The following is a 46,123-nucleotide window of genomic DNA, read 5'->3' as shown; positions in this document are numbered from 1 at the left end:
GTCTGGCACATACTTCTGCCATTCCTCTAATATCGGTGGATGACGCACAATCAGTACATCACAGCTCACTTTTTCACCGTATACAAGCATAGATACTTGGTCTCCACCCAATAACTCTCGTACCTGTGGGTTCATCTCCGTCGCTGAATTTAAATCATAACGAGATAGCTGAACCAATCCTGTCCGTAGCCCCAGCCTTCTTTGTGCCTTGATTTCCTCTACATTCGACATGTTTGTCCCACCGAGTAAACGGAACTCTGATGCGATGATGACATCAAAATGTCGCCTCCCATCAGGCTTGTCCTCTCGTTTGGGCCACATTGGCTCCGGTACCGGAAATGGTCGCTCCTCCTGTGGAAATGGATAATATAATGACTTTCCGCTTTTGTGATACGTTTCATGAGCATCTTTATATTCTTTTCGGGCACCCATAAAGTAACCAGGGAAACCAAAAGCTGAGTTTCCTGTTAATGAATCCTCCGTTTGCCGTTGAAAGGAGAGCGGAGCCGTATCCAAAGAAACGACAGACCTTTCACCAAATGTACATTTTACTCTTTTAACCAACTCAGAATCACCTGCAAAGCGAACACTATCCCAAAAACCTATCTTCTCTATTACATTTTTTCGTCTAAACATAAAAGACGACATATTGGCAAACATGTAAATTCCAGGCTTCCCACGACGATAAAAAGTTAATTGATTTGTTGTTCTAGCTTGGTTAGAAAAGTTAGCAATAACTGACCGATTTGCTTCTAAATGTCTAACTTGAATCTCAATTTTCTCAGGGTGAGACCAATCATCGGCGTCATTAATCGTTACATAGTCACCAGTCGCAATTTGTAAAGCAATATTACGAGCTACATATGCTCCCCCATTCGTTGGAGTTGATAAATAGTTAACACGTTGATCTTGGTTAGCGTAACGCATAATAACGTCTTTTGTATGATCCTTACTACAATCATCAACGACTAATATTTCAAGGTTATTCCATGTTTGTTTGAACATCGATTCAATTGCTGTTCCTATTGTTTCAGCACAATTGTAAGCCGGTATAATAACAGACACTTTCGCACCTTGATCGCTAACTTCCCTTTCAGTAGTTCCAATTAAACGATCATATAATGTTTGATCATCCCCATTCGCAAATGAGATTGGAGACACTTGAAAAGTCCGATACATTTCATTTAATAAAAGCATCTTCTCCTCAGCACTTTCAATCAAGCTTACAAGCCCTAAATAGAGGTCAACATGTTTAGAGTGTTGTAGCTCACCTCGCAGTAATTGTATCGCTTGTTCAACCTCCCCTAAACGAGCATAACACTCTGCCTGTAAGACTTTGGCTCGGCGAATAGTACTTGAGTCCTTCTCACCCTCTAATGCGATTTTAAGATAATAAAGACTTTGCTCTGCACCACGCTTGCTATATTGATTAACATACCAAACTGCTAGCTCCCATGCAGCGTACTTCCTTAGAATCCCCTCTTCCGCAGCTAAGGCTTTAAAATCCTCAATAGATCGATTACTAAATCCTAATTCGTACAGACGATACTTCATTCGTTCTATCTTCCGAATTTGCGCACGCTTTTTTCCTGGATTTATGATTTTCTTGAGTTTTTCCTTTTGCTTCTCGGTAAGTATGTTCGCCATCTTTTCTTTTTGAGTCGTACTCAAAAATTGATATAAAAACCAATCAATCGACGCTATGAGGCTTCGTTTCATTACTCGTAACACAGTTTACCACCGCCGTTATTATCCTTTGTTTTGTACCGTTTCACGCTTCTTCTTAATACTTTCTTGATAAAGTTCGACCGCTTGCTCAGGATCTCCATCAAACTGGATTTGCCCTTTTTTCATCCAAATCGCCCTTGTACACAATTGTCTCGTTAATGTCATGCTGTGTGTAACAATAATAACCGCCTTCGCTTGTTCCATCATTTCTTGAATTCGTTCACTAGCCTTTTGCTGAAAAGCAATATCTCCAGTTGAAAGTGCTTCATCAATAATGAAAATATCTGGTTGAAGGGTTGCTGCAATACTAAAACCAAGACGAGCCTTCATACCACTTGAATAGTTCTTAACTGGCTTGTCAATTGATTTTTCTAGACCAGAAAATTGGACAATTTCCGGAAAATCCTTTTCAACCTTTGCTTGGTCTATTCCAAGGAGCATGCCATTCAAATAAATATTATCGGTTCCCGTTAATTGTTCATTAAACCCTGCACCATAGCTTAATAAAGAAGTGGTTTCACCATTTAATTGTAACGTCCCTTCTTCAGGACGCAATATACCTGTTAAGACTTTAGTCAATGTGCTTTTTCCTGCTCCGTTATGACCGATGATCCCAACAACTTCCCCTTCTTTAATTTCAAAGCTAATGTTCCTTAATGCCCAGAAGGGTTGTTTATTTAATTCAAAAGAAACAGCTACATTATCCGCTTTTACAATAGCTTGATCTTGAATCCTCGTAACAGTTTTTTCTAATTCTAGCTTCTCTTTCTTTCGTCTCTTCCTTGCTGGTATGGATTTCTTGTATTGTTTAATAATCTCAGCAGGCTCCCCAATAGCCCTAATGACACCTTTATCTAACCAAATTAAACGATCACAATTTCTCTTTGCATATTTCAGACTATGTGTGACTAAAATAACCATTTTCGCTTTTTTCACAAGTTCTCTCATCTTTTGTGCTGCTTTCTGACTAAACTCTCGATCTCCAGTGTTTAAAGCTTCGTCTAAAATTAAAACCTCAGGCTCCATATGAGCTGCCACACTAAAACCTAATCTTGCCTTCATTCCACTCGAATAATACTTCATTGGTTGATCTAGGAAATTCCCTAAATCTGAAAACTGATGAATATCATCAATATATTCAGTTATTTTATCTTTCTCGATTCCAAGCATCATCCCGTTTAAATAAACATTCTCTCTACCCGTTAACTCTTTCTTAAATCCCATTCCTAAAGAAAACAGTGCAGTTACTTTTCCATCTACATGAATTGAACCTTCATCCGGCTGCAAAATACCCGAAATTAATTTACATAACGTTGTCTTCCCTGATCCATTTGATCCAATAATCCCTAATACTTCACCTTTGTATCCTTGAAAATCAATATGCTTCATCGGCCAAACATACTTTGCTTGCCCTTCTACCTGTTTCCCCTTAAATAAATCGATCATTTTTGATTTATAATCATCTCGTTTACCAACAGGAAAACATACTCCGAGATTATCAGCTTGAACAATCACTTCACGACTCTGATCGGGTAACATGTTATCTTTACACATGATGAACTCCTTTACAATGCCTTAATAATTTTGTGTTCGTTTCGACTATAATGATAAAGCATACCAACACTTACAAGTGCTGATACAAAAGCAATGACCGCAAGACCTATTAAGTTAGGAGCGGCTTGATACATTAATACATCACGATAACTATTTACTAGAATCGCAACCGGGTTAATATCAACAACCCAACTATACTTATCAGGTAATCGATCGCCCATCCAAATTATCGGTGATGCATAAAATAGAACTCTTGTTACATGAGTAAGAACATAATCAATATCACGAATAAAGACATTAAAATACGCCAACATTAATCCTATAGCAATTAAAAAGATCAATTGTACAGCAATGATCAGTGGTAAGTACACAACTTGCCACCCTGGTATGATTCCGTTTAAAGCTAAGAAAATAGCAATGATTACTAAACCAAAGGCGAAATTAAATAACTGTGATATCGTAAAGGCAAATGGAAAAATCGTTTTAGGTAAATAAACCTGATTAATAATAGATGCATACTTTGTAATTGATTTAGCTGAAGAATTAACTGTCGTACTAATCCAACGCCACGATATTAAACCAATGGCTAAATACACTAAATAATTTTCACCTGATCTCCCTAAAATGATAGAAACGAGGAAAAAATAGACTGCAACATTTAACAGAGGGTCTAATAACCACCAAAAATAACCTAAATAGCTATTTCGATGTTCAGCTTTCAAACCTGATTTCACTAAATAAATTAATAGGTCTTTTCGTTTTATAATTTCATTTATATAATTTCTCATTCTCTTTAACTACACCGCCTACATTAATTTCAGACTGCTTTTTTCTTTAGCTAATGGTTCTTTATCCTCACCTAGCATACTTCACCAACTTAAACACCACATAATGACTAAAATACCACAAGCTTTTAACAAGATTTAACCCTTCGATTTCGCGGTACACGCGCCAGTTTTGCTTAGCCATTTTCACCTTATTGCTTGAAACTGATTGACGTCCAACACGATACAAAGCTAATGGCTCCTTTAGACCGTATGCAGTAAAGCCTCGCTTACAAATGTGTAGCCAGAGGACGTAGTCTTGGCGCGAGCGGATATTGACCATTTCAACGGCTCCGACCTTTTCTTTGTCGAGCATAACCGTCAGGCAGCCAATCACATTATGCTTCAATAAATCCTTATATGTCGCTTCGTCAGGCACATCTTCTAGCTTATCTGTTACATTCCCTTCTAGATCCATCACACGATATTGAGTGAAGGAAAAAGCGAGATCACGTTCTTGCATAAATTGAAGCTGTCTCTCTAGCTTATTCGGAAGCCACATATCATCACTATCTAAAAAAGCAAGGTAGCGTCCGCTTGCTGCTTCAATGGCTGTATTTCGAGTAATAGCTGGACCACTATTTTGAGCTAATTGAATAAAGCGAATTCGTGGATCGCGGCTTGCATACGCTTGTACGATTTGAGCTGTATCATCTGTTGAACAATCATCTACAATTAGCATCTCCCAGCTTCCATACGTTTGCGCTAAGACTGATTCAATTGTATCAGCCATATAAGTTGCTGCATTGTATGCAGGGGTAATAATCGAAACATCGGCTTGTTGATTATTCAGCTTAGTCATTACTCCCCTTCCTTTCTATTGATGAGAAGGGATTAGTTTATGATACCAAGCAACTAGCTTCTCCTCTTCCTTCTCCCAATTTAATTCGTTAACTACAGCCTGTCGACCATTTTCACCCATTTTCCTCGCTTCTTCACGATTCGTTCGTAAATATTCAATCGCATCATAAACGGCCTTCTGATCATGAGGATCAACTGCTAATCCACATTGATGCTTATCGATAAACGACTTCCACACCGGAAAGTCCGAGCATAAAATAGGCAGGCCATGACTCATGTATTCAAAGAACTTCGTAAGCTCTTTGCGCATATAATGAGGATCATACGGAAAAAGCGCGATTCCAGCCAGCCATTGCTTCTCTAAATAGGCTTGGTCAATTTCGTCTTTTGGCACATATCGTTCAATCCCTTCAATGATAATGTGCTCTTGTTTACCTTTAGCTTCGACATACATTTGTTCAGCTAAACCTTTTGCGCACTTCCCATAGAAACGTACGGTTACATCAGGATGAAAAAGTGGAATTCGTGCTTGTGTCAGTGCTCCTCTCGTTTCAGAAAGGTTCCCTGTATAGATTAGCTCATCACAAGTTTCATTCGTCTTTCGTTCTGCTTGAATCGCACCTTGATCAAGGATAGGATAATTTAATAGGCACATGCCTCGCTCATATTTTTCTTGATAATATTTTTCGGCTAAACAAAGCTCAAGCCTTCTCGAGAAGAACGATTCCATTAATCGATACGCCTTCGCTAACACCTTTTGTACGAGCTTTGGTAAATACTCTTTTTGCAAAATACTCGTTTCATAATCCTCGTGGATATCGTAGATGACGACATTAGATTTCTTCTTCAAAAGCCACGCAACTGGAAGTAATTCAGGATCGTGAATCGTGTAAACATCCGCTTGAAGCTTCTTTGCTTTTCGATACGCTTCAAACGTAGAAAGCAGCATTCGTTTTATCCGTCCGTTTCTCTTTTGTAATGACGTAACATGAATATCACTTGTACCGATAACCTCTTCTCCATTTGGAGCAATCAATGTGACATCGTAGCCTGCTTTTTGTAATGATTGACACTGTTTATAATAAATCCTTGGATCTAGTGGATGATGAACGGTCGTTATATGTACGACCTTTTGATTTTTCATCAGTAAATCACATCCTTTAACGCTTTAACGTTTGTAGAAATAACGCTTCATATTGAGCAACAATCTTATTAGCGTCAAAATGAGCCGCGCGTTCCATTCCATTTCGAGAAACCTGTTCACTCTTTTCCTTATTATATAAAAGTACTTTTTCCATCTTTTTTGCTACATCGATTTCATTACCAACTTCGCATAACTCGCCATACTTACCATCATCCAATACCTCTCTTGGCCCTGAATGACAATCCGTCGCTACGACAGGTGTCCCTGTAGCAAGTGCTTCTGCAATAACATGACTGAAGCCCTCATGAATCGACGTCAGTACAAATAAATCAGCCTTGGAAAAATATTGATAAGGATTCGCCTGGAAGCCTAAGAAATGAATACGATCAGCAATCCCTAATTCGACACCAAGTGAGAGTAAGCTCTCTTTTAACGGCCCTTCTCCTAATAAAATGAGTTGACTACTCACTTTTTGATTTAATGCGTAAAACGCGCGTATAAGAGTTTCTTGATCCTTTTGCTTCACTAGACGCCCTGCTGTTACAATGACCTTATCTCCCGTATCAAATAATGCTTGATGAACAGAATCCATATCTTCTTCTTTCCGTTTCTGTGCAATCAATCGTAAATCTACCGGATTATAAATGACCTTAACCTCTTCAGGCTTCACTTTGTACCGCTTCACTAAGTTCGCCTTCACCCCTTCTGATAATGACACAATTTGGTGAGCGAGTTTATAAACAAGACCAAAGCCGATCAGCTGCATATTTTCTTTAAAGCTTCCACCTAAATTATCTGCTTCTCGAATCACATTTTTAGCACCTGTCCTTGATAAACGATTGGCAAGAATCGCAATCGTATTCACTCGCGGAATGGTACTAAACACGAGATCAATTTGTTCCGTTTGTATAATCTCCTTAAGCCGTCCAATAGACCGACTTAAGCGAGCTGTTTCTAATTTAATAAATGTCACATCTTCCTTTAATTCATTCTCATAAGACCCATTCATATTAAGGGTCACTAAATAAGGGGCAAAGCGTTCACGATCAACATTATTTATAATATTTAATAACGTTCTCGCCGCTCCTCCTCCACCCATTTGGTAAATAAAAAAGAGGATTTTCACTTTCTTCATCACAAGCTACCGACCTTTCTAATTAGCGGTACGTACTTTGCTCATAAACCAATAATCGATTATACCATATTCACTTAAATGAAGTCTCTTTTCTTTTAATCGTTACAAACGATGACACAACATTTTTAATATTTTTCATATATCTCTACCTACACAAGACTTTTTTAATTCTTTTAATTATCTAATATAGGTTGCTCATTGATACAGAAAGAGGTTTAATAGAGTTGAAGCAATTTCAACGATTTACATTGTTTGGAATGACACGTTCATTTCATACTTATGATAAAATAGATTGACATTATCTTTAAGAGGTGACTGTTCATGAAGGTTCGTAAAGCCATTATTCCAGCTGCAGGTCTTGGAACACGATTTTTACCTGCTACGAAAGCCCAACCGAAAGAAATGCTTCCAATTGTCGATAAGCCAACGATTCAATATATCGTGGAAGAAGCAGTAGCTGCCGGTATTGAAGATATTATCATCGTGAGTGGCCGTGGAAAACGGGCTATTGAAGACCATTTTGATAAATCATATGAGCTTGAAGAAACATTAGCTCACAAAGAAAAGTATGAAATGCTAAAAGAGGTTCAGTCGATATCCAATATTGCGAACATCCATTACATTCGGCAAAAGGAACCAAAAGGACTTGGACATGCGATTGCTTGTGCTAGTCGCTTTATCGGTGACGAGCCCTTCGCAGTTCTATTAGGCGATGATATTGTTGAATCAGATACTCCTTGCTTGAAGCAACTGATAGATGTATACAATCGATACCATTCATCTGTTGTCGGCGTTCAGCCTGTAGCAGATGAGGACGTTTCAAAATACGGCATCATTGCACCAAAGGGCAATGAAATTGAAGAGCATGTCATTCATGTCGAAACATTAGTAGAAAAGCCTAAACCTGCAGAAGCTCCATCGAACTTCGCCATTATGGGACGTTACGTTCTACGCCCTGAAATATTTGATATTTTAGCGAAGCTTGAGCCTGGAGCAGGGAACGAAATCCAATTAACAGATGCGCTCGTTAAGCTTAATCAGCAGCAAGCTGTGTTAGCATGTGAATTTACTGGAAAACGTTATGATGTCGGTGATAAGCTCGGATTTATCCAGGCAACGATTGACTTTGCGTTAAACCGTGATGATCTTCGCGATGATGTGTTGAAATACATCGAAAAGAAAGCGAACGAAAACCTTGTAAAGTAAGGCTACAATAATTAAGACAGCGCCTCATTTGATGATTCGCTGTCTTTTCTCCATTTCCTCTAAACGGCTATTCAGCATACCCATAAGGATTCATCCTCTGCCAATTCCACGCATCGCGACACATTTCTTCGATTCCTTTTTCCGCTTTCCAATCTAACTGCCGAAATGCTTTTGTCGGGTCAGCATAACAGATCGCTATATCTCCTGGACGTCTCTCACTTATGACATATGGTACATTTCGCTCTGATGCCTGCTCAAAGGCCTGAATCATTTCTAGGACACTATACCCATTCCCTGTTCCCAAATTATACGCATCGATCCCTGTGAATTGGCTTAATTTCTTAAGTGCTTTCACATGTCCTTTAGCTAAATCCACGACATGAATATAATCACGAATGCCTGTCCCATCTTTTGTCGGATAATCATGACCGAATACCGTTAGCTCGTCCAATTTTCCGATTGCCACTTGAGTAATAAAAGGCATTAAATTACTCGGAATTCCATTTGGGTCTTCACCAATAAGTCCACTAGTATGTGCTCCTACTGGGTTGAAATAACGGAGTAGCGCAATCGACCAATCTGACTGAGCACGAAACAAATCTTCTAGCATCTGTTCAATAACAAGCTTTGTTCGTCCATAAGGGTTTGTTGCTCCAAGTGGAGTTGTTTCAACTAAAGGTACATCGTCAGATAATCCATATACTGTTGCCGATGAGCTAAATACTAGCTTTTTCACTCCGTACTTTTGCATCACTTCACATAAATAAATCGTCCCTGTCACATTTTGATGATAATAGTGCAATGGCATTTCAACAGACTCCCCAACTGCTTTTAATCCAGCAAAATGGATGACCGCATCAATGTTGTATTTTTCAAACACTGTCTCTAACTGTTCATAATCCAATAAATCAACCTGTTCAAAGGCACACGTTTTCCCTGTAATTTGCTCTACTCTTCTAATCGCTTCACGATGACTATTGGATAAATTATCCACAGCAATGATGTCATAACCTTCCTCAAGTAACTCAACGCAAGTATGGCTTCCGATATATCCAGCTCCACCAGTAACAAGAATCATCACTACTCACTCCTTTATCGTAACTATATCATAAGGAAATTTCTTTCAACATCCTTCACTCTTTTTTGCGACGAACTGTTCCTTTATTTGGGTGCTTTTATTATAATAAAAATAGTATTCTAGCAAATATCCTTATTATCCTCTATTATTTTGACCCAACAACTAGTAAAAGAAGGTGTTTTCTATGTCTAAGAAAGCTGTCATTTCCATTATCAGCTTTGTTATTATAATTGGTGTCGGATCTATGCTTGTATTCCCTTTCGAATCTAGTGGTAAGATTGAAGAGTTAGAGCTTGAAGCAAAAAATTCCTTTGATCAAGCTCATTTCGATGAAAGCATTGAACTGTATAAAGAAATTCTAGCAATCGACCCTTTGCACATCAATGCACGTGTTGGATTAGCACATAGCTACGTCGGCATCGCTAGGCTTGATTTAGCTGAGCAAACATTAAAGGCCGGTATTGATTTACAACCAGAAGTATCGATTTTCTATTCACATTTAGTTGATTTATACACTAGTCAATCCAACTTAACTGATGCTATTACTACTCTAGAGCTTGGCATGCAACAAGCAGACATAGGAGAGTTTCAAGAGACGTACGATCAATTTATGGATCACATTCAAATTCATATAGAGCGTCCTTTCATTCAAATCGGACACGAACGCGCTATTGAACTTGTTTGGTCAGACGGAGAAAGCCGCATGATCCCTCTTGAGGCGGAGTGGTCGAGTGAAAATGATGATATCGCTTCTATAATGGATGAAGAGGACGACCTCGGTTTACGAATTGAAGGAATCGAGATTGGGGAAGCCACCATTGTTGCCACATCTGGTTCTATAGAGCGCGAATTAGCTATCATAGTAAAAGAACAAGTTGCCGAAGAAATCGTCTGGGAAAACATCGATGAAACACCTTTACTTGCCATGAACCAAGAGCTAGAGCTTTCGATCGTGGCATATGACAGCAACGATGAATTCATGGACATTACCCCTGAATGGGCGTTAGAAAAGGAGCTTGGTACACTAATAGAACATGAAACGAATACTCAAGCGATTCAATTTCGTGCTGAAGAAGAGGGCATTGAAACGATTCACGCAACAGCTGATGGCTTGACCACCTCGTTGGATGTTCGAATTTCTGGTGACAATCATACCGTGTTAACGAATGTTACTGGAGAAGGGCACGTAGCGATCTTCCCCGATCAGGACACGTATGAGCCAGGAACACTTATTACAATTGAAGCGATCCCTGCACAGGGCTGGACATTTGCAAGGTGGGAAGGAGACTTAGAAGGATCTGAGGCTATACGTGATATCACCGTAGATGATCACCTCTCCATTATGGCTGTGTTCACACGCGACACAGGCGAATATACATTAGCCCTATCAAAATCAGGAGCAGGGACTGTAACAAAGGACCGTGCTGATTCAACATTCCAAGCAAACGATACCGTTACGTTACAAGCGACACCTGACTCTGGCTGGGAATTCGTTCGTTGGACAGGCACAAAGGAAAGTACGCAACCAACATTTACCATTACGATGCAGGAAGATACATCATTACGAGCTATTTTCAGAGAAGTCGAACAAACGTCAGGTGGACAAAGTAACTCTCATTCGAATGCAGGGTCAAGCTCAGGCTCTAATGCAGATTCAGGCTCAAATACACCTTCTAGCAATAACGGTTCAGCAAGCCCGACTCCACCAGCGGAGGAGAAGCCGCCAACGAATAATGAGGACAAGAAAGAAGTGGAGAAGGAAGAACCCAAACCAGAGAGCGTTCAACTGACTGTATCTCGTAGAGGAAACGGGATTGTCCTATCCAACCGTACTCAACACGAAATAGAAAAGGGGACTTCAATTACACTTGAGGCACGTCCTAATAGTGGATGGGAGTTTAGTCATTGGGAAGGAGATGCTTCAGGTTCTCGAAAGACACTTACAATCCCAATGGATCAATCGAAATCAATCACAGCTGTCTTTACCGAAATACAGAATGGGGAAGATGAGCAACAAGAAACTGAGGATGACTAAAATTATCTTAATCTTTGAAATTAGAGAAGGGCGGAAAATTTGTTTTGAAAACGACGTTATTTATTAGCACGATCGTGTTAGCCATCATCTTAATTATCGGAGGGCATTACTATTATCAACAAAAGCTTCAAACGATTGCCGATGACGCCAATCAAACAGATGTAGATGTGAACGAAGAAATACGTGATAACGAGCAACCAAGTAATGAGGATGAAGCATTAGACAATGACGATTCATCCGAGGACTCAAGCAAGCAATTAACACCTACCTCAGCTAGCGGGATGCTTAGCGAATGGATCGAACAATATGGTGAGGACGGTACATTAAAAATAGCCGTATTAGGCTCGACATCCATTACACTTGATAACACAGAAGCATCATGGCCTAATTTATTAGCTAGCTCCTTACAAGGCCATGCTGAGGACGTTCAAATAACGATGGACATTGTCGATGTAGATCGCTTGAATACATTTGAAGTAGCAGAAAGTGATCACATTGATGCCGTTATGAATCTCCAACCAGAAGTCCTTTTGATTGAGCCATTTTTGTTGAATGATAATGGGTTGTTAATGAAAGAGGATTCGATTGAAATGCTAGAAAGAATCTTATCTTCTTTAGAAGTAGGATTAGAAGAAACGGAAATCATTTTAATGCCTGGGAATCCACTCTATGGTGCTGAATATTATTTACAACAAAACGAGGCATTGGAACAATTCGCTGCACAGGAAGGCTATTTATTTGTTGATTATTGGTTCGCTTGGCCAGCAACTGATGATCCTGATTTACAAAACTATATTGATAGTGCTCGTCCGAATGAACAAGGCCACCAAGTTTGGGCTGAGGCATTATATGAGTTGCTTACTAATTAAAGAAAGCCTCCCATACGTAGTAAAGAAAGCGCAGAAAAGGTAACACCAGACTCTGCGCTTTCTTTATTATAATATCCCACTTAACATCTTCACCCATCCAAACAGTGACAGCCACAACGGTAAGCTTAATAATGTCCCCCACAAGAGCCCCTTTACCATATTATGATCTTCGTGCATAGACCCTCTCCTCCTTTTATGAACAAGTATGATCAAGGAAAGAGAGACATATACGGCATAAAATTATTTATAATACGTTGTTATGACAAATTGCGTCCATTTGCTTTTTTAAACGTCTTTATTCTTTAGGAGCACATATCATTTAAATGGAGGAACTAAATATGGATATTGAACGTTTATGGCTACAGTTTCATGAGCCTTTAAAGAAGTTCGTCACCCAACGCGTTTCTGATCCAGCTAATGCAGAAGACATCATACAAGAAGTATTTATGAAGATCACAGCTCATATAAACACCGTGAAAGACGAGGAAAAGATACTCCCTTGGATATATAAACTAACAAGAAATACGATTATTGATTACTATAGAAAGCAAAAACCGTCAACTAAATTGCCAGATCAAATTGAGGTACATGATGTATCGACAGATCCTAACTTCAATTCTGAACTTGCCATGTGCATCACGCCTATGATCAATCAACTACCAGCTATATACAAAGAAGCTATTAAGTTGACACAACTAGATGGAATGAGTCAAAAAAAATTAAGTGAACACTTAGGCCTTTCGTTCTCAGGGGCAAAATCGAGAGTACAAAGAGGAAAAAAGAATTTAAAAAAGATCCTAACCAATTGCTGCCATATTGAATCAGACCGATATGGCAACATTATTGAGTACCGTCTAAATAAAACTAATGCTCCTAGTTATTGTCATAATCATAAATGCAATGCCAACTAATTTCTCATAGGAACACACGACCTAGTCCATACAATGAAATACACACTGCATCTTTTTTATTTATCAATCGTCTTCTATCATGCAATCCATTATTCCAATGATTGGAGGTGACAATATGAGTAAAAGTTGTGAGTGTAATTGTGAGTGCAATTGTGAGTGCATCTGCAAGTGTGAATGCGAGCGCAACGGAACGAATCTGTGACAGCCACTTATTTAAAGAGTGAGGCTGGGACAAAAGTGGTTTAACTAAAAGAAAAGCCGAACAATGATAGATGGAGGACGTAAACCGCTCCTGAAATATACTTCGCTTACCGCGGGAAGCCGGTGAGCCTCCTCGTGCTTCGCACTGCGGGGTCTCACCCTTGGCTTTTCATCCCGCAGGAGTCTACGTATATTTCATCCGCTACGTTCATCTTTTGTTCGGGTTTCCAGGTAGACACTTTAGTTATGTCCCAGCCTCTTTCCATTCAGAGGAGGGGTTTGTCTCAGCCTCTTCCTTTTAATTTAAGTACATAAAGTGAAGTGTTATTTCTTACTGCGCACGTGGAATCTGTTGTTCACATAAATCAATCATTTCAGCTAAAAAGTCCGGCTTCTCTAATTGAGTCCACGGAACTTCAAGCCCTCTACCAGGTGCATGAGCCTTACCATAGTATTGATCGTCATCATTTGTTGAAATGTATATGTCCCAGCTCCATCGTTCCGTTTGATGCTTTTTAGGGTTAATATCAATTTCAGCTAAATAATATTTATTTACTCTAGCACTGTTTTTAACGTTTCTTTCCATCATGACTCTCCTTTTCATTTTTAAAATGTAATCAGCAAGTTCATTATTATTATGTATATTGTACGACGGCTATGACAGATTATCCTCTTTTTGGTTAGGTAATCTTTCGCCTTTTTTTACATAGGTTTGGATTCTTACATTAGAATCACAGATTGACATTATTCTAGAAAAATGATAGTTTGATAAAGACTTTCACATATTAGCGATTTATCAAACTAAAGGATTTTGGAGATGATACACCATGAATGCTGTCTTAATAGCTGTTTTAATTATGCTTATTCTTAGTTTATCAAAAGTACACGTAGTCCTTGCATTAGCGATCGGTGCACTTGTTGGTGGTCTTATTGGCGGATTAGGCTTTGAACATACAATGGCTACCTTCAATGAAGGGTTAGGTGGAGGAGCTTCTGTCGCATTAAGCTATGCATTGCTAGGGGCTTTCGCTGTTGCCGTTGCTCGAACTGGCTTACCTAATGTCATGGTAAAGTTCGTTATCCGCTTAGTCGGAACAAAAAATGATTCGCAAAAAGCCGCATTATCAAAGGCACTTATTTTTTTCTTATTAACATTTGTCGCATGCCTTTCTCAAAACGCTGTCCCGATTCATATTGCCTTTATTCCGATTCTCATTCCACCTATTCTGCAAATTCTAAATGAATTAGGAGTGGACCGACGTGCAATAGCTACAATTTTAACATTCGGATTAACAGCTCCTTATATTTTCTTGCCATATGGTTTCGGGGCGCTTTTCCACGAAATTATTGCCGACAATATGAATGAAAATCAATTAACGATTGCCTTATCAGACGTTCCAACTGCGATGCTGTTACCAACGATAGGTCTTGTCGTCGGTTTACTCATTGCCGTCCTGTTCACTTACCGAAAAAAACGAATCTATGAGAACAAACCTGTGATTGGTTCATCTGAAACAAACCAAGATTATACTAAGTGGTCTGTCATTTCAGCTGTTGCTGCCATTCTTGTGACATTGGTCGTTCAGACGGCTTTTGAGTCAATGATTGCGGCTGCATTATCAGGGTTAATCGTCTTATTTGCTACACGCTCTTTGAAATGGAAGGAAGCGGACGGAGTTGTAACAGAAGGAATGAAAATGATGGCTTTCATCGGTTTTGTTATGTTAACAGCTTCGGGTTTCGCTGCTGTTATCCGTGAAACTGGTCACGTTGATTTGCTCGTCACTCAAGCTACAAATATGATCGGTGACAATCAAGCCGCAGCTGCTCTTCTCATGCTTATCATAGGTTTGTTCATCACAATGGGCATTGGTTCATCTTTTGCGACAATCCCAATTATCGCAACACTGTTTGTTCCATTAGGAATAGCTGCTGGTTTTTCGCCATTAGCGATTATTGCTTTAATCGGAACAGCTGGTGCACTCGGTGATGCTGGTGCTCCTGCATCTGATAGTACACTCGGACCAACAGCTGGTTTAAACGCCGATGGACAGCATAATCATATTTGGGATACATGCGTCCCAACCTTCATACACTTTAATATCCCATTGCTATTATTTGGTTGGCTCGCAGCAATGGTGTTATAAGTCAGACTTGAATTAAAGCAATGATCCATATATTCAACTAGTTTCCTTGCCTTTCTCCATTCCAATCATAACAAAAACAAGCACAGCCGGTATTATCGCTCTGTGCTTGTTTCTTATTTTACTGCTATTCAACTGTTAACGTCGTTGATACTTCAATTTCAAACGTATCTCCTTGCTCTAACTCAATCGACACACCTTCATTTGAAACGATGTTTTCATACTTGGTTGTACCGTCTGGACCTCTAATGCTTAGCAAGCCTTCAGCACCATCAGCTTGAGCCAAATAGCTTCCACTCGGTAAGTCTGCTCCAATAATATAATAACCTTGGTCTAGCGTAATCGATCCATCAATCCCCTCGACAGGCTCCTCAGCAGGCTCTTCTTCTTGTCCATTTTCACCATTATCTCCATTTGGATCTGATTCATCATTCGGCTCAGAATCACCTCCTGGTTCTTCTAATTCTTGGCGAAGCTGCTCAACCTCTTCTACTAGCTGTTCGTATTCAAGCTCCTTTTCTTCGATTTTCTCAAGTAACTCTTCATACTCAGCCTCTAATTGCTCAATGTCTATATCGTTGTCTTCTTGGCTGCAGCCTACTACTATAAAAGATACAAATAACAATGTAAAAATCCACTTTTTCATCGGTATCACTCCTCGTTGTCTACACTCATTGTTCGAGGTCATTCAAAAAGGGAAAAAACACCCTTTTTTGAACAGCCTCTATAAGCATTTATTATTTTATACCCATTTTAACGATTTTTTAAGCTAAATCGACATTATGATACACTTGCTTCACATCTTCCAAATCTTCTAGTACATCAATTAATTTCTCTAACTGCGTTTGATCATCTGCCTCTAATGATACTTCACTTTGCGGGAGCATCGTTAACTCAGCAACAGTAAACTCTGTAACCCCGGCTTGCCTAAAAGCCTCTTGTACAGCATGAAATTGCTCAGGCTCAGCATATACAATGACAGCCTCATCTTCTTCAAACAAATCTCTCACTTCAACATCCGCTTCCATTAAAAGCTCTAGCACTTCCTCTTCATTCTTCTGATCAACTCCAATAACAGCTGTCGCATCAAACATATAGGCAACCGAACCACTCACACCCATGTTCCCACCATTTTTACCGAAGGCAGCACGAACTTCTGAGGCCGTCCTATTCACATTATTTGTTAATGCATCGACAATAATCATCGAGCCATTAGGGCCGAAGCCTTCATAACGAAGCTCATCGTAGTTTTCCTCTTCGCCACCTTTCGCCTTTTCAATAGCACGATCTATGATTGCTTTTGGGACATTATACGTTTTCGCACGTTCTAGAACGACCTTTAGCGCTTGATTCAACTCCGGATCTGGCTCACCTTGCTTCGCGACGACATATATTTCACGGCCAAATTTCGCATAAATTCGACTCGTATTTGCATCCTTAGAAGCCTTCTTTTCCTTAATATTATTCCATTTACGACCCATCCTACCCACTCACCTTCATTTCTTTTGATTCGTATTTTCTTCTTATAGTATACCGCACAAACAGACTGTGAATCGAGTGTTAATCATTCAACAACATTTCTCTCATAACTCTCGTGTCTTCCTCTGAGGTCACATAAGCTGTCTCATCGCCAATATAATAGAGAATACTTTTCTCGCCATCCATCCCAATAATGACATGTAACCCATGAGTCGGAAACGTTCCATCTACCTCACTATATTCTATTAACAAGTCAAACTCAGGTTGAACATCGGTCCTTTTGATCTCATTCTCTTTTCGTGCTGTTTCAATAATATGCATTAGAGTATCAAGCTCGTCCTGTTCATCGATAAGAATTAGAATATCTTCGTTAATTCCTCCAAATCCCTTCGATTCAGAAATTCCAATCGCAATAACTTCTTCATCCAATAGTGACATAGTTGAATCAGAAGAGAAACACCCACTTAATAAAAAAAGGAAACCTACATGTACTAGTAATTTTTTCACTTGTCATTCACCTCTTTTGATTACTTTACCTAAAACCCTAACTATAATGTAAATTCTTTTATCTAGGTAAGAGAATCATAAGTTAATCAAAAAAATAATAACATACATCGTCTACATGATTCTGTCAAAAATCATCAAAAATGCTATTCAAAGATTAGCCATTATATAAGGTGCCAATAGCATAGTAAAATAGTCCTGTTTTTCTTAAAAAGGATCGATTACCTTCTTTTTTCCTAGTATACTAATTTATATCATACAAAAGTCTAAATCAGTCCATACAGTTAAACACATATTTACAGGAACTAACGCTTAGAATTTTTACCAAACAATGATTATAATAGTGTCTTCTCTGTATGGTGAAATAGACTAATGGGGGCTATTATCGTGTATTTAACACCAGAAGAAATCGCGCAACGGAAGCAGCGCAAGAAATTTTTAGTCACATATGTAGTTGTACCAATGATTGCGATTGCCATTGGTGTAGGTGTTACATTTCTATCCAGCATGCTCTAATTAGCAAGGGCTACATAGTAATAGAGAAAACGTCTAGTGATGAAGGTCGGATCACTAGACGTTTTCTCTCTATTATTGTTCAATTGCTTGCTGCGCATGCTCGGTGCTCTCTATCTTACTTCTCATAAATGTCCAGACTAAGAAAGAGATTTGGGATAGTACAATAATACTCAATAACGTTAATGGCAAGATGGCTAATACAACAAATCCCATCCGATCTGAACTTGAAATCAACCCATTAGAAAATACTCTTGTATACTCAATGAACAACATGATAAACGGAATAAATGCAATAACAGATAAAGCAATAGCTCCCCATAGGGCATAGCCTCTATAACGCTCATACAAAAACAGACTGATGAATAAAAGCAATAACAGCACGACCATTGGCGCAATGAGCGGCACAATTGTATATTCGCCATGTGTAACGATTCTGCGAGCTACAACGTAAATCCACACTAATGATAGTAACATGCATACATTAGCAACATACGAGATCACAGACGAATATTCTGATAGTTTACGCACTCTAGAAGTCGACCGTAACTCTTCTGCTTGCTCTTGCTCTTCTTCACTCGATTCCTCCTGCACAGTTCCTACATTAAATAACTCAAGATCCAATCCACAGGAAACACAATATTTCGCTCCTTCTTCTTTTTTTGCACCACATGTCGGGCAAAAATTTATGACCATAAGCATAACCTCACATTGTATTAATTTACTACTAGGGCTACTTTTTTCCTTCATTCTATTATACTATATAACAAGGTTAGTTGATAAAATAAGTAGGAAAAAGTGGAAAATAGTAAAAAAGTAGGATGAGTATTATCTTATGAGGAGGCCGTGTCATGAACTTGAACCACATTCATCATGTAGCCATTATTTGTTCTGATTATCAAAAGTCTAAACATTTCTACACAAAGGTTCTTAATTTACCTATTATAAAAGAAACGTATCGTGAGGAGCGTGATTCCTATAAGCTTGACTTAGCTGTAGGTGCGCACAATCAAATTGAGCTTTTTTCCTTTCCAAACAGTCCTAAACGCCTTAGCTATCCCGAGGCTCAAGGGTTACGACATCTAGCTTTTTTAGTTCAAAATGTGGAAGAAGCAAAGGCTGAGCTTGAGTTCAATGGAATTTCAGTTGAGCCTATTCGTTTAGATGATACAACAGGAAAACGTTTTACTTTCTTTCCAGACCCAGACGGCTTACCTATTGAGTTGTATGAGCAATGAATTAGTTCAGCATGAAACAACATCATGTTAAAGCAACAATCCCTTTGTGATTGGAGTGCTGTCAAAAGTCGCTTTGAAGAGCGTAGCGGATAAAAAGCAAAGGTGAGACCCCGCGCCGTAGCACTGAAAAAGCAACAACCAAAGCGATCTTTCTTTGTATCAAGCGGAACGTCATTCCGTTAAAATAGCTAGATATAGCATTTTTCAGTACGAAGTGGAACGTCATTCCGCTAATAGGCCAAAATAAGAGCAAAGCGAAGCGCAAAAGGTTAAATAGCGGAACGAGGATCCGAAATGTCCGTCATATAGTCTTTATAAAGGAAATAACGGAATGACGTTCCATCAAAAAGAATGAAAATAACTTCGTGTGAGGAGTGAACTCAATAAAGAAAAGATCGTTACAAAGGTACTGAAAAAGTGAATTTGTACTTTTTCAGTGCCTTCGCCGTTACCACGAGAAGACTCACTAGTTTCCCACGGAAAGCAAAGGATATTTCAGGTGCGGTGAACGTGCACTCTGTGTATTTGTTCTACTGCTCATTTATGGCTTGAAGAGCTAACTATGCAAATACTTCAACCAATTATTCTATATTAACCTCGTGAGCTTTTTCTACCTCACTCTTCCTTTTTCTCATCACTTGCCATACCATTAACACTCCAAACAGGAAAACCCCAATGATATCTGTCATACTCGATCCGTGAATAAAGACAAGTGCTGTCACAAGGGCAAGCAGTCGTTCAATAATCGTTAGTCGCACAAGTAAATAGTTTTGAATGAACATAACAAATGCCAATATACCAACGAGTGCAGTGAAAATATATTGGGCTATTTCCAACCAACTATACATACCTGCTTGTTCTGGCAAAAGTAAAATAGCTGTATTCATCGTAAATACAAAGGGTAATAACAGAGCGCCAGAGTCGAACTTAAACCCTTGTATCCCGGTTCGAATCGGCTCTGATTTCGCAATTCCCGAAACAGCATATGCAGGCAGATTAATCGGTGGAGTGTCATCAGCTAGTATTCCATAGTAAAGGACAAAGAGATGCGCTGCCATAATCGGCACCCCCATTTGTACAAGTGCCGGGGCAACCATCGCTGCTAAAATGACATATGTAGCAGTCGTCGGTAACCCTAATCCTAAAATTAAACACGCTATTAATGTAAATACAAGCGCAAGTATTAAGTGTTCACCAGCAAAGTTTACAATAATCGTTGGTAGCTTCGCTGACAAGCCAGTCAAATTAATCACTCCAATTAAAATCCCAGCTGTTGCACAAGCAACGACAACCGTTAAAGAGTTTCGTGCCGCCATTTCTAAACCAGAAATAAGCTCTCTTAATCCAAAGCGTACAGGAGCTGATTGTACATAAAAGCTACGCTGTAACAATACAACCATAAGCGCAACGATAATTCCAATCGTCACCATCACCGCAACCTCTAATCGCCATGCAAAGAAATAATGTAAGGCAAACGCGATAACAGCGACTCCCCCTGCAACGAGCATACCTGCACCAAATCGTTCCCTTAATCGATGTGTGAAGCTTGCTAGCACAAGTAACAATATAATCGCAAAAAAAGCGGCATTGGGTACCGTGTTTCCTTGTACTAAAAAATATACAAGCACGATAACAGGTAAAATTAAATAGCCATGTTGGATGAGCGTTTTCCGTCCAGAAACAAGCGCTTCCTTTGGCAATCCTTTAATGTGATGTTTCGATGCTTCTAAATGAACCATAAACAAAATCGCGATATAGCTTAATATTGCTGGAATGGCAGCAGATTTAATAATTTCCGCATACGTATATGGTGTGTATTCAATCATCAGAAAGGCTGCAGCCCCCATAATGGGCGGCAGGAGCTGACCACTTGACGATGCAGCTACTTCAATTCCACCTGACACCTGTGGCTTAAAGCCAACTTTTTTCATTAATGGAATCGTAAATGTTCCTGTTGTTACAGCATTTGCAACGGAGCTGCCTGATATAGAGCCGAGCATTCCTGAAGAGACGACAGCCGCTTTCGCTGGGCCTCCTTTATACTTTCCAAATGCTCGTAAAGCAAGGTCAATAAACATCTTTCCTGCACCTGTCGCTTCTAATATGGCTCCAAATAAGATGAAGATAAACACATATGTTGCCGAAACGGATAACGGTGTACTGAAAATACCAGATGTCGTATAGCCCATTTCATAAATAAATTGCTGAAAATTAGCACGTGTATGGCGAAAAGGCGGACTAAGAAAGCCACCGATGAAGAAATACGTCATAAATACACAAGCAATAATGACGAGGGGCTTACCAACGACTCGCCGTGTAGCTTCTATCACTAAAAGCAGTAAGACAATTCCAACAAGTAAATCGATGAACGTCATACGTCCAGATAATATCGAAGGTGATGTTTGATTGGCATATAAATAATATCCTACGACAATCGCTATACCTGCAATGACAAAGTCATATGTCGCTATCCGCTGTTGGTTAAGCCCTTTTTTTATTGGAAAAATAAGAAAGACAAGTGCTAATCCTAACGACAAGTGAATGATCATATGCGACCTTGTTCCAACACCAGGCATTAAGCCAAATCCAGCTGTATATAGGTGATAGATCGACATGACGACTGCAATAACTAATATAAGCAACGCCATCCAACCTCGGACGACTCGATCGCTTCCAGCGAGCTCATTGACTTTTTGATTAGCTGTTTCATCACGCTCCAACTTAATCCCTCCTCTCATTGACGGACGATTCGAATGCGAAGCTTATGACCTTCATAAGCTGTTAAATCTACAGTATGCTCTTTAAGATAAAAGGAATGTGGAAACAAAGATGATGGCATAATCGTTAACTCTTCTACGTCTCGTTCCTCCTCAATCACATAAAACCCATCGATATACAACAGCTTGTCTTTGCGCTCATATGGGAGTCCTGCTCCAAAAGATTGTACCCAGCTTTCGATTGCCACCATATTTCCTTCAGCATTCATCTTATAATACTCACGGACAGGAGATAATGAGACAGAATGAACATACTCGTGATAAAACGTCTCTCCTTCCTGAATCGGCTCCTCCCATATAACCTTTCCTTCCATCTGATCATATAGCTGCAAATATTCAGTAGCTGTCATATAGCCGATTAATTGCCAAATGAGGAGGGTAAACAAAAAGGCAGCGCCGAAACGCCAAGCCTTTTCGCTTCCCCTTCTAAGTTTATTGTTCATCGAAATAACGTTGAGCTCCTGGATGAATCGTAATCGGCATCCCATCAAGTGCAGAGTCTAATGTAATATTTGTACCTTGCTGATGCGCATTACTGAACTGGTCCACATTTTCAAACATCGCTTTTGTTATGTCATAGACTAAATCTTCTTGTAAATCCTCATCAACGACTAACATCGCTAAAACCGCTGCAGTTGTGACATCGCCATCCGTACCATATACATTACTTTCCACTACATATTCTGTATAGTATGGATAAGCAGCTGCTAATTCACCAAGCTTTTCAGAGCTAATTTCAACGAGGCGAAGCTCCTTTGTTGCCCTTAATGCCTCAACCGCTCCTGTTGGTAAACCGGCTGTAATGAATGCCGCATCGACATTACCATCTTGAATATTTCCAGCTGCTGTCCCAAAATCCATATATTCTTCTGAAATGTCTTCATACGTAATACCATGAATTTCAAGAATTTGCTTCGCATTTGCTTCAGCACCAGATCCTAGATCACCAACAGCCACTCTCTTTCCTGATAAATCCTCAACGGTCTCAATGCCACTATCTGCTGATGTCACGATTTGAATGACTTCTGGATATAAAGTCGCGATTCCATGAAATCCAGATAACGGCCCTTCCTCCTCGAACATATTGATCCCTTCGCTTGCATAGTACGCAATGTCATTTTGTACGAGCGCCATTTGGGCATCGCCATCAACAAGACCATTAATGTTTACAACTGATGCTCCAGAGGTTACTGATTCGGCATTTACCCCATCAACATGTTCATTAATAATATTGTTAGCTAACGCAGCACCTAACGGAAAATACGTCCCTTGCTCCCCTCCGGTCATAATCGTTACATCTTCAATATCTGAACCACATGCAGCTAGTACAAGAAGAAGCATTGCTCCTGCAACCAATCCTATTTTTTTCACCGTACCATCATCCCCCTTTAAAATTTCTTGTCTCTATCAAAGAACAAACAGAAACAATGTGACGATACAGTATATAATTGCAGTTCCTTGAATATGACAAGTTCACTACATTTGTACTATTCAAAAAAAATGGTATTATAGTATAAAAGGCCTCTTTATTAAATAAAAAAATAAAGATAAAGAGAAAGCAATTATGGAGAGAAATCATATGCTTAGGAGGAAATCATGAATTTACAGAAGAAATTACTATTTTCATTTTTAGGTGTCATCCTAGTATGTCTAGGATTACTTTCGTATGCGATTTATAATTTAACTGAGTTAAATCGTGATGCGAATACCATTTACCATGAGCGACTTGTCCCAACGAAACACCTCGTTGACCTTGCAAGGCTAACAGAAAACACAAACTTTCTAATGGTGCAATCAATTATTAATGAAGATCCTTCATTAACGAATGAAGCGATTCAAAATTTAGATGAGATCAGCATGATTTTAGATGAGTATGTACAAATGCCTTTAACAGCTCATGAAAGAGAGCTTTTTGAACAATTCTCTGAAAGCTGGTCTAGCTTCGAGCGCCGTGTACGAAATAACAGAGGACTCATCTCATCGCAAAGGTATGATGATGCTCGAGAAGGTTTAAATGGAGGTATGCAATTATTTGAGTCGACTTCGACTGATTTAATGGCACTTGTTGAAATCAATGATACAGAAGCAGAACAGCTGCTTAAAGCAAATAACTCTTCTTACCAATTAACAGTAGGGTTATCGATTATTTTAACGATTGTGATCGTTTCAGGCTCCGTCATCTATGCGCTGTTCTTTAGTCGATACTTATCGTCCAATTTAAAGAAAATCACACAACGTCTTAACGCGATTGCGATGGGTGATTTAACAGGCGAACCTATGAAACTAAAATCAAAAGATGAGCTTTCTACCCTTGCACAGGGGCTTCATTCAATGCAAGAGCAACTACGTCAGCTTATTCTTAAAACATCTGAAGCCAGTCATCAGGTTTCAGCAAGCTCAGAACAAATGTCTGCTAGCTCGGAGCAAAGCTCGCGTGCATCTGAGCAAATGACCCAGCTTGCCTTGAATACTTCTGAAGGGGCAGATAAACAGCTGCAAAGTATTAATCAAGTGTCTAGCTCCTTAACACAAATGAATGGAAGCCTACAACAAATCGCACATAATAGTCATGAGATGGCATCCTACTCTGAGAAAACAGCAAAGTCGACTGATTACGGTTCTAAGGCCATTCAATTAGTAAATGCGCAAATGAATGCCATCGCTGAATCCATGAATGATACATCTGCTTCCGTCACGAATCTAGGTAAGAAGTCAGCTGAAATCGGTGAAATTATTCACCTCATTACAGGCATTTCAGAACAAACAAACCTACTTGCTTTAAATGCAGCCATCGAGGCAGCTCGTGCTGGTGAACATGGAAAGGGCTTTGCTGTCGTAGCCGATGAAGTACGGAAGCTTGCCGAAGAATCTGGAAAGTCAGCAAATAAAATCTATGAAATGATCTCTAATATGCAAGAGGAAACCGACCGAGTTGTAAGCACTATGGAAAGCGGAAATGAACGCTTTAGCAAAGGTGTTGCTGCAACAGATCAAGTTACAAACACATTCAGCGATATTAAGGCAAGCGTCGAAATCGTCACAGCAAAAGTACAGGAAGTTTCAGCATCTATTCAAGAAATGACAAGTGTTAGTGAATACGTGCTTACTTCAGTTGAATCGATCCAACAAATCGCAGAATTAAATGTTGAATCGAGCCAAGAAAATTCCGCTTCTTCTCAACAGCAATTGGCTACAATGGAAGAAATCGCATCATCGGCAAGCTCACTCGCTCACTTAGCTGAAGAATTACAACAATCTATTCAAAAATTTAACGTATAACTTTTGTACGAATCGTTATACGTTCCCTATCTAGGTTAGGATAAAAATGGAGCGAGGTATACGAGGGCACCAAAAAAGTTAAAAACCAAACTTTTTTGGTGCCTTTAGGTATACATTTCTTTCATAATTAAGCCAGCACAAGAATTTATATAAATATACTCCGAACATATCATTGACCCCAAATGCTAAAAAGCTCTCTACACTCTATAATATTGAATCATTCAACAATGAAATAATTAACTGTATAATTCCAAAATCATCCTAGCTTTTTTAAATCCGAGCCCCATACCTTAATATAATAAGCACCATAATCATCTTTCAATAATTTTATACCAACTAAACTTAACGGTGTCCATATACTTTTCAAGCGCACTAATGGCAAATTTATCACCTCCTAAAATAAGATTCATCGCTCTTACTACTACAAAGGTACCATCGTTCTTTATGAAGAACAATAGGTTGAATTTGACTATTTTTGTCGATAATAGAACACCACTAGCCACAATAAAAAGCGCTTATACAATGATTGAAAAGCGTCCTTTCATTAACTCCACTAGTAATACACACTCTTTTTTCGTTCTTTATAATGAACTTATTATTATTGAACGTTCAAATTATTCGACTTATCCATCTAATAAGTATGGCTGTTCGACACAACTAATGATCGTAATAAACTAATAGGTCCATTGGCTCCTTATTATTACGCAAATCGCCGATATATACCTTTTCAAAATTACGTCGTGTCTAAATAAAAAAGTGCCTATTCAGGTAACACAACCTGAACAGGCACACTCTATACCATTTATTGTACTTCTGTTGAACCGATGACCGGAACACGAAAGCGATACCCAACATGCTTAACCGTTTCGATATACGTTGGCTTCGTTCGTTTCGGTTCAATCTTTCTCCTTAGCTTGCTGACATACGTATCAATAATACGCTCATCACTTGAATCGCATATTTCTAATAGCTCTGCACGTGTTAATACTCTATCTTTGTTTTCATAAAAAAACAGTAACAGTTTCATCTCTCTTCCACTTAGATCAGACTTACGATTTTGTACTTCTACCCTATAACTTTCAGGGAATATTCTCAGCTTACCAACTGTTAAAGTTCGCTCAGGTCCGATTTCAAAACTTTTCATATTACACAAATAACTTCGACGTACTTGAGCCTTTATTCTTGCTAACAAAACCCGCTCATTAATAGGAAGCGTCACATAGTCGTCCGCTCCTAGTTCATAAGCCACCACCATATCATACTCATCTGTAGAAGAAGAAATAACAGCAATGGGTGTCTGAATATTTTGCATTCTAAATTGCTGACATATATGCCCACCTGTATCCGTAAAGTGATCCTTCATGATGATGATTAAGCTTACATGTTTTATTATGGCATCCCTTAATGCCTGATCAATTGTCTTATCATGATAAAATTTATAATTAGGTAAATGATTTTTTAACATACCCATCAAATCGTTGCCTGCATCTAATAACAAAATAGATTCATTCATGAAGGAACTTCCTAACTTTCCATAGTCATTTTCTTTAAGCTTCCACATTTAAATACTACACAAAAAATATTAAGAAACTGTTAAGAGTTCTTAAAGCTTGTATTGAGTTTTACTTAAATGATTTATTCCATTTTCTATCCATTTCATTTGAACTAATACAAAAGTCTATATTCCTCCTATCATTCATGACTATTTTCCTGTATACTATACTCGTATTAGTTGTTTCATTGTTAAACAATCTTACATTGTATTAATCAAAAATCACACTGGTCATACAGTGTTTATATAAACAACTTAGACCTAGGAGGCGCAACCATGACCTTTTGTAAAGAATGTGGCACCCAACTAAATGAAGGTGCCGTTTTTTGTGGTGAATGCGGTACATCCGTACAGCCAAACAATGAAGCAACATCTAACGTACAAGCAACTGAAAGTAAATCCTCTTTTTCTTTCCAATCATTTTCAAAAAAGCAAAAAATGATTGGAGGAACCATTCTCGCTGCTATTATTTTATTATTTATTGGCTATCAAGCTGGAGCATCGCTTACCAACCAACATAAAATCGTAGAAAATTTTAAATCTGCGGTTTTATCAGAGGATACAAGTAGAGTCATGTCTTTACTTTATACAAATGACTCACGGATGACGATTGATGAAGCTAGTGTGGACAGTTTAATTACATATTTAAACAACAACCCTTCATACTATGACTTTTTAATGGATCAATTAGAAAGCAAAGCCGACTTTTATGATCAAAATCATCCTGATGACTTTTATTATGAGGATTCATCGATTTTTACATTAGAACAAGTTGGGAGGACAGCTTTCCTCTTTGACCGTTACCGTATCCAAGTGATGCCCTTTTACTTCACCTTATCAACAAACTATGAAGATGCCATCATTACATTAAATGGTGAAGAATTAATGGTCAGTTTCAATGAAGACTTTGAACAAGAGTTCGGTCCATACATGCCAGGTATTTATGAAGTAAGTGCCTCGTATACAGGAGACTATTCGTTATTGGAGAGCTCTAATGAATTACAATTAATTGACCCTAGCTGGAACAACACGTATGTCGACCTTTATTTATATGGAGACTATATTGTCTTTGACTCTGATTATGAAGGCTTTGTTGATGATTCGCGGATTTATATTAACGATGAGGATATCGAATTTTCATTAGAGGATCAATATGATGAAGCACTTGGTCCCATTTCCCTTGATGGCAGCTATGAGGTTCATGCTGAACTCGATTTCCCATGGGGAACGATTGTCACAGATAAGCAAGCGATTGACCATAGCTACATTTACTTATCAGTTAATCGATTATTAACCGATGATATCGCTGAAGAAGTCGTTGGAACTGCCTTTAGATTTGCTAAGGAATATGCCAATGCCCGTACGAATAATGATAGCTCTGGCCTTACAACTGTTTCTAGTTCGATTAAGTCAGATATAGAAAATTACTTTGATGAGGAGCGGAAATATTCGCTTAAATTCCTTGAAGCATCCTTCAACCCACATACCGCTTATTTAAGCTACTACGATGAAATGCCTATCGTAAATTTACCTGTTCAATTTGTATATGAAGAGGAATATGAATGGTTTGATGAAATGATGACTGATGAGAAGACCGAATCATTAGAACTATCTTTAGCCTATGATTCATCAGATAATAACTGGATCGTTATGGGCTACTATTACTCTTATTTTGATCAAAATGATGAGACCGTTCATCGTGACGGTTCTGAATAACAAGGAGGATCTCTTATGACAAACTGCACAAATTGCCAAGCACCTTTAGAAGCTGAAGCGAAATTTTGTACAAGCTGTGGCACCAAAACATCCGATACTGGTGAGATAGCTGCTGCCAGTACAACGACAGAAGCTGCTCAGAATGCTTATTTAGAGCAAAGCAAGGAAGTAGGAAAACAATACTTTTCCTTTGCTAAGTCAGCATTAAAACATCCATATCAATTTTCTGCTCACCTTGGGCAAAATAATATGATCAATGGCCTTATTTCAATGATTTTATACTCAATTTTGTTGCCACTCTTTCTCTATAATGTACTTCGTAAAATGAGTATGGGCTTTATGCCTCTTTCTTTTTCTGATATCGTTTTTATGCCAGCTATCGTCTCGATTATCATGCTCCTCATTCTAGCAGCCATTATGCTCGGAGTAGCTAAGCTGATGAAGGTTGAAGTAAATTATAAAACCATTATTGCTCGTTTCGGAGCATTTATGACGATTCCAACAGCTATTTTAATTGTAGCCAACATTCTTATTCTTGTATCTATCATTACTTTTAGTGTTCTTTTAGTAATTCTTGCTTCACTCGGCTACTTTGTGGCAATCGCTGTAACCATTTTCTCGCTTCATAGAGAAAATAGCGGAGGACTTGATACCTTTTATGGCATTTTCCTTACCTATGTCGCACTTGGTTTCTTGTCCTACTTAGTGAGCGAAAGCATTCTAACAGATTTAGTTGAACGAATGACATTTATGAACTTCTTTTAATAAGTAACATTCATGAACGCATAAGGAATTCCGGGCTGAAAGCGTACAAAGATATTTTCTTCCATAGATAAATCTAGAGGGTACTGAAAAAGTTTGGTTTTAACTTTTTCGGTACCCTTTTAAGTAATGGAAGCCCTCGCTTATTTTGCTCGCTTAATATGAGTGGTTTTCTAGTAACAAGCGAGCAACGAGTGAAGCCAGTGCTAGGCAAATCAAAAGTGAGAAACTAGTACGGAGCGACACGAAAAAGAGTGACATAGAGAGAATGGCGGAATGAGGAATCACATATAGCGCGTGATCAGAAGCCACATCGTAGTTTCTTGCTTCTTCTTCCTTTTATAATCGCTCTAGTAATTTTTCTTGCAGTAATTGAATTTCAGCTTCCGATAATCCAATTGCCTTTGCCATATAATTGTAAACATTTCCATAATCACGATCAATCTTAGTGAAAAAAGCTTCAATGTATTCCATACGAGCTTCAAGCATCGCCTCAACCACCTTAGCATCTAGCACTTTGATATGCTCATGATCATGAGAGGCTAAGCTTTTCTTTAAGCGATCTGATGACCGATTCGTATATAAATAATCCTCTACAATGATGTCTCTTGGGACATTTAGGACACTTAAAATAAGAGCAGCCATCACTCCGGTACGATCTTTCCCTGCCATACAATGAAATAGAACGGCTCCTTCTTCTTCTAATAACACATCAAATACCTTTCGATACGCCGTTGTATAAACGGTCATTTTCTCATTTAATTGCGTTAATACATCCCCTGGCTTTGATAGCCTTGCAACAAATTCTTCCGTTAAATCAAGTGCTTGACGATACTCTTCATCCCCATTATTCGGAATGACAGGAACATGATACGACTGAATGAATTCCATCAATGGGGTCGGAAATCGTTCTAGTTCATCTTCCGCACGCAAATCACAAATCGCTGTAACTCCTAACTGCTGCACTTGTCTCATATCTTGTTCGTCTAACATACTTAAATTTCCCGACCGAAAAACCTTTCCCCATTTCACTTTTCGTCCATCCGTTGTTTCATAGCCACCTAGATCACGAAAATTAAATGTTCCCGTAAATTCTATTAATCGATTTGTTTGCTGTATATTCATTCTACCACCGCCATTTATGTATGTTTTAATTTCATTTTCAGTCGGTTGGATACAAATTCAACACTAAATACCATGACAAAGATAACGAGTGCGACAAAGAACGCTTGATCAAAGCGATATAGCCGCATCGCGTGCATCAGCTCCCAGCCAATTCCACCAGCACCAACCGCACCTAGTATCGTAGACTCAGCAATGTCGCCTTCAAAACGCATAATGCACCAAGCTAGCAATGCTGTCATAACGGTCGGAATGACACCTTGGATAACGACTGCAAACCAATTAGCCCCCGTAGCCTGCATCGCCTCAATCACACCATGCTCAACCTCTTCAATCGATTGAGCAAAAACTTTAATCAGCATTCCGATCGATCCAATCATTATCGCTAAAATACCTGGAAAAGGGCCCATTCCTACGGCAACGATAAAAATAAGAGCCCAAATTAACGTTGGAATGGCTCGTACAAGTGAGGCGAACCCTTTTAGCAGCCACGAAATCGTTCGGTGTGGTGTTAAATTATCTGCTGCTGGAAAGGCTAGCCCAAACCCAATAATAATCGCAAGGACACATCCGACAATGGCCACTTGAAGCGACTCTAACGCTGCTGCTAACACTTCTCGCCAATAGGTGAAATCAGGTGGTACCATGACTGTCAACGTTTGGAGAAAGGTCCAAACACCCGAAAACAATCTACCGTAATCAATACTTAATTGATACAACGAGAAGAAGAAAAAAAGTATAGCACCTATAAGTACGATCCTCATAAAGCGATTTTTCTTTTCACGCTGACTTGTTTTATTTAATTCCTTATGAACGACGATATCTCCTCTCATATAATTCGCTCCCTAATTTGATTTGTCAGCCATTCAGTCATTAGCACAATAAATAGAATGAGAATAACGCCCATACATACTTGACCATATTGGAAAAGCTTAATATTTGATTGAATGACAAAGCCTAGCCCTCCACCGCCAACCATTCCGATGATCGTTGAAGCACGAACATTAATTTCTAGCATGTATAACGTCCATCCGAAAAATCCCGGTAAAAATTGTGGCATCACACCTTGTGCTAATACTTGAAAATAGTTCGCACCTGTTGCCTTAACTGCTTCTAGCTGACCCATATCAATTTCCTCAAGCACCTCTGCAAATGCTCGCGTTAGCGCTCCAACTGAAACGATAATTAAAGATAACGTTCCAACTAACACCCCAAGACCAAAAGAAGCTGTTAGAACAATTGCCCAAATAAACACAGGAATATTTCTGAATAGCGAACTAAATCCCCGCATGAGTATTTGTACACTTGGATGTGGTGACGTCGTTGCAGCTGCCAAAAAAGCTAAGCCAGTTGCGATGATCGCTCCAATAACCATCGCCACAAAGCTCATGTAAATCGTATCAAGCGCCGGAGGAATTAAGCTTACTAGTACAGAAAAATCAGGTGGAAATAAATCATACATAATAAACGAAACAGCTTGAGTCGCTCCTGAAAAAAGGGACGGGATAGAAAAGCCTGTTTCAAATGCAGACCATATCGTTAACAGTACAAGGACAACCACAAAACCCCAAAGGAGCAAGTTCTTATTACGCTGTACTTCAAGAAGGTGTTCCTGTTTCACGAAGCCATTTCCTCCTTCTGTTCCTTACTTCCACGATATATGCGCTCAATGATCGCATCCGTTAATTCCTCTGGACGCCCATCAAATACTTTCTCCCCTTTGTTAATTCCGATAATACGAGTCGCATATTTCTTCGCTACATCAACTTGATGTAAATTGCAAAGACAAGCTATCCCTTCTTCTTTGCAAATGGAGTAGAGCTGATCCATCACAATTTCTGAGGAAACCGGATCAAGGCTTGCAATTGGTTCGTCAGCTAAAATGAGAGATGGCTTTTGTGCAATAGCACGTGCAATCCCTACACGTTGCTGCTGACCACCACTTAGTTCATCAGCACGCTTGTACACTTGTTCACCAAGACCAACACGCTCCAATAGTCGAATCGCTTCATCCTTATCCTCTTTTGAAAAAAGACTTAACACCGCTCTAAATGTATTCATGTAACCTAACCGACCATGAAGAACGTTGCGCAAAACAGAGGAACGCTCAATTAAATTAAACCGTTGAAAAATCATCCCTACCTCACGACGGTGCTTCTTTAACTGAGCTGCATTCGCACCCACAACCTCTTGGCCTTTAAATACCAGCTCACCAGCTGTTGGCTGAACGAGACGATTAATAGAACGTAAAAGTGTGCTTTTCCCAGCTCCACTTGGACCGATAATGACAATAAATTCACCATTATGTAGCTCAAAGCTAATATCCTGAAGTGCCGTTGTACCGTCTGAATATACTTTTGATAGCCGTTTAATTTCTAATAATGCCATAATGATCGCCCCCTTAATTCAACATCTCTTCTGGTGACATATTTAATAGCTCCGCTGTTTCACGAATGACATCGAAATCACTATCTTCAACTGGGAAATAACCTTTCATTCCCATTACCTCAAAATATTCTGGGTTCTTCTCATGATAGGAAAGAGCAAAATCTCTCATTTTTTCAACTAAATCTTCCGGTAGACCATCTCTATAAGCTAAAGGGCCTCCAGGGATTGGATCAGTTGTTTGAATAACACGAACATCACTTGGATCAAACAAGCCTGATTCAGCAAACATCTCCACACAGAATTCACAAACCGCCGCACCGGCTGCATCTCCATTCGCAATCGCTAAAATCGATTTATCATGACCTCCAGAATACGCAACACTATTGAAATAGCCTTCTAACTGCTCATTTTCAATACCTAATTGTGATAGCATAGAAGCTCTCGGGAACAAATGCCCTGAAGTAGAAGCTGGGTCAACAAACAGGAAATCCTCTCCTTCTAACTCCTCTAACCTTTCAACAGGCGAATCAGCAGGTACAATAATGACACTATGATACATCGCAGATTCTTCACTTTCTCCTAATATTGCTAAAGGCAGTGCCCCACTTCGCTCAACGGCGATAATATACCCAAACGGCCCATAATTTGTCAAATCAATTTGTTCTGCCCGCATCGCTTCAATCATCATGTTGTAATCTTGACCTTCAAACATCTCGACTTCAATTCCTAACTCTTCTGCTAAATCCTCAGCAAAGGCACTTGATGAACGCGCCATATTGTTGTCATCCTCTGTCGCCATCATTCCCATTCGTAATGTCGTTGGCCAACCATTTTCGTCCACCTCTCCCGCGCCCGAACCTTCCGAACACGCTGTAAAGATCAATAGCACTGTCATCCATAACAACATGAAACCTACTTTTTTCACCACAATCCACCATCCTTATAGTATTAGGATACAAAGTTGTATACAACCTTGTATATAACTAAAGGATATCAGCATATTGTAAAGCTTCTATAAAGGAGTTATTCAAAAGTCGTAAAGGTTTTGTAAAACAAGTTATGGGACACAACTATTTACAATGAAAGGAAAGGAACGCTATGATAGAAAATAAGATGATCATTAAAATTGGATTTAGTGTAGAAAGTTGGAGATGAACATGCAACCACTTGAAGATAAAGCATTTGATTTTCTAAAGGAGCGTTTAATAAATGGCGAATATATGCCTGGTACACTTCTATCTGAAAATGAATTAGCCAAAACATTAGCAATGAGTCGAACTCCTGTCAGAGCAGCGATTTCCCAATTAGAACGCGAAGGCTTTTTAGAAACCGTTAAAAATCGTGGTATATTAGTACGTGACATTTCCTATAAGGAGTTTCTCGAAATTTTTGAAGTGATTTTTTCTTTTCAACATTATCAATTTTATTATCAGGAACCAGAAGACCTTCATATTGATGTACAGCAATTGAACTATCATTTGAAAGAGCAATATACATGTACGAGCAACGAAGATTATTTAGGCTATACAAAGCATTCACTTTCATTTTTACACACTATGATATCAGGGACGAACAACAAAGAAATGCTCAAAGTGATTGACGGCTTTTTTGATAAAATCATTCGGTTTGCGATCGTCAATTATATCCGTACCCCCCATCAAAGCCATTACTCAGCAAATGAAACGAATCAACAGCTTGTAGACGCTTTAGAAAAGGGAGATTTTAATCAAATTAAGCAATTACTACATACCTATTATGAAAGGGTAAAAGCACGTTTCGGATAAAAATCAAATGATTGAACTAAATGGGAAATTCTCTAATACTTACCGTTATCGATGAGTACAAATGAAATTAAACAAGCTCTATGACCACCATATGAGGAAGGCTATAGTGAGCTTGATGGTCTGTATAACCTTTATTATGAAGCAAATGAGTACCGACTATTCTTTACGAGTGATCCTTATAATGACGACCAGGTTCGCTCCTTACAATTAAGGTAAACTCACTCTCATTCTATTGATAGATCAGAAGAACTAAAGAGGCATTCAAAAATGTACAAAACAACCTTATCAAGACCCTTAGACGGATAGTGACATGGCGTAAGAGAAAGGAGGACAACAAGCGTGAAAAAATATGCGATAGTGACAGGTGCTTCAAGTGGATTCGGCCTCCACATTACGACCGAACTAGCAAAGGCGGGATTTACCGTTGTCGCGACAATGCGCAATCTATCAAAGCAGCAAAAAATACATGAGGTTATCCAAGACCCTCTAATTCTTGAACGAATTCGTATTATCGAGCTTGATGTCACCAACTCTCTTTCCATTCAAGAGTTTCAAGACTTCATTCAATCATTATCGCCTATTGAACTATTAATTAACAATGCCGGCTTTGCCCAAGCCGGCTTTGCTGAAGAGTTAAGTATTGATGCCTATCGTCAGCAATTTGAAACGAACCTTTTCGGCGTTATGGCTATTACTCAAGTTATACTTCCGCACATGAGAACGAATAGAAAAGGAACCATATTAATGATGAGTAGTATTAGCGGCCAGATTGGCTTTCCCGGGTTGTCGGCTTACGTTGCTTCAAAGCAAGCGTTAGAAGGCTATGCAGAGAGCCTCCGGCTAGAGCTTGCTCCTTACAACGTACAGGTTGCTCTAATAGAGCCTGGCTCCTATCAAACAAACATTTGGTCGTCAGGACTTGCCAACATACGAACACATGAACACTCACCTTATCAACGTACACTTGCTATGCTCAAGCAACATGTTAAAAAGGCTTCTCCAGCATATGGAGATCCAAAAGAGGTCGCTCATCTAGTCGTCAAATTAGCTCGTGAAGAAAGGCTAACAAGACTTCGCTACCCTATTGGCAAAGGTGTTCGCTTAACCGTTTTCATGAAACACATACTCCCGTGGTCCATATGGCAAAAGCTCATTTTAAAGAACATCTTTAAGAGTTCTTAGCATACAGCAGGATTTAGACAGTTCGTCTAGAAATGAAAGATGTAGTACGTTTCAAGGGGAGTGATTACACATTCATGTACACTAAATGGCTCCTACTTATGATATGGTCTCTTTTTGTATTTATTTTGTATTGTACAAGTAGTTTTACATTATTCATTTCTGATGGAGTTATTCGTTTTTCTTTCGTTGTTCCTGATTATTCTGAGTTCTTGGAGCCTTATGCCTTATCTCGTCAAGAACCTTTTTTGACCATCCAAAAAATCGGACATTTTGTATCCTTTTTCGTATTAACAGGCTTATTATATACATGTTTAAAAAAATGGAGAATAACACTTATCATTTGCTTTTCACTTAGCATCGCTCTTGAATTAATACAGCCGTTCTTTAATCGTGATGGTCGAATACTTGATATTTTCGTAAACCAACTAGGTATTATCAGCTTTGTGATGCTGTTTATGATCATTAACAGCAGGGGAAATAGGATGGCAAAGGAATAAGATAAAAGGATTGTTTCATTTATTTTACATGGTTGACTAATTGTACAACGCAAGGAGGAATTTGATGATTTATCAATTAAAAATAACGTTATCTCATATAAAACCACCCATTTGGCGTCGCATATTAATTGATAGTGAGAGCACATTCGAAGACTTAGATGAGCTAATTCAAATGATGTTTGATTGGGAGGACATGCATCTACACCAATTTGAAATGAGGAAGACGAATGGACAACGCACTACAACATTCATTGAACCAACTACTCCAGATGATGTAACAGATAATTTCCAGCTATATTTTTCTCAATTTGGCGCATTCAATCCACCTTTAAATACTGAAAACGAGCGCTTAAAGACACATTTCAAAAAAGAGAAAGATCGTTGCATTTATACATATGACCTTGGTGAAGATTGGCAGCACGAGATTATTTTAGAGAAAATCGTTCAACCCCAGCCTGAAATCGAATACCCTTATTGTGTCAAAGCCATGCGTGCTGCACCTGGCGAAGATCCTTTTAGTGAATCCATTCAGGGTGAGGTGAATAATGAAGAGTTACGTGAGATGATTAATATTCAATTAGCCGAGCACACTCATATTTTAAATGAAATCGCTTCTGAACATGCTCATCAGAATAAAGAGGCTCACTTACTCGATTTAACACAAACATTTAACCAAATGGCTCTATGGGAATTCCTAAATGATGATCAAATTATCGTCATTTGGGTTCCGATCATACAGGACTATGCTTATTGCTCTGTGCTAGGGGCAATGAAGGAAGAGTTTGGCCTCGCATGCTATTTAGGAAATGATGGACTAAAAGCATTACATTCTACATTAAATGGTGAGTTTCATCATCATGAAGCGATTTTATTCGAGCAACGTTCAATCCTGTTGTCTCTATCTGATCGTAACGAGCTTGAACCTGAGGACCATGAGTTTATCAAAGCACAAAATGCCTCGTTCCGTGGTAAGAAGCAATGGCCTATGTTTCGTAGCTTCAAGCCAGCCTATTATCCTTGGTTTATCAATGATGAGGAAATTGAGATCTTAAATGGATTGCTAGAACAAATGATTGAGATTGCACCTTTTATTAGACAAAACGAATATAACATACCAACTGCGTTTGAAGGGCCTTGGTTCACCCGTAAGCTCGATCAAAATCAAATGTGGTATAACGCTTATATTGAACCATCATTAGAGAATCCAATCAAACAGCCTGCCCATTTATTTATTAATGAACTTGACCTAATGCGAGTGAAAAAGCTCAAGGTGGCTGATGTAACGCTTGAAATTGGTTCCTTCTTTGCATCAGAGCCTGTTCAAAGTGAAGAGGATGACCGACCTTTCTTTCCATTTGTTGTCATTGCTATGAATAAACAAAACGGAATGATTACCTTTATTGAGTTGCTTCAACATGATAACTTGGAGGAAAATCTACAGAAGCTACTGTTAAAATTGATACACCAGCTTCTAAGCATCCCTAAACAAATTGAGATTGAATCAGAGCCATTACATCGAGCTCTCACCCCTCTTATAGCGCATTTACCAATTAAGATGAACCATGTAGAAGCATTAGTTCACTTGGAAGATGCAAAAGAAATGGTGCTTTCATCAATGGAGCACTCGTGATGAAGTAAGCTCGATCTACAATAAAAGCTCTTTCAGTGCATCTACCTCACCTTCATAAATGACATAAGTGTATTCCAAAGAGCACTGAATAAGTACAAATCAACTTTTTCAGTGCTCTCTTTTGCTTAATTTTCAATCTTTACAGGGTCAGAATAGTCGAGCCCTTTCACATCTACAACAACACGAGACATACGCTGTTCTTCAATTGGACGATCTTGCGCCCCTGTTTCAACTGCTACAATTTGATCAACAATATCCATTCCACTTATCACTTGTCCAAATCCCGCATACTTACCATCGAGGTGGTCCGCTTGATCTACCATAATAAAAAACTGTGACCCCGCCGAATCAGGATGCTGTGAACGAGCCATCGAAATCACTCCACGTTCGTGCACAAGTTCATTTTCAAAGCCATTTGAGGAGAATTCACCTTCAATGGAGTAACCAGGTCCACCCATTCCTGTTCCTTCGGGGTCTCCACCTTGAATCATAAACCCAGGAATAACTCGGTGAAAAATTAAGCCATCATAAAAACCACTCTCGACTAGCGCAATAAAATTCGCAACCGTATTTGGTGCGACCTTAGGATAAAGCTCAATGACGACCTCGCCTCCGGTTTCCATCTCAATAGTCACAATCGGATTATCCTCATCTGACCAATCCCCTGTAATTGATTTATCATGGCTATGAGGCTCATTGCTTGTCCCACATCCTACTAAAAACAACAAGAAAATGATCATAAGAACTCGTACGAATATATTCACATTCATTCACTCCATCTCTCATATTCTTAATCACTATTATACAAGAGAATTATTACACGCGAGGGCACTAAAAAAGTTTAGTTTTTACCTTTTTTAGTGCCCTTTATCATTAGCTGTCAAATACCTTTCAAACAGCCAAACCTAGCTAGCCTTTCTTCATTTCCTCCAACCGACTATTCATTCTTCTAGGTATCTCCTCAAACACCTCAGTCCAAGAACGAAATAGTACATCTTTTAACTTGAAATATTCAAATTTCAACGACGGAGTGAAACGAAACCTCTTCATATATTGCTTGATCAATTGATTCGTATTTACATTCTGTTGAAAGACCTGTTCATGTTTATAGAAGAATGGAACGGTTAAACCGTCCTGACCTGCACCTTCATCTGTACATGTCATCACATCCGGAATGAAATGGAAGAATTGCTCATCTGGAAAGAAAGCATGTTTTCCAGGCTGAGAATACAGCTTCACATGTGTGTGGTTAACAAGATTCCTTCGGTCAGGAAACAGACCTTTGAAATAGCGACCGTGAAAGCTCGCCTCACAATCAAGCACATCTTCCTCCTTACTCACATACACCCACACGTGCTCAAGCTCGTATAAATGCTGAATGTCAAAGTCGAAGTAAATCGCATATTCGATAATATGGTCTAGACGCTCATCATCAAATATAAAAGAACGCCGAAAGGAAGGAGAGACTTCACCCTTTCTTATTTCCGTTACACCAATCATACATGGAAAAAAGGGCTCTTTCTTATCAAAATAAAGATGTGGTGCATATTTCAATGCATGCTGAAGATTCATTACATTCTCACCTTCTTTCTTTATCTTATGAAAAATCCTGCACTAAATTGCGTGCCCATTTATTTGACCGATATCGGAAATAACCAAAAATTGATTTTGTAATTTCTTCTAAAGCAAACATAAAGTAAACAAGCTCAATCGACCAATGAAAAACATACGCTCCTAAGAACACAAGTGGAAGCGCAATGAACCATGTTGTACATAAAACGAGCTTCATTGAAAATACATTATCTCCACCAGAGCGAAACACTCCAACAATCCAAAGATGATTTAAGAAATACATCGTTAAGACGACACCTTGTATATAAAGCACGTTTTGAAATGTCCGTTGTACCTCAGGACTTAGTTGTGCAAACAAACTAACAATTAGTGGATTCAAGAGAATGATCAGCACACTTACAACGATCGCTGAGTAGATGGCCAGCTTAGTAAATTCTCTAGCATTTGTAATAGCTGCTGATGGATCTTCTGAGCTTAGCTTTCTTCCAATCATGACACGAGCCGCATACGAGAATCCCGAAATCCCCATTAGAAAATACTGATTGAATATTCGTGCTAGCTGAAAGGTCGCTAAAGCAACAATCCCCATATGTCCAAATGCGACGGCATAAAGCATATTTCCTAACGACCAGATCCCTTCATGGAGTACGAGCGGATAAATCGTTTTGTACACCCTCTTACAAAAGGACCAATTAAACGAAAAAAGCTGATCAAAGCGCGCATGTAAATAGTAGCGCCGACCATAAATAAATCCAACGAGTAGAAGGAGGCTAATAATCGTCGAAAGTAGCGTCGCAATCGCCGCCCCTTTTACCTCATAAGCAGGAAACCAGCCAATCCCATAAATAAGCAAATAATTGAATAACGTATTTAACCCCATTCCGATACAACCGAACACGACGTTTACTTTTATTTTGCCGATCGCACCAAGCGCATGACCAAAAGTATCCTTAATCGCGTTTAATATAAATACAAACACAATGACACTTACATATTGCACACCATAAGCAATTCCTTGTTCATCGTTAATAAAAAACGAAAGTAGTTGTTCTTTAAACACAGTAACGATTATAAATGCTAGTACGGAAAAGAAAAGACTTGTGACGAGCATTAATCCCATCGTCCGATACACGTTGTTCATTTGATTAATCCCATAAAACTGTGTAATAAACGCCGACATTCCATATGTAGCCGACAAAACCATTCCAAGTACAAAGGTAAATTGACTAGCCGCTGCAATCGATGCAACAGCTACCTCTCCTAAACCGGTGATCATTAACGTGTCAATAAAGGAAAAAGAGTTACTAATGAGCATATGTAAAACAAAAGGTACAACTAATAACGTCACTTCACGTTTAAATTTCATAGGTCATTCTACTTTACATCTATCACTTGCTGTTGAGAGACCTGTTCATTCAATTGCTCTATTAGCGAAAGAAGCTGTCTTGGTTCATGAATTGTAAAATCAGGCTTTTCCTGTTCATTCTCAGGCTTATTCGTATAGCGTGGCGACCAATCAAGGAAAATGCTTGTAATCCCAAGTTCATTAGCCCCACGAATGTCACGACTTAAATTATTTCCAACCATGACAACCCTCTCTCTATCGTCCAATGATAAATCAAGTGCTCCTAATGCTGCCTTAAACATTCGTGCATCAGGCTTCCTCACTTTAATCGTTTCTGAGTAAATCATTGTCTCAAAACAATCATAGATGTTATGATCTGTTAGCATATTTTTAAACGATTGTGCCAGTCCATCAGCTACGAGAGCCAGTCTATATCCCTGATTTGCTAGCTCCTGGACGACTTCATCTGCATGTGGTATAACCTTTGCTGAGGTCACTACTTCATTCTTATCTCGAATTTCCGTAGATTCATCTATAATCGTATCTCCACAATCCATTAATATAATTAGTTCTTTTTTCAACGTGTCCACGCCCTTCCTGTTAACATGCTATTGAAATACACCTTGTAGCTTAAGCTCGTTCGCATAGTGACACGAAACACTACGACCATCTTCTATCTCCGTTAATGTAGGTGCCACATGCTCACATTTTTCTGTTCGATAAGCACATCTCGGATGAAAATGACATCCACTTGGACGGTTTGCTGGATTAGGAACCTCTCCTGTTAAAACTTTGCGATTCGTCTTAAGATCCGGATTCGCCTTAGGTACAGCAGATAACAGCGCCTCTGTATAAGGGTGCATCGGTCTCTCATACAAATCATTCGTATTGGCAAGCTCAATGATTTCGCCTAAATACATCACAGCCACGCGGTCAGATATATGCTCAACAACTGATAAATCATGTGAAATGAATAAATACGTTACATTAAATTCTTCTTGCAAGTCTTTCAATAGATTAATAATTTGTGCTTGAATGGAAACATCCAAAGCCGAAACAGCCTCATCACACACAATGATTTTCGGCTCTGTTACGAGCGCACGAGCTATTCCGATCCTTTGCCGTTGTCCACCAGAAAAGGAGTGCGGATACCTTTTTAAATAGCTAACATTTAAGCCTGTTTTTCGCGCTATATTCTTCACTCTATCCTCTATGTCTTGCTTACTAAACCGTTTCATAGCCCTTAACGGTTCACTAATAATATCAAACACAGTCATTCTCGGATTTAAAGACGAATAAGGATCTTGAAAGATCATTTGAATATCAGGACGCACCTCTTTATAAGCCCGGCTTTTCAATGTTAAGAAATCAACTTTCCTAGCTCCACTACCGTAAAAATAAACGTGTCCAGCTGTTGACTCAATCCCTCGAACGATACATCGTCCAAGCGTTGTCTTACCACAACCCGATTCTCCAACTAAGCTTAGTGTCTCTCCCTTTCTTAATGAAAATGAAATATCGGAAACAGCTTTAACGACTTGTGAAGACTTTTTCTCTTTAAACTCTTTTGATAAATGCTCGATTTCAAGAATAGTCTCGCTCACCGACATGGACCTCCTTTTTTTCAAGCGTAGAATCATATAGAACACATGCAACTTTATGTCGGTCATCGACATGAATTGTATTCACATCACGCTTATTACACACTCCCTGTATTCGTTCATGACAGCGTTCATAGAAACCACAGCCTGTTGTTAACCCAATTGGAACAGGAACCGTCCCTTCAATCGATAGTAACCTCTTCTTACGGCTACCAATGACCGGAATGGAGTCAATTAATCCTTTCGTATACGGATGCTTTGGACGTTTAAATAGATCATGTACGGTCCCGTGCTCGACCACTTTCCCTAAATACATAACAGCCACCTCATCGCACATCTCAGCGACGATCCCAAGATCATGAGTAATGAACAAAATCGACATTCCAAACTCTTCTTGTAGGTCCTTCATTAATTCAAGCACTTGGGCTTGAATCGTCACATCCAGTGCGGTCGTCGGCTCATCAGCAATTAAGATTTCCGGATTACATGAAAGAGCCATCGCAATCATCGCCCGTTGTCTCATCCCACCAGAAAATTCATGAGGATATTGTTCAAATCTTTTTTCAGCATCTGAAATACCTACTTTTTCAAGCATTCTCAGTGTCCATTCCTTCGCTTGCTTTTTATCCTTCGTCTGATGAAGCAAGACAGCCTCCATTATTTGATTGCCAATTGTATATAAAGGAGAAAATGCCGTCATTGGCTCTTGGAAAATCATTGAAATACGCTTCCCACGAATCGAACGCATCACTGGTCCATTTTGTTTAATAGTTAATAAGTCTAATGGCTCCTTTGTGTTCTCTTGCTGCAATAATACTTCTCCAGTCGTTTGAAATTCTTTCGGATTTAAGCCGATAATGGCTTTACTCGTAACGCTTTTTCCACAACCAGATTCCCCAACAATGCCGAGTGTCTTTCCTTTTTTTAGAGAGAAATCAATGCCCCTAACCGCTTGAAGAAGACCATTATCTGTTTTAAATTCGATACGTAAATTTTTCACTTGTAAAAATGCTTCCTGTTCTTGACTCATTTTAAATCCCGCTCTCCTTTCCTTACTTATAAGGGTCTGCTGCATCACGTAATCCATCACCTAAGAAATTAAACGCTAAGACGGTTAAGATGACAAACCCTAAAGGAATCAGCTTCCATGGGTAAAGAGCTACATTTTCTATTTGCTGTGCTTCTTGTAATAACACGCCCCAACTTGTAGCAGGAGCCTGCATTCCTAATCCTAAAAAACTCAAAGCTGTCTCACCAAGAATCATTGCCGGTATTGCCAATGTAGCTGCCACAACGAGATAACTCATAAACCCAGGTATTAAATGGGTTAAAATAATTTTAAAGTTACTAACACCAGACAGTTTCGCTGCCATCACGTAATCTTCATTTTTCAATGAAACAAATTTACTACGCACGACACGAGCCAGACCTGTCCATTCTAGGAATGCCATAATAACCGTAATATATAAAAACATTTGCACAACGGGAACACGTGGAGGGATCGCGGCAGATAATGCCATCCAAAGTGGCAGTGTAGGGAATGAGCGGATAATTTCAATTAACCTTTGAATAACCGAATCCACAACGCCACCAAAATAACCAGAAACTCCACCAATAATCACCCCTAAAACAAAACTAATCGCTACACCGACAAGAGGAATCGATAAGGAAACTTGACTACCTAGAATAATACGGGAAAATAAATCACGGCCTGTCCCATCCGTACCAAATAAAAAAATTTGACCAGGTGCCTCAACACCAAACAAGCGCAAGTTCGTTTCAAACAAGCCAAGAAATTGGTAGGCTTCCCCTCGAACTAGAAATTGAACCGGGTGTATAACCGACGTATCCTCGACAATCACTTTTCTTAACGTATCAGGATCTCGTGATGACGTTAACCCGTACACAAACGGCCGAAAATGAAACTGCCCATCCTCATCAAAGAAATGAACTTGTGTCGGCGGAGCATTCATATACTCACTGTTGTAGCTTTGCAATCCATAAGGTGCAATAAATTGACCGAAAAGGGCCGCACCATACAATGTAAAGAGGATCACTAAGCTTATTCGCGCTAGCTTATGCTTTCTAAGCTTCTTAAAAATTAAACTCCATTGTGATGCAATATGAATAGAGTCTTCATTTTTCTTTCTTCTCCAAAGAATTGGCTTTCGATTAACTTCATTCGGTATGTGTGTATTCATTTACTACATTCCTTTTCTTTCCATTCGGATTCTTGGATCTAGCCAAGCTAGCAGAATATCCGAAATCAATGTGCCAATAACGGTGAAAATTGCCATAAAAAACAACCACGTCCCTGCCAAATACATATCCTGACCTAATAGAGCCCGATGCATAACCGGTCCTTGCGTAGGTAAATTCAAGACAATCGCTGTAATCGTTGAACCGGTGAAAATCGCAGTTAGCGACCAACCAATCGTACTAATAATCGGATTTAATGCTGCTCTAGTCGGGTATTTCCGTAATGCTTTTGCTTCCGATAAACCTTTTGCGCGTGCTGTTAACACATTAGGCTTATTCATTTCGTCTAACATTTGTCCACGCATCACACGGATTAACTCACACGTGCTCGCTGTACCTATTACGACAATAGGTATAACTAAATGCTTTAACATATCCATTATTTTTGCCACACTCCAAGGCTGATCAACAAATTCTTGGGACTGAAGACCGAGCATCGGATCTCCAAAATAGACGAAGGAAAGATACATTAAAATAATCGCTAATAAGAAATTAGGTGTGGCCATTCCGATAAAACCAATCGTTGTAAACACATAATCTCCTAATGAATATTGCTTAATTGCACTATAAATCCCAATCGGAATCGCAACAAAATATGTAAACAATAATGAAGCGACTGATACGACAATGGTCATCCCCATATGCTGCTGTATAACCTCTGAGACAGGTCGGTTGTAGCTCATGGAATGCCCGAAATCGCCTCTCGTAATGATTCCTCCCATCCATTTCCCATATTGAACGTACCATGGTTCATTTAAACCATATGTATCTCTCAATCTCTCTAATTGCTCACTATTAATCACATCGCCTTCCTGTTCCATTTGCATCGCATAATTACTCACAAAATCACCAGGAGGCAGTTGGATAATAAAGAAAACAATGAGTGAGATGACAAAGACAACTGGGATCATTAATAGAGTTCTACGAATGATGTACCGAAACATAACTGAACCTCTCCTTCTGTAGGACAAATGTGTGTGTCACCACATATACGTTCATCGCTTCCCTGATGACTAAAAAAAGTCCATATTTTAGATCTATGGGGAAGGGAGAGTAAGGAAAGAATCCCTTCTCTTACTCTCCACTCCTAAATTAATCTTGTTTCAAGAAAAACTGTGCAGGCTTGGCATGACCGAACCCACGGAACTCATCACTATCGACAATGCCATCAGGGATATTTCTCATATCATTACTTGCAACGACTAACGTTGGAGTAGGGCCTGTATACCCAATAACCCACTGATTCTCTTGATGAAGCTTAATAATTTCCTCGCTCCAATAATCGACATCCTC

General features: G+C 39.1%; 45 protein-coding genes (1 of these 45 running past the window's edge). 14 read left to right on the top strand and 31 right to left on the bottom strand.

Annotated features, from left to right (window positions below; translation table 11 throughout):
• The 6 genes from ACERJO_RS11680 to ACERJO_RS11655 form a co-directional block, all read right to left on the bottom strand.
• Positions 1 to 1,731 (bottom strand): glycosyltransferase (locus ACERJO_RS11680; protein WP_373647564.1); only part of this gene is annotated, 1,731 nt, incomplete at its 3' end.
• A gap of 18 nt (positions 1,732 to 1,749) precedes the next feature.
• On the bottom strand, positions 1,750 to 3,282 hold the full coding sequence (locus ACERJO_RS11675; RefSeq protein ID WP_373647562.1) for an ABC transporter ATP-binding protein: 1,533 nt from the start codon (positions 3,280 to 3,282) through the stop codon (positions 1,750 to 1,752).
• A gap of 11 nt (positions 3,283 to 3,293) precedes the next feature.
• Positions 3,294 to 4,070, bottom strand: a complete 777-nt coding sequence (locus ACERJO_RS11670; RefSeq protein WP_373647561.1) for an ABC transporter permease — start codon at positions 4,068 to 4,070, stop codon at positions 3,294 to 3,296.
• Between the two features lie 67 nt (positions 4,071 to 4,137).
• Positions 4,138 to 4,908, bottom strand: a complete 771-nt coding sequence (locus tag ACERJO_RS11665) for a glycosyltransferase family 2 protein (RefSeq protein WP_373647560.1) — start codon at positions 4,906 to 4,908, stop codon at positions 4,138 to 4,140.
• A gap of 15 nt (positions 4,909 to 4,923) precedes the next feature.
• Positions 4,924 to 6,051: a glycosyltransferase gene (locus tag ACERJO_RS11660; RefSeq protein ID WP_306421060.1), complete on the bottom strand. Its 1,128-nt coding sequence runs from the start codon at positions 6,049 to 6,051 to the stop codon at positions 4,924 to 4,926.
• 16 nt (positions 6,052 to 6,067) lie between these two features.
• Positions 6,068 to 7,186: a glycosyltransferase gene (locus ACERJO_RS11655; RefSeq protein WP_373647559.1), complete on the bottom strand. Its 1,119-nt coding sequence runs from the start codon at positions 7,184 to 7,186 to the stop codon at positions 6,068 to 6,070.
• Positions 7,187 to 7,507: 321 nt separating this feature from the next.
• Between ACERJO_RS11655 and galU the strand changes: the two genes are divergently transcribed.
• Positions 7,508 to 8,392, top strand: coding sequence for a UTP--glucose-1-phosphate uridylyltransferase GalU (galU, locus tag ACERJO_RS11650; protein ID WP_247102800.1), 885 nt, complete (start codon positions 7,508 to 7,510; stop codon positions 8,390 to 8,392).
• Between the two features lie 67 nt (positions 8,393 to 8,459).
• Here galU and galE read toward each other — a convergent pair whose 3' ends face one another.
• A complete protein-coding gene (galE, locus tag ACERJO_RS11645) occupies positions 8,460 to 9,473 on the bottom strand; it encodes a UDP-glucose 4-epimerase GalE (protein WP_373647558.1) in 1,014 nt (337 codons plus the stop codon).
• A gap of 181 nt (positions 9,474 to 9,654) precedes the next feature.
• Between galE and ACERJO_RS11640 the strand changes: the two genes are divergently transcribed.
• From ACERJO_RS11640 to sigZ, 3 genes are all read left to right on the top strand, one after another.
• The gene (locus tag ACERJO_RS11640; RefSeq protein ID WP_373647556.1) at positions 9,655 to 11,505 is read left to right on the top strand and encodes an InlB B-repeat-containing protein; all 1,851 of its coding nucleotides are present in this window, start codon (positions 9,655 to 9,657) and stop codon (positions 11,503 to 11,505) included.
• A 44-nt stretch (positions 11,506 to 11,549) separates the two neighbouring features.
• Positions 11,550 to 12,374 carry an SGNH/GDSL hydrolase family protein gene (locus ACERJO_RS11635; RefSeq protein ID WP_373647555.1) on the top strand — a complete coding sequence of 275 codons (825 nt, stop codon included), beginning with the start codon at positions 11,550 to 11,552 and terminating at the stop codon, positions 12,372 to 12,374.
• Between the two features lie 338 nt (positions 12,375 to 12,712).
• Positions 12,713 to 13,285 (top strand): RNA polymerase sigma factor SigZ, encoded by a 573-nt coding sequence (gene sigZ, locus ACERJO_RS11630; protein ID WP_373647554.1) that lies wholly within the window; start codon positions 12,713 to 12,715, stop codon positions 13,283 to 13,285.
• 532 nt (positions 13,286 to 13,817) lie between these two features.
• On the opposite strand, the gene ACERJO_RS11625 is transcribed toward sigZ, so the two are convergent.
• Entirely contained in the window at positions 13,818 to 14,072 is a 255-nt protein-coding gene (locus ACERJO_RS11625) for a hypothetical protein (protein WP_373647553.1), read from the bottom strand.
• Positions 14,073 to 14,313: 241 nt separating this feature from the next.
• Here ACERJO_RS11625 and ACERJO_RS11620 point away from each other — a divergent pair, with 241 nt between their 5' ends.
• Positions 14,314 to 15,633: a Na+/H+ antiporter family protein gene (locus ACERJO_RS11620; RefSeq protein WP_373647551.1), complete on the top strand. Its 1,320-nt coding sequence runs from the start codon at positions 14,314 to 14,316 to the stop codon at positions 15,631 to 15,633.
• 124 nt (positions 15,634 to 15,757) lie between these two features.
• Here ACERJO_RS11620 and ACERJO_RS11615 read toward each other — a convergent pair whose 3' ends face one another.
• The 3 genes from ACERJO_RS11615 to ACERJO_RS11605 form a co-directional block, all read right to left on the bottom strand.
• Complete coding sequence (locus tag ACERJO_RS11615) at positions 15,758 to 16,276, bottom strand: hypothetical protein (RefSeq protein ID WP_373647550.1); 519 nt, start codon at positions 16,274 to 16,276, stop codon at positions 15,758 to 15,760.
• Between the two features lie 118 nt (positions 16,277 to 16,394).
• Complete coding sequence (locus tag ACERJO_RS11610) at positions 16,395 to 17,111, bottom strand: YebC/PmpR family DNA-binding transcriptional regulator (protein WP_373647549.1); 717 nt, start codon at positions 17,109 to 17,111, stop codon at positions 16,395 to 16,397.
• Positions 17,112 to 17,190: 79 nt separating this feature from the next.
• On the bottom strand, positions 17,191 to 17,616 hold the full coding sequence (locus tag ACERJO_RS11605; RefSeq protein WP_373647548.1) for a hypothetical protein: 426 nt from the start codon (positions 17,614 to 17,616) through the stop codon (positions 17,191 to 17,193).
• 369 nt (positions 17,617 to 17,985) lie between these two features.
• Between ACERJO_RS11605 and ACERJO_RS11600 the strand changes: the two genes are divergently transcribed.
• A complete protein-coding gene (locus ACERJO_RS11600; RefSeq protein WP_247102779.1) occupies positions 17,986 to 18,129 on the top strand; it encodes a hypothetical protein in 144 nt (47 codons plus the stop codon).
• 72 nt (positions 18,130 to 18,201) lie between these two features.
• On the opposite strand, the gene ACERJO_RS11595 is transcribed toward ACERJO_RS11600, so the two are convergent.
• Entirely contained in the window at positions 18,202 to 18,822 is a 621-nt protein-coding gene (locus ACERJO_RS11595; RefSeq protein WP_373647547.1) for a zinc ribbon domain-containing protein, read from the bottom strand.
• 155 nt (positions 18,823 to 18,977) lie between these two features.
• On the opposite strand from ACERJO_RS11595, the gene gloA2 reads away from it, so the two are divergent.
• Positions 18,978 to 19,364, top strand: coding sequence for an SMU1112c/YaeR family gloxylase I-like metalloprotein (gene gloA2 / locus ACERJO_RS11590; RefSeq protein ID WP_247102774.1), 387 nt, complete (start codon positions 18,978 to 18,980; stop codon positions 19,362 to 19,364).
• A gap of 581 nt (positions 19,365 to 19,945) precedes the next feature.
• Here gloA2 and ACERJO_RS11585 read toward each other — a convergent pair.
• The 3 genes from ACERJO_RS11585 to ACERJO_RS11575 are packed head-to-tail and all read right to left on the bottom strand — an operon-like array spanning position 19,946 to position 23,512.
• Positions 19,946 to 22,084 (bottom strand): TRAP transporter permease, encoded by a 2,139-nt coding sequence (locus ACERJO_RS11585; RefSeq protein WP_373647546.1) that lies wholly within the window; start codon positions 22,082 to 22,084, stop codon positions 19,946 to 19,948.
• Positions 22,085 to 22,098: 14 nt separating this feature from the next.
• Complete coding sequence (locus tag ACERJO_RS11580; protein WP_373647545.1) at positions 22,099 to 22,584, bottom strand: DUF1850 domain-containing protein; 486 nt, start codon at positions 22,582 to 22,584, stop codon at positions 22,099 to 22,101.
• Entirely contained in the window at positions 22,574 to 23,512 is a 939-nt protein-coding gene (locus ACERJO_RS11575) for a TAXI family TRAP transporter solute-binding subunit (protein ID WP_247102767.1), read from the bottom strand. The genes ACERJO_RS11580 and ACERJO_RS11575 overlap by 11 nt, the downstream gene beginning before the upstream one ends.
• Positions 23,513 to 23,737: 225 nt before the next feature.
• On the opposite strand from ACERJO_RS11575, the gene ACERJO_RS11570 reads away from it, so the two are divergent.
• Positions 23,738 to 25,420, top strand: a complete 1,683-nt coding sequence (locus tag ACERJO_RS11570; RefSeq protein WP_373647544.1) for a methyl-accepting chemotaxis protein — start codon at positions 23,738 to 23,740, stop codon at positions 25,418 to 25,420.
• 256 nt (positions 25,421 to 25,676) lie between these two features.
• Here ACERJO_RS11570 and ACERJO_RS11565 read toward each other — a convergent pair whose 3' ends face one another.
• Both ACERJO_RS11565 and ACERJO_RS11560 read right to left on the bottom strand, forming a co-directional pair.
• Positions 25,677 to 25,802: a hypothetical protein gene (locus ACERJO_RS11565; protein WP_260505822.1), complete on the bottom strand. Its 126-nt coding sequence runs from the start codon at positions 25,800 to 25,802 to the stop codon at positions 25,677 to 25,679.
• Between the two features lie 420 nt (positions 25,803 to 26,222).
• Positions 26,223 to 26,933, bottom strand: a complete 711-nt coding sequence (locus tag ACERJO_RS11560; RefSeq protein WP_247102757.1) for a response regulator transcription factor — start codon at positions 26,931 to 26,933, stop codon at positions 26,223 to 26,225.
• Between the two features lie 315 nt (positions 26,934 to 27,248).
• Between ACERJO_RS11560 and ACERJO_RS11555 the strand changes: the two genes are divergently transcribed.
• Positions 27,249 to 28,688: a zinc ribbon domain-containing protein gene (locus ACERJO_RS11555; RefSeq protein ID WP_373647542.1), complete on the top strand. Its 1,440-nt coding sequence runs from the start codon at positions 27,249 to 27,251 to the stop codon at positions 28,686 to 28,688.
• Between the two features lie 15 nt (positions 28,689 to 28,703).
• The gene (locus tag ACERJO_RS11550) at positions 28,704 to 29,453 is read left to right on the top strand and encodes a zinc ribbon domain-containing protein (RefSeq protein ID WP_373647541.1); all 750 of its coding nucleotides are present in this window, start codon (positions 28,704 to 28,706) and stop codon (positions 29,451 to 29,453) included.
• 336 nt (positions 29,454 to 29,789) lie between these two features.
• On the opposite strand, the gene ACERJO_RS11545 is transcribed toward ACERJO_RS11550, so the two are convergent.
• The 5 genes from ACERJO_RS11545 to ACERJO_RS11525 are packed head-to-tail and all read right to left on the bottom strand — an operon-like array spanning position 29,790 to position 33,888.
• Positions 29,790 to 30,575 carry a tyrosine-protein phosphatase gene (locus tag ACERJO_RS11545; protein WP_373647540.1) on the bottom strand — a complete coding sequence of 262 codons (786 nt, stop codon included), beginning with the start codon at positions 30,573 to 30,575 and terminating at the stop codon, positions 29,790 to 29,792.
• Between the two features lie 14 nt (positions 30,576 to 30,589).
• Positions 30,590 to 31,405 (bottom strand): phosphonate ABC transporter, permease protein PhnE, encoded by an 816-nt coding sequence (phnE, locus tag ACERJO_RS11540; RefSeq protein ID WP_373647539.1) that lies wholly within the window; start codon positions 31,403 to 31,405, stop codon positions 30,590 to 30,592.
• The gene (gene phnE, locus ACERJO_RS11535) at positions 31,402 to 32,193 is read right to left on the bottom strand and encodes a phosphonate ABC transporter, permease protein PhnE (RefSeq protein WP_373647538.1); all 792 of its coding nucleotides are present in this window, start codon (positions 32,191 to 32,193) and stop codon (positions 31,402 to 31,404) included. The genes phnE (ACERJO_RS11540) and phnE (ACERJO_RS11535) overlap by 4 nt, the downstream gene beginning before the upstream one ends.
• Positions 32,190 to 32,960 (bottom strand): phosphonate ABC transporter ATP-binding protein, encoded by a 771-nt coding sequence (phnC, locus tag ACERJO_RS11530; protein WP_373647537.1) that lies wholly within the window; start codon positions 32,958 to 32,960, stop codon positions 32,190 to 32,192. Before phnC ends, phnE (ACERJO_RS11535) begins: the two co-directional genes overlap by 4 nt.
• 13 nt (positions 32,961 to 32,973) lie before the next feature.
• Positions 32,974 to 33,888, bottom strand: a complete 915-nt coding sequence (locus ACERJO_RS11525) for a phosphate/phosphite/phosphonate ABC transporter substrate-binding protein (protein ID WP_373647536.1) — start codon at positions 33,886 to 33,888, stop codon at positions 32,974 to 32,976.
• 229 nt (positions 33,889 to 34,117) lie between these two features.
• Here ACERJO_RS11525 and ACERJO_RS11520 point away from each other — a divergent pair, with 229 nt between their 5' ends.
• The 4 genes from ACERJO_RS11520 to ACERJO_RS11505 all read left to right on the top strand — a co-directional run bounded on the left by ACERJO_RS11520 (position 34,118) and on the right by ACERJO_RS11505 (position 38,053).
• Positions 34,118 to 34,744 carry a GntR family transcriptional regulator gene (locus ACERJO_RS11520; protein ID WP_373647535.1) on the top strand — a complete coding sequence of 209 codons (627 nt, stop codon included), beginning with the start codon at positions 34,118 to 34,120 and terminating at the stop codon, positions 34,742 to 34,744.
• A gap of 339 nt (positions 34,745 to 35,083) precedes the next feature.
• Positions 35,084 to 35,926 carry an SDR family oxidoreductase gene (locus tag ACERJO_RS11515; protein WP_373647534.1) on the top strand — a complete coding sequence of 281 codons (843 nt, stop codon included), beginning with the start codon at positions 35,084 to 35,086 and terminating at the stop codon, positions 35,924 to 35,926.
• A 74-nt stretch (positions 35,927 to 36,000) separates the two neighbouring features.
• Complete coding sequence (locus tag ACERJO_RS11510) at positions 36,001 to 36,423, top strand: VanZ family protein (protein WP_373647533.1); 423 nt, start codon at positions 36,001 to 36,003, stop codon at positions 36,421 to 36,423.
• A 64-nt stretch (positions 36,424 to 36,487) separates the two neighbouring features.
• Positions 36,488 to 38,053, top strand: a complete 1,566-nt coding sequence (locus ACERJO_RS11505) for a plasmid pRiA4b ORF-3 family protein (protein WP_373647532.1) — start codon at positions 36,488 to 36,490, stop codon at positions 38,051 to 38,053.
• 125 nt (positions 38,054 to 38,178) lie between these two features.
• Here ACERJO_RS11505 and ACERJO_RS11500 read toward each other — a convergent pair whose 3' ends face one another.
• The 9 genes from ACERJO_RS11500 to ACERJO_RS11460 all read right to left on the bottom strand — a co-directional run.
• The gene (locus ACERJO_RS11500; protein WP_373647531.1) at positions 38,179 to 38,823 is read right to left on the bottom strand and encodes a peptidylprolyl isomerase; all 645 of its coding nucleotides are present in this window, start codon (positions 38,821 to 38,823) and stop codon (positions 38,179 to 38,181) included.
• Positions 38,824 to 38,962: 139 nt separating this feature from the next.
• Positions 38,963 to 39,625, bottom strand: a complete 663-nt coding sequence (locus ACERJO_RS11495) for a hypothetical protein (RefSeq protein ID WP_373647530.1) — start codon at positions 39,623 to 39,625, stop codon at positions 38,963 to 38,965.
• Between the two features lie 25 nt (positions 39,626 to 39,650).
• Positions 39,651 to 40,991, bottom strand: a complete 1,341-nt coding sequence (locus ACERJO_RS11490; protein WP_247102700.1) for an MATE family efflux transporter — start codon at positions 40,989 to 40,991, stop codon at positions 39,651 to 39,653.
• 8 nt (positions 40,992 to 40,999) lie between these two features.
• Positions 41,000 to 41,551, bottom strand: a complete 552-nt coding sequence (locus tag ACERJO_RS11485) for an HAD family hydrolase (protein ID WP_247102697.1) — start codon at positions 41,549 to 41,551, stop codon at positions 41,000 to 41,002.
• Positions 41,552 to 41,578: 27 nt separating this feature from the next.
• On the bottom strand, positions 41,579 to 42,574 hold the full coding sequence (locus tag ACERJO_RS11480; RefSeq protein WP_247102694.1) for an ABC transporter ATP-binding protein: 996 nt from the start codon (positions 42,572 to 42,574) through the stop codon (positions 41,579 to 41,581).
• A complete protein-coding gene (locus ACERJO_RS11475) occupies positions 42,555 to 43,601 on the bottom strand; it encodes an ABC transporter ATP-binding protein (RefSeq protein WP_247102691.1) in 1,047 nt (348 codons plus the stop codon). Before ACERJO_RS11475 ends, ACERJO_RS11480 begins: the two co-directional genes overlap by 20 nt.
• 22 nt (positions 43,602 to 43,623) lie before the next feature.
• Positions 43,624 to 44,772 carry an ABC transporter permease gene (locus ACERJO_RS11470; RefSeq protein WP_247102687.1) on the bottom strand — a complete coding sequence of 383 codons (1,149 nt, stop codon included), beginning with the start codon at positions 44,770 to 44,772 and terminating at the stop codon, positions 43,624 to 43,626.
• A 3-nt stretch (positions 44,773 to 44,775) separates the two neighbouring features.
• Positions 44,776 to 45,774: an ABC transporter permease gene (locus tag ACERJO_RS11465; protein WP_247102684.1), complete on the bottom strand. Its 999-nt coding sequence runs from the start codon at positions 45,772 to 45,774 to the stop codon at positions 44,776 to 44,778.
• Positions 45,775 to 45,922: 148 nt separating this feature from the next.
• Positions 45,923 to 46,123 carry the 3' portion of an ABC transporter substrate-binding protein gene (locus ACERJO_RS11460; RefSeq protein WP_373647528.1) on the bottom strand. Its footprint extends 1,770 nt past the window's final position, so 201 of the gene's 1,971 nt are visible here — the last part of the coding sequence; the start codon falls outside the window, past its right edge — the gene reads right to left on this strand; its stop codon occupies positions 45,923 to 45,925.

Source organism: Halalkalibacter sp. AB-rgal2 (assembly GCF_041821005.1).
Taxonomy (GTDB): Bacteria; Bacillota; Bacilli; order Bacillales; family Bacillaceae_D; genus Halalkalibacter.
This window is presented reverse-complemented; position numbering and strand designations above follow the sequence as displayed.

Coding starts and splice junctions, on each gene's coding strand:
- ACERJO_RS11675 (WP_373647562.1), bottom strand. CDS start 3,282: ATGTGTAAAGATAACATGTTACCCGATCAGAGTCGTGAAGTGATTGTT.
- ACERJO_RS11670 (WP_373647561.1), bottom strand. CDS start 4,070: ATGAGAAATTATATAAATGAAATTATAAAACGAAAAGACCTATTAATT.
- ACERJO_RS11665 (WP_373647560.1), bottom strand. CDS start 4,908: ATGACTAAGCTGAATAATCAACAAGCCGATGTTTCGATTATTACCCCT.
- ACERJO_RS11660 (WP_306421060.1), bottom strand. CDS start 6,051: ATGAAAAATCAAAAGGTCGTACATATAACGACCGTTCATCATCCACTA.
- ACERJO_RS11655 (WP_373647559.1), bottom strand. CDS start 7,186: ATGAAGAAAGTGAAAATCCTCTTTTTTATTTACCAAATGGGTGGAGGA.
- galU (WP_247102800.1), top strand. CDS start 7,508: ATGAAGGTTCGTAAAGCCATTATTCCAGCTGCAGGTCTTGGAACACGA.
- ACERJO_RS11640 (WP_373647556.1), top strand. CDS start 9,655: ATGTCTAAGAAAGCTGTCATTTCCATTATCAGCTTTGTTATTATAATT.
- sigZ (WP_373647554.1), top strand. CDS start 12,713: ATGGATATTGAACGTTTATGGCTACAGTTTCATGAGCCTTTAAAGAAG.
- ACERJO_RS11625 (WP_373647553.1), bottom strand. CDS start 14,072: ATGGAAAGAAACGTTAAAAACAGTGCTAGAGTAAATAAATATTATTTA.
- ACERJO_RS11620 (WP_373647551.1), top strand. CDS start 14,314: ATGAATGCTGTCTTAATAGCTGTTTTAATTATGCTTATTCTTAGTTTA.
- ACERJO_RS11615 (WP_373647550.1), bottom strand. CDS start 16,276: ATGAAAAAGTGGATTTTTACATTGTTATTTGTATCTTTTATAGTAGTA.
- ACERJO_RS11610 (WP_373647549.1), bottom strand. CDS start 17,111: ATGGGTCGTAAATGGAATAATATTAAGGAAAAGAAGGCTTCTAAGGAT.
- ACERJO_RS11600 (WP_247102779.1), top strand. CDS start 17,986: ATGGGGGCTATTATCGTGTATTTAACACCAGAAGAAATCGCGCAACGG.
- ACERJO_RS11595 (WP_373647547.1), bottom strand. CDS start 18,822: ATGGTCATAAATTTTTGCCCGACATGTGGTGCAAAAAAAGAAGAAGGA.
- gloA2 (WP_247102774.1), top strand. CDS start 18,978: ATGAACTTGAACCACATTCATCATGTAGCCATTATTTGTTCTGATTAT.
- ACERJO_RS11580 (WP_373647545.1), bottom strand. CDS start 22,584: ATGAACAATAAACTTAGAAGGGGAAGCGAAAAGGCTTGGCGTTTCGGC.
- ACERJO_RS11570 (WP_373647544.1), top strand. CDS start 23,738: ATGAATTTACAGAAGAAATTACTATTTTCATTTTTAGGTGTCATCCTA.
- ACERJO_RS11560 (WP_247102757.1), bottom strand. CDS start 26,933: ATGAATGAATCTATTTTGTTATTAGATGCAGGCAACGATTTGATGGGT.
- ACERJO_RS11555 (WP_373647542.1), top strand. CDS start 27,249: ATGACCTTTTGTAAAGAATGTGGCACCCAACTAAATGAAGGTGCCGTT.
- ACERJO_RS11550 (WP_373647541.1), top strand. CDS start 28,704: ATGACAAACTGCACAAATTGCCAAGCACCTTTAGAAGCTGAAGCGAAA.
- ACERJO_RS11545 (WP_373647540.1), bottom strand. CDS start 30,575: ATGAATATACAGCAAACAAATCGATTAATAGAATTTACGGGAACATTT.
- phnE (WP_373647539.1), bottom strand. CDS start 31,405: ATGAGAGGAGATATCGTCGTTCATAAGGAATTAAATAAAACAAGTCAG.
- phnC (WP_373647537.1), bottom strand. CDS start 32,960: ATGGCATTATTAGAAATTAAACGGCTATCAAAAGTATATTCAGACGGT.
- ACERJO_RS11520 (WP_373647535.1), top strand. CDS start 34,118: ATGCAACCACTTGAAGATAAAGCATTTGATTTTCTAAAGGAGCGTTTA.
- ACERJO_RS11510 (WP_373647533.1), top strand. CDS start 36,001: ATGTACACTAAATGGCTCCTACTTATGATATGGTCTCTTTTTGTATTT.
- ACERJO_RS11505 (WP_373647532.1), top strand. CDS start 36,488: ATGATTTATCAATTAAAAATAACGTTATCTCATATAAAACCACCCATT.
- ACERJO_RS11500 (WP_373647531.1), bottom strand. CDS start 38,823: ATGAATGTGAATATATTCGTACGAGTTCTTATGATCATTTTCTTGTTG.
- ACERJO_RS11495 (WP_373647530.1), bottom strand. CDS start 39,625: ATGAATCTTCAGCATGCATTGAAATATGCACCACATCTTTATTTTGAT.
- ACERJO_RS11490 (WP_247102700.1), bottom strand. CDS start 40,991: ATGAAATTTAAACGTGAAGTGACGTTATTAGTTGTACCTTTTGTTTTA.
- ACERJO_RS11475 (WP_247102691.1), bottom strand. CDS start 43,601: ATGAGTCAAGAACAGGAAGCATTTTTACAAGTGAAAAATTTACGTATC.
- ACERJO_RS11470 (WP_247102687.1), bottom strand. CDS start 44,772: ATGAATACACACATACCGAATGAAGTTAATCGAAAGCCAATTCTTTGG.
- ACERJO_RS11465 (WP_247102684.1), bottom strand. CDS start 45,774: ATGTTTCGGTACATCATTCGTAGAACTCTATTAATGATCCCAGTTGTC.